Origin of the sequence: Sulfuriferula multivorans (assembly GCF_003851125.1) — a bacterium.
In the GTDB taxonomy this organism is placed as follows: Bacteria; Pseudomonadota; Gammaproteobacteria; order Burkholderiales; family Sulfuriferulaceae; genus Sulfuriferula; species Sulfuriferula multivorans.
Map to the genome: position 1 here is coordinate 1 of NZ_BGOW01000009.1, position 41333 is coordinate 41333.

Sequence of the window (41333 nt, forward strand, 5' to 3'; positions counted from 1 at the left end):
ATGTCATGTCGTTGATAGGCATCAGCCATTCGCGTCCACCGCAGTTTATGTAAAAAACTATTTTAACATATCACGTGACGACACTGTCTAGTCATCAATTTGATCATCCTTAATTTATCCATAGGGTTGTCAATACTTACTCGTGCAGATGGCGTAAAGATTCAACTTGCCACCAGCCACCTTAGCAAACCCTATGCCATGCATATAATTTCAATATTAATCATCAACTTGTAAAATATTTCTGTGGCGTGACCAGTTAATTAATGTCTCCGATTCCAGACAGATTTATGACAGGATATGAGACGAGTGCGGAAACACTGGAACATTCAAAGAGTAAAACCAGGGCACTAAATTGGTGCAATCGAAATTGCTTAGGGCAATAAAATCACGGTAAGACAGCGGATACTTGAATGGAAAGAGAGAGGGCTGATTTTGTCTCTTGTTGGAGACACTAAATTCACAATATTTTTACTAATCGGACAAAATCAGAAGCCTGGCGGCTTTTATCGATGTTGCTAAATGGCGACGCGAAACCTCTTCAGCATGAATGGTTGATATAGGCCGGAGATGTAAAGCGTCTCTATGCTTCAAACAATATCAAGCAGTCTCAAGCGCATAACCCGATCCCAGGGTGAAATTGTGCAGGCCGGATTTTGGTTCTACTGGATAAGCAGGTTTCGGGAAACCGATTGCTATCCAATATACCCCTAATGAATCATCGGTTTTTCGCAAATTCGACCAGCTGAAACTCCCCGCTCCACTTGCCGCGCTGATAATCAATGAAAAGATATTTAGGAACAAACGCGGAAGATTTTTTAATCGGAAAATCGGTCAGCGGCGTTTCTCCCTCCCCTAGATCACTGATGCGACAAGCCTTTGTCATCACGGGACGGAAACGTACTTTCATCTGTGGAGTGACGAATACAAATTTATCCGGATTGACATCGCCTAGTCTGAACCGGACAGCTTTACGTATCAGGCAGCTAAACAACAACTCCATTTCAATTAGTAGCGGTGAGTCCAGTTTATTCAGCGCATTTTCAGCTGCCCTGGTCCATTCAACCAGAATACTTTTTCCCAGAATTTCAATCGTCTCCCGCATGACATCCCGCCTCTTTTTGATGTTATGAAACCTCTGGCTGTAATCGTTTAGCAGCTTGATCGGCTATCCCGCGTCCAATTCAGGCAGCGAGCGTTTCAGAGCATCCAGGCAATCTCCATCGATCGCAGTGCCGCGCTCTTTTTCCATGATGGCAATGGCTTCCGGTATGGGTATCGGTCCGCGGTAAGGGCGGTCAGCGGTAATCGCATCAAAAATATCAGCGACCGTGATAATCCGGGTTTCGAGGGGGATGCGCGCGGCGGTCAGCCCACGCGGATAGCCTTTACCATCAAGGCGTTCATGGTGTGCGCCAGCGACAAAAGACAACTCCGAAAAAATGCGCATACGCGCCAGAATTTGTTCAGAGTGCGCGGCATGCGATTTTACCTGCTCCCATTCATCTGCATCCAGCTTGCCCGGTTTATCCAGTACGGCATTACTCACACCCAGCTTGCCAATGTCATGCAGCAGCGCACCCCGGCGCAGCCATCTCTGCCGTGCTTCAGGGAGCCCCATGGCATTTGCCACGGCCGATGTGTACGCTGCAACCCGGCTGCTATGCCCATAGGTATAAGGACTTTTCGCATCGATGACCTGGGCGAATGCTTCGGCTATGGTATCCAGGCGGTCTTCATCAATCCTGATCACTCTGGATTCTGGCTCCAGCAGGCTGACTTTTTGCTGCAAGCCGTCGTCGGTCAAACCGCTCCAGAAATCATGCTGTTTCTCGACCTCATTGAAAGCATTCACCACATCAGGATCAAACCACGAACCCGAACGTTTGCCGACTTCCTCCAATGCAAGCGCTGCGCCGCCAGCGGAATGGAATACATCGACGACTTGCGACAGCAAAGCGATTCGGGCATTGAGGGGGATTTGCGGACCCATCAGTCGGGCAGGTTTGCCGTGGCCGTTCCAGTGTTCGTCCAGACAGCGGATGCCTGCTGCCACCTCATCGTCGAAACCAAGCTGGCGAGCAATGCTGGCGCCTCGCTCACAACGCGTAGCAACCAGTTCGGTGGCGAACTCATTGCCATTCTGGGCCAGATTCATAATGCGGGTAACCCGCTCATGCAGAGATTTCCCAATGCCTGCATGGGAAAGTACGAATCGCCCCAGATGCATCAGGCTGTCTGAATCGACCTGCTTGAAGTCGCGTTTGATCAGGCGTTCATCCGCACCGTAGAGTTCGAACAAACGTGCGGCATTACTGCTGCAACCCGCATCCTTGAGCAGAATGGTGTAATAGAGGTGCGACAGCTCCTGGCTGTCCATACCCATGCGCTGGCCCACATGCATGCCAACCCAGCAACTGCGCAGGCTATGCCCGGCAGGCAAACCTTCGGTCAGATCAAGGGCATAGCTGAGCGAGCCGATAATCGCGGAAAGCGAAATCTGCTCGACGACTGTTGATTGAAGCGCATAGATAGAACCCATAATATTGAGTTTCGGTTGTATTCCACAAAACTTTACCGGAAAACCGGCCTCTATCAGCGAGTGCCCGATGCTCGCCTGGTTCGAAACTCAACTGCAGCCGTTATACTCGTACCTGTTTTTAATTTTCAGCGTGCTTGATCCCATTCACTACATCAGCATTTATATGAAGGAAAATTTTCCATGAAAACCAGAGCCGCAGTCGCATGGAAGGCCGGACAACCACTGACGATCGAGGAGGTGGAGCTGGGTGGCCCACGCGCCGGTGAGGCGCTGGTGGAAATCAAGGCCACCGGTATTTGCCATACCGATTACTACACTTTGTCCGGCGCCGATCCGGAAGGCATTTTTCCGGCCATCCTCGGTCATGAGGGCGCCGGCGTGGTGGTGGACGTCGGTCCCGACGTCAAAAGCCTGAAGAAGGACGACCACGTCATCCCTCTGTACACGCCGGAATGCCGGCAGTGCAAGTTCTGCCTGTCGCAAAAGACCAATCTGTGCCAGGCCATCCGCTCCACCCAGGGGCGCGGCCTGATGCCGGATGCGACCAGCCGTTTTTCCATCGACGGCAAACCCATTTTTCACTACATGGGCACCTCCACTTTTTCCAATTACATCGTGGTACCGGAAATCGCGCTGGCAAAGATTCGCCCAGACGCACCGTTCGACAAGGTGTGCTATATCGGTTGCGGCGTGACCACGGGCGTCGGTGCGGTGATTTTTACCGCCAAGGTCGAAGCCGGCGCGAATGTGGTGGTATTCGGCCTGGGCGGGATCGGGCTGAATGTGATCCAGGCCGCGCGCATGGTGGGCGCCAACAAGATCATCGGCGTCGACATCAACCCGGCACGCGAAGCAATGGCGCGCCAATTCGGCATGACCGATTTCGTGAACCCCAAGGAAGTGGACAACGTGGTGGATCGCATCATCGCGCTGACCGACGGCGGCGCCGATTACAGCTTTGAGTGCATCGGCAATGTCACCACCATGCGTCAGGCGCTGGAATGCTGCCACAAGGGCTGGGGGCAATCCATCATCATCGGCGTGGCCGCTGGCGGCGAGGAGATCAGCACGCGCCCATTCCAGCTGGTGACCGGACGGGTCTGGAAAGGCTCCGCATTCGGCGGCGCGCGCGGGCGCACCGACGTACCCAAAATCGTCGACTGGTACATGGACGGCAAGCTCAATATCGACGATCTGATTACCCATCGCCTGACGCTGGATCAGATCAACGACGGCTTCGACCTGATGAAACGCGGCGAATCGATTCGTTCCGTTGTGATTTATTGAGACGCCGACCATGCTCGAATGCATCAGCGAACACGCCTGCTTCGGCGGCGTACAGGGTTTTTATCGCCACGACTCGACCGCCATCGGCCTGCCGATGCGCTTCTCGGTGTATCAACCGCCGCAGGCCAAGCACAGTCCGGTGCCGGTTCTGTTCTACCTGGCGGGGCTCACCTGCAGCGAGGAAACCTTCATGATCAAGGCCGGTGCGCAGCGCTTTGCAGCGCAGCACGGCATCATGCTGGTGGCGCCCGATACCAGCCCGCGCGATACCGGCATCACAGGCGCAACCGACAATTGGGATTTCGGCGAGGGCGCCGGGTTTTATCTGGATGCGACACAGGCGCCGTGGAACCAGCACTTCAATATGAACAGCTATGTTACGCAGGAACTGCGCCGGCTGATCCTCGACGCATTCCCAGCGCAGGCAGACCGCATCGGCGTGTTCGGCCATTCCATGGGCGGCCATGGTGCGCTGGTTCTGGCACTGCGCAACCCGGATATCTATCGCTCGGTGTCGGCGTTTGCACCCGTGGCTGCACCAGCGCAGTGCCCGTGGGGACAGAAAGCCTTCACCCATTATCTCGGTGCCAACCAGTCCGACTGGCAGCAATACGATGCCAGCGAACTGATGCAAAAACGCACCACACCCTTCCCGCACGGTATCCTGATCGACCAAGGGTTGAACGACAAGTTTTTGCAGGAACAGCTGCTGCCGAATGAATTTGAAGCAGCGTGCGCGGTCGCACAACAGCCGCTTACCCTGCGCCGACACGCCGGTTATGACCACAGCTATTACTTCATTGCCACATTTATCGCAGACCACCTCGCGTTCCACCAGCGCATTCTCGGGGCATAACACATGATCTCCTGGCTCAAACTGACCAGCTTCGGCGGCATCGTCGTGACCGCACCGGCAGCGGCCGCCATTACTGCCTGGCTGATGATGGGACGCGCCTGGCGGCTGGCTGGCTGGTGGTGCGTACTGTTTATCGGCGGCATGGCACTGGTGGTAGCAACGAAAATCGCATTCATCGGTTGGGGGTTGGGTATCCAGGCGCTGGATTTTACCGGTATCAGCGGCCATGCCATGCGTGCTACTGCGGTGTATCCGGTATTGTTTTATCTGGTGATGCTGCGTAGCGCACCATTGATGCGCTTGCTGGGTGCAACGGTGGGATTTGGCATATCAATCGCCATCGACGTATCGCGCGTGGTCATTCACGCACATTCGATTTCCGAAGCCGTGGCGGGCTTTGTGCTGGGCGGATTGATCAGCATTGTTTTTCTGCGCAGCGCAGCTTCGCTCAAAGCCTTTCGGGTGAGCCGTTGGGCGCTGGTGGCCGGACTCCTGGCCGTGTTTGCTTCATCCTATTTGAAACCGGTTCCTACCGAACGCTGGATTGAAGATGTGGCGCTCGCAGTATCGGGGCACGATCAGCCGTTCACTCGTATCGGCTGGAAGCCGCGTTCCGCTAACTTTCAGTCGTATTAGCATCATTCCGCCCTGCGGTCGGCAATCCGATAGGTTTGTCCGTCGGCGCATCCATAATGTTGCACAGTGCTGCGACCGGATTAGGGAACTTTCTCTCCCGCGAGTTGTTCTCACAGATACCCGCCTTGGTTCGGGCGCGAGGGTGCCTGAACCAATAATAAGTTAATAATGCCAAGCCGGAGCCTCATTGAATTTGACTTTTTTACTGCCGTTCCCCCGCTGCCGTGCGCCCGTGCTTTCCCGAACAGTCACTACTTCCAGACTGGTTTCGCGGTTCGCCTGTGTCGCTGGTTTTCTGTTCAGCTGCCTGTCTGCACCAGCGTCGGCCTTCGATTTTCAGGATGTTGCGCAACGTGCAAAACAACTTGCAAGTGAATCATTCAAGAAACCGGATGTTGCGCTGCCGCCTGAATTACGCGCGCTGGACTATGAACATTACCATCAGATCCGCTACAAGAAAGACCGTACGTTGTGGCACGACGCCAAAGTGCCTTTCAATGTGGATTTCTTTCCACCCGGCTGGCACTTCGACCAGCCGGTCAAGATCAACGAAGTCACGGCTCAAGGCGTGCGCGAAGTCCGCTTTGATCCGAATGACTTCGACTATGGAACCAACAAGATAGACCCCGGCAAATTGCGTGGCCTGGGCTTCGCCGGATTTCGCGTGCGCTTTCCCGTCAATTCGGCCACCCACAAGGATGAAGTCCTGTCCTTCCTCGGTGCAAGCTACTTTCGCGCGCTCGGCAAGGGGCAACATTATGGCCTGTCGGCACGCGGACTGGCGATTGACACCGCGCTGGGCACCGGCGAAGAATTTCCGCGCTTCGTGGAATTCTGGGTGTTGCGTCCGCAACCTTCAGATAAACAGCTGATCATCTACGGCCTGCTTGATTCGCCGCGCGCCACCGGCGCCTATCGCTTCGTGCTGCAACCGGGGGTTGATACGGTAATGGATGTGACCGCCCGCCTGTATCTGCGCAGCCCGGTCGGCAAGCTGGGTCTGGCGCCGTTGACCAGCATGTTTTATTTTGGCCGTGGACAACACCCGGACAGCGACGATTTCCGCCCGTCGGTACACGACTCTGACGGACTCTCGATCCATATGGGTAATGACGAATGGATATGGCGTCCATTGAGCAACCCCAAGCGTCTGCTGGTTACCTCGTTTGGCACGACCAACCCGTTCGGCTTCGGGCTGATGCAGCGCGAGCGCGACTTTTCCGATTACGAGGATCCGGTTTTGCGTTACGAACTTCGCCCCAGCGCGTGGGTTGAGCCCAAAGGCCAGTGGGGCGCCGGCCGCGTCGAGCTGGTGCAGATTCCTACCCCGGACGAGACCAACGACAACATCGTTGCCTACTGGGTGCCGGACAAGCAGCCCGCACCAAAAACTGCTTATGATTTTTCCTACCGCATATTGTGGCAGAAGAATAAAGATACGCGACCACCTGAGTTGTGGGTGGCACAAACATTGCATGGCAGAGGCTATACGCATGCGCCTGACGGGAGCATCTCACTGGCGATCGATTTCGCAGGCAATCCGCCACCAGACACGAACACCGCCGAGTTGAAGCCCGAGGCAATGGTATCCGTCGATGCAAACGGCAAGCTTCTGGAGCAAAAACTGATCCGCAACGATGCCACGGGCGGGTGGCGCCTCTCCTTGCGTTTGCAAAGAATCGACGCGAATAAACCAGTGGAGTTGCGCGCTTCGTTGCGCAGCGATAACAAGGGGATATCCGAAACATGGAGCTACATCTTGCCACCCGATTAAAACACTGCTTCCCTGGCCAAAGTATTTGTGAACGCTATCTGGACCGTTTGCCTTTGGCGCAGGAACGGCGCTATGAGCTGCTCACCCAGGTAGCAGAACAATATCCATGCAACCCTCAGGAAGCCATGACGGGTTTGCATACTGCGCTCGCCGGCTCCGATCACCCTGTCGATACTGACACCCCCGCGCTTGCTTCGATCTGCAGCCGACTCGCCATCAACCACAAGACCCTGCCGCTAGCGCCCGAAACCATTGCCGGACCTGCTGTGCAAGCACAAATATGTTTACCCGCCAGTCCGACAATCAGGCGCAGCACCATGGCCCCGCTACATTGGCCACCCAAGCCCAGTTTGCGGCTATTCAAGTCGCGCCAACTACGATTCAGTCAGGCTGGCAGCCATGAAGGAGAGCATCCGGCCCAGGCCGGAGCCGCGGCCCCTGGCGGCTGGCAAGCCGCCGCCACCCTGCGTCGCGTGGTATTGCTGGTATTGATCATTGCCCAGGTCTATTTTTCCACCAGCGCCATGGCAGCCGTGTTGCCCTATCATGGGCAGCAAGCGCTGGAAATTGCCATCCTGATCCTGTTCGCTATTTTGTCCGGCTGGGTTTCGGTTGGCTTCTGGACCGCGATGATGGGCTTTGTGCTGAAACTCGCGGGCGGCGATCGCTACGCGATTTCCGCCACCGGCGCCGCCGATGTGCCTATCGGCGATCAGGCGCGCACCGCGATCATCATGCCGATCTGCAACGAAAACGTGGCGCGTGTATTCGCCGGGTTGCGCGCCACCCATGAATCGCTGGCACGCAGCGGCGAGTTGCAGCACTTCGACTTCTTTATCCTCAGCGACAGCAGCAGCGCCGACAACCGCGTCGCCGAGGTCAATGCCTGGCTCGAGCTGTGCCGCGAGGTACAGGGTTTCGGACATGTGTTCTACCGCTGGCGCCAGCACCGGGTCAAGCGCAAGAGCGGCAATGTCGCCGATTTCTGCCGGCGCTGGGGCGCCAACTACCGCTACATGGTCGTGCTCGATGCCGACAGCGTGATGAGCGGCGAGTGCCTCATCAGTCTCGTGCGTTTGATGGAAGCCAACCCCGGTGCCGGCATCATCCAGTCCGCACCGCTGGTGGCCGGGCGCGATACCCTGTATGCGCGCATGCAGCAGTTCGCCAGCCGCGTGTACGGGCCGATCTTCGTGGCCGGGCTGCATTTCTGGCAACTGGGCGAATCCCATTACTGGGGACACAACGCGATCCTCCGCGTGGCGCCCTTCATGCGCCACTGCGCGCTGGGACGGCTGTCAGGGGGCGGCCCCCTGTCGGGCGAAATTCTCTCGCATGACTTCGTGGAGGCCGCGCTGATGCGGCGTGCCGGCTGGACCGTATGGATCGCCTATGACCTGCCCGGAAGTTACGAAGAAGTCCCTCCCAACCTGATCGATGAACTCAAGCGCGACCGGCGCTGGTGTCAGGGCAACCTGATGAACTTCCGGCTGCTCCTGGCAAATGGCGTGCACCCTGCGCACCGGGCGGTATTCATGACCGGGGCGGCTGCCTATGTGTCCGCTCCGCTGTGGTTCCTGTTCCTGCTCCTGTCCACCGCCCAGCTCGCCGTGCACGCCCTTGCAACGCCGGAATACTTCACCCAGCCGTTCCAGTTGTTTCCCATATGGCCGCAATGGGATCCGCAGCGTGCCATTGCGCTGTTCTCGGTCACCGCGGCATTGCTATTCCTGCCCAAAATACTCAGTGTCATGCTGATCTGGATTCAAGGTGCAAAGCATTTTGGCGGGCGGCTGCGTCTCGGTCTGAGCATGTTGATCGAGACGCTATTTTCGGCGCTGCTGGCTCCGATCCGCATGCTGTTCCATACCAGTTTCGTGCTGGCGCCATTGCTGGGGCGAGGCGTCAAATGGAAATCGCCACCGCGGGAAAATGCCGAAACCGGCTGGGGCGAAGCGCTGCGCCGTCACGGCTGGCATACGCTGCTGGGTCTGGTATGGGCTGGGGGCGTCTACTGGCTCAAGCCCTCCTACCTGCTATGGTTATTGCCTGTCGTCGGCGCGCTGATGCTCTCGATACCGATATCGGTATTCTCCAGCCGCGTGTCCCTGGGACAGCGCCTGCGCAAGATGCGTCTTTTCCTGATTCCGGAGGAGCTGAATCCCCCCGCAGAACTGCGCCAGACGCATGACTACGCCGCGCATGCCGATGCCCCGCCGGACTTCATTGATGCGGTCGTTGATCCGGCCACCAACGCCTTGATCTGCGCCACGGGCGTACCCCGTTTCCGGCAATTCCGCGTTGCAGAGAGCCGCGCAAGACTGTTGCAAAAAGCGCTCCGGGAAGGCCCGGCAGCGCTTGATGCAGGCCGCAGGATGCACTTGCTCAACGACCCCATCACGCTATCGCGCCTGCACTTCGAAGTCTGGACTTCGGAGCTGGCGCATCCGGCATGGCGCAATACCCTTTCCCAAACGACTACGGACAACCCAACATGTTCCGACGCGATTTCCTTAAAGCCAGTGCTGCAGCGCTCGGCCTAGCTGCATTTCCACCGCTGAGCCGCGCTGCCGTAGCTGGTGGTGCCCCGCTGAAAGTCCTGGGCGGGCGCCAGCATTTCGATTTTGCCGCGCTCAAGGGGCAAGCCCGGGCATTGGCCGGCAGCACCTATCATGCCCCCGGCGAGACACTGCCTGAGCGCGTACAGAAACTCGACTGGGACCAGTTCCAGGCGATCCGCTACCGCCCCGCCCATGCGTTGTGGGCAAAAGACCGCTTGCGTTTCCAGATACGATTTTTTCATCTGGGACTGTTTTTCAAAACCCCGGTGCGCATGTATGAGGTGAATGACGGCCAGGCCCAGGAAATCGCCTATGACGCGGACATGTTCGATTATGGCAAGAGCGGGCTGCAGGGGACGCACTTGCCCAAAAATCTTGGCTTCGCCGGCTTCCAGCTGTTCTACCATACCGACGATAAGCGCGACATCGCCGCCTTTCTGGGCGCGAGTTATTTCCGTGCCGTCGGCGCCGAGATGCAGTACGGCCAGTCGGCGCGCGGCCTGGCCATCGACAGCGGCATGGCGCGCAGCGAAGAGTTCCCGCGTTTCACCGCCTTCTGGTTTGAACAACCCGAACCGGAATCGGACATGCTTACGGTCTACGCGTTGATGGATTCCCCCAGTATTTCCGGCGCCTATCGTTTCGTCATTCATCCGGCAGCGCGGATGATCATGGATGTCGATGCGGCACTGTACCCACGCAAACCGATCGAGCGGCTGGGCGTGGCGCCGCTGACCAGCATGTTCCTGTATGGCGAGAACGATCATCGCATCAACAACGACTGGCGGCCGGAGATCCACGATAGCGACGGACTGGCGATATGGCGCGGAAACGGCGAATGGATCTGGCGGCCGCTGACCAATCCGGCGACCCTGCGTTTCAACGCCTACGCCGACGACAACCCGCGCGGCTTCGGGCTGCTCCAGCGCGACCGCAATTTCGACCACTACCAGGACGACGGCGCTTACTACGAGCGCCGCCCCAGCGTGTGGATCGAACCGCGCTCGAACTGGGGCAAAGGCTCGATTCAGCTGGTCGAATTACCGGCGGTGGACGAGACTTCGGACAACATTGTCGCATTCTGGAATCCGGCCCAACCAACTCAGGCCGGTCAGGAGTTGCTGTTCGCCTATCGCCTCTACTGGGGCGCGAAACCGCCCTTCGCATCGCCGCTCGCCCGAGTGGTCGCCACCCGTACCGGTCAGGGCGGCATTGTCGGGCAGAAGCGCAAATATTTTTCCTGGCGCTTCGTGATCGATTTCGCCGGCGGTGAACTCCCCATGCTCGGCAAAGATACGGTAATCGAAGCGGTGATCACGGCTTCGCGTGGCAAAGTCGAGCTGACCTCGGTACGTTCACTCGAATCCATCCACGGATTGCGGGCAATGTTCGATCTGAAACCCACGGACACGTCGACGGACCCAATCAATCTTCGACTGTATTTGCGCGCAGACGGCCAGGCATTGAGCGAGACCTGGTTGTATCAGTGGACACCACCACAGGTGCTGCCACCATTGTGATACGCGATTTCCATGGGAATGGAAAAACTATTCAGCTATATGCGGACCGGAGCCTGTCCTTTAAATTTTTGGGCTCCATATTTTGCGGTTGATATTGACTCTAATCCACCTGCGGTAACCGTATTGATAAAACGTATTTTGTGGTTGAAATGACAAACTTGGTCGGCGGCCAAAGCGATAGTTGAGTCACGCTTGGGTTATATCACCAGGCGCGGACTGCTTGGGTAAGTCTGTAAGTCTGGTCATGCCAAGGCCCACCCCGCTGTCCCCCCGTCATCATGCCCGCAGTAGACTGTGCGCGGACATTCTCTCTCCGAGTCCCCACCCTCCCCCACCGCCACACAGCGGCGCATCATCCGGGTGGCGCCCCAGCGGGACGTCGCCCTGTCGGAGGAGCCTCCCAACGAGCCGTCATGCTCGAACGCTGAGCCTATTCAAAAACATGAGAAATGGGTGCACGTGATGGATGGGGGCGGGCGCTTTGCATTGAGCATTGCCGCAGCGGTGGGGGCGGCAAGACTGCAGCGGGTGGGGGGCGGTTGGTCAGGCACATTGGGGACGCGCTAAGCGCATAGGGCGGCTCAAAGCATGAAAAGTTGCCGTTCCGTCGCCGATAGAAATGTTTGATAGCCCCATTGACCTATAAAAATCGGGTACCCGAATAATAAAGTGGTCATGTTGAAGCGCCAATCTGTCCCTGAAAATCATACTGGTGTTGCTTCAGCGTTCACTGGGGTTCAGAAAAATAAATATTCAGGGCATCCACCTCGCGCAGAGGAGTGCGGGTGGATGCTGTTGTCATGGACAAGATTGATCCGGGCGGCATAGCGCTCGTAAAAGGGGCTAATAAAAATGAAGCTACTTCCTCACGGAAAACTTTTCTATGAACTGAGAAAACGCGTCGTTACGTGTCTCGCATTGCTTGCGACACGGTCCCCGATTCTAACCCTCGTGGTTTTTGCACTGAGCGCGCTGTTTGCTGTCGGCGAAGCATCGGCCATGACTTACACGGTGACCAATCTCGGAACGCTGAGCGGAAGTTACAGTGGCGCTTACAGCATCAACGACGCAGGTCAAGTGGTGGGGCAGTCCAATGTCGCCGCAAACACTGTCGTACATGCATTCCTGTACCAAAACGGCGCGATGACTGACCTGGGCACTTTGGGCGGAAGCAACAGCATCGCTAGCGTCATCAACAGTGTCGGTCAAGTGGTGGGGGCCTCCTATGTCGCCGGAACCAGCTTCAACCATGCATTCTTGTACCAAAACGGCGTGATGAGCGACCTGGGTACTTTGGGCGGAAGCTGGAGTGTTGCTCGCGACATCAACAGTGCCGGTCAAGTGGTGGGGAACTCCTCTGTCGCCGGAAACGCCACCTCCCATGCATTCCTGTACCAAAACGGCGCGATGACCGACCTGGGCACTTTGGGCGGAAGCAACAGCATCGCTAGCGGCATCAATAGCGCCGGTCAAGTGGTGGGGCAGTCCGATGTCGCCGGAAACACTGTCGTACATGCATTCCTATACCAAAATGGCGTGATGACCGACTTGGGCACTCTGGGCGGAAACTCGAGCTACGCTTACCGCATCAATAGTGCCGGTCAAGTGGTGGGGTCCTCCACTGTCGCCGGAAACACTGTCGTACATGCATTCCTATACCAAAATGGCGTGATGACCGACTTGGGCACTCTGGGCGGAAGCAACAGCTCCGCTTACGGCATCAATAGTGCCGGTCAAGTGGTGGGGCAGTCCGATGTCGCCGGAAACACTGTCGTACATGCATTCCTGCACCAAAATGGCGTGATGACCGACTTGGGCACTCTGGGCGGAAACGCGAGCGTCGCTTACGGCATCAACACTGCCGGCCAAGTGGTGGGAGTTAGTGGCACCGCCATATTGTGGAGCCCAATTATTTCCACTGACCCTAAAAACCTCGGCCAACCTGACTTCTGCCCTATCGGCGACCCGATCAACCAAGCGAACGGCAACAAATATCAGATCGAGAGCGACTATCTCGGTTCGGGCCTATTTCCATTGGCTTGGCAACGCTACTACAATAATGATATTCAGGTGCAGAGCGCCGCGCTGGGCGCCTATTGGCGCGGAACCTATGATCGCTCGATTTCCGTACAAAGCACGACTGCCACCGTTTACCGTCCGGACGGCAAATCGTTCAAGTTTCAGTCGAGCAGCGGCGCTTGGGTAGGCGATGCCGATGTGCCTGATCGCTTGCAACAGATTGCCACCGGCTGGACTTACACCACGGCGGACGATTCCGTCGAAACCTATGACAACACGGGGAGGCTGTTATCCATCGCCAATCGCGCTGGCCTCCAGCAAACGCTTACCTACAGCGATGGCACCACCGGCCCCAACGGCGGCTATATCCTCGATGCCAGTGGCAACCCGACTGCCACGACCTTGCCAGCAGGCCGCTTAATTCGTGTCACTGACGCCAATAGTCGTGCTCTAGTGTTTGGCTACGATGCCAGTAGTCGCATAGTCAAGATGACGGACCCGTCGGGAGGGGGCTATCTCTACACCTATGATGCCAGCAACAACCTAGCCTCCGTCACCTACCCCGACACCCGCGCGCGCACTTATCTCTACAACGAGCAAACCTACACTACAGGTACCAATCTGCCGCATGCGCTGACTGGTATTCTGGATGAGAACGCCACCCGCTTTGTCACCTTTACCTACGATACGGCGGGTCGCGCCATTTCCACTCAGCTGTCAGGCGGCGCAGAAAAATTCGCTCTGGCCTACACCATCGACGCCAACGGCAACCCCACCAGCACAGTCGTCACCGACCCCCTCGGCACCGCCCGCACCTATAACTTCAAGACCATCCTGGGGGTCGTGAAGAACACCGGCTTGACCCAACCCTGTGCCACCTGTGGTGCAACCGGTTCCAATATAACCTACGACGCCAACGGCAACGTCGCCAGCCGCACCGACTTCAACGGCAACGTCACCGCCTACACCTACGACCTCACGCGCAACCTCGAGACCAGTCGCACCGAGGCGTCCGGCACCCCCCAGGCGCGCACCATTACCACGGTCTGGGATGCCAATTTCCGCCTGCCCGACAGCATCAGCGAACCGGGCCGCGTCACCAGTTATGTATACGACAGCCACGGCAACGTCACCCAACAATCGGTTAAAGACACCGCCGCCGGCACCACCCGCACCTGGACCGCCACCTACACCTATTCCACTACAGTGCCCGGCGCCATGCTCAAGCGCATCGTCGACGGCCCGCGCAGCGACGTGGCAGACCTGACCACCAGCACCTACTACGACCCCGCCGCTACCTGCACCGGCACGGCCGTCGCCGGTTGCCGCGGCCAGTTGCAAAGCGTCACCAACGCGCTCGGCCAGGTCACCACAGTCACCGGCTACGACGCCAACGGCCGGGTGCTGAGCCTGGTCGATCCGAATGGCGTCGCCACCAGCTTCAGCTACGACCCGCGCGGGCGCCTGACCCAGCGCACGGTGGGGGCGAACAGCACCGCTTACAGTTACGACGGTGTGGGCCAGCTGATCCGCGTCACCCTCGCCGACGGCAGTCAGCTCAACTACACCTATGACGCCGCGCACCGCCTCACCGATATCACCGACAGCCTGCTCAACCGCGTCCACTACACCCTGGATGGCGCCGGCAACCGCATCAAGGAAGAGGTGTTCGATGCCAACAACACCCTCACCACCACCCAAAGCCGGGTGTTCGACAGCCTCAACCGCTTGGCGCAGGCAATCGCCTACGTCAACCCGACCACGTCCCATATCACCACCTATGGCTACGACGCCAACGGCAACCTCACCACCCGCACCGACCCGCTCAACCATACCACCGCGCTGGCCTACGACGCGCTGAACCGGCTCAGCCGGGTCACCGACGCGCTGACCGGCATCACCGCCTACGGCTATGACCCGCTCGACCAAGTCACCGGGATCACCGACCCGCGCCAGGCAGCCACCCATTACACCATCAACGCCCTCGGCGATGCGCTCCAGCAGGCCAGCCCGGATAGCGGCACCACCACGCGCAGCTTTGACGCCGCCGGCAACCTCAAAACCGTAACCGATGCGCGCGGCGTCACCGCCAGTTATACCTACGATGCGCTCAACCGCCCGAGCGGCGTGAGCTATCCCGCGGCCGGCGAGAATGTCAGCTACACCTGGGACAGCGCTGCCGGTTGCACCTACGGCATCGGGCGCCTGTGCCAGGTCAGCGATGGCGCCGGGCAGACCAGCTTTGCCTACGACGCGCAGGGCAACCTGATCCAGCAGACGCGGCTGGAGGCCGGCATCACCAGCATCACGCGCTATGGCTACGATACCGCCAACCAGCCTGCTGTCGTCATCCCTCCGACCGGCGAGACCGTCAGCCTGACCCGCAACGGCGCCGGACGCATTGCCCAGGTGGTGGCCAGCAATGGCAGCGCCAGCACGGTGCTGGCGCAACAGCTGCAATACGACGGTGCCGGCCAGGTGATTACCCAGACGCTGGGCAACGGCGTGACCCAGACCACCCATTTCGACCTGAGCGGGCAAGTCAGTGCGCAAACCGCGAACGCCGCAGTGAGCGACGCCGACGTGCCGACCCTGCCCGAATGGGGGGTGATCCTGATGGGCGGGCTGCTGCTGTTCTCCACCCTGCAGCGCCGCCCGCGCGGGCGCGGCGGTATGCCGCTGCCGCTGCTGGCGCTGTTCGGGTTGAGCCTGCTGCTGGGCGGCGCGCTCGGCGCACCCACTGCCTGGGCCGACGCCAGCCTGCAGTATGACGCGGCGGGCAACGTGATCCAGCGCAGCACCGCGCTGGGCGCCACCACCTATACTTACGATGCGATGGACCGGCTCAACAGCGAAGCCGGCCCGGCCAAAACCCAGAGCTTCAGCTACGACGCCAACGGCAACCGCCTCTCTGATGGCATGGGCAGCTACACTTATCCGGCCGCCAGCAACCGAATGAGCACGCGTCTGGGCAGCCCCGTCACCCACGACGCCGCCGGGCATCTCACCAGTGACGGCAGCGGCAAGACTTATGTCTACAACCAGGCCGGACAACTGAGCCAGGTGAAACAGGGCGCGACGCTGATCGCCACTTACTATTACAACTACCTGGGTGAGCGCAGCCGCAAGGTCACCACCGCCGCCGCGCCGCAGGGCGCGCAGACGGTGCTGTATCATTACGACCAGCAAAGCCACCTGATCGCCGAGACCAGCGGTAGCGGTGCGCCGCTGCGCACCTATGTGTGGCGCGACGAGGCGCCGCTGGCGCAGATCGAGTATGTGCCGAGCCGCCGGATTCTGTATTATGAGCTGGACCAGACCCACACTCCGCGCGCGGCCACGGACGCCACCGGCAAGGTGGTGTGGCGCTGGGAGAGTGACGCCTTCGGCAGCAGCGCTGCCAATGAAGACCCGGACGGGGATGGGGTGAAGACCACGGTGAACTTGCGGTTCCCGGGGCAATATTACGATCAGGAAAGCGGGCTGCATTACAACATGGCGCGGGACTATGATCCGCGGGTGGGGCGGTATGTGCAAAGTGATCCGGTTGGGTTGGCGGGGGGGATCAATACTTATGCGTACGCGAATCAGAATCCGCTAAGTTATGTTGATCCGACAGGTGAGTTTGGACTCCCTCTAGCATTAGGCGTGGCCGCTGCTTTTTATTTTGGAATCGATCAATACAGTTCCATCCAGCAAGCAAAGTGGAAATTTGACGATCTCAGGCAACTTCAAAAGATCAAGAATGCACAATTAGGAGCTTGCCTCAATTATCCGCAAGGAGGTGCATGTGGTGCTATGCAGCAAACAGAAAAGGCCATTAATCAATGTGCGCGCGAAACCGTGCCTGTTGCTAGCGAAGCAGGCTATTCTTGGTTGCCATCTCCTTCTGATAAAGCAATTGACGTGCTTAAGAAATGGGCTAAGTAAATGAGACCGATCAGGTACTTGATAGCACTTCAGGTGTTCGGGTTGATCGTGCACCTGTTCTTGGTGATTGGACTAGTTGCGATTGGATACTTTGATTTTTTGGGTATGACTTCCACTGCTGAATCGTCTGCGCAATTATTAAAAAATATGGCTCCTACAGGTGATGGAGTGATTAACCAAATATCATCTGAAACAATTAATGCAGCAGCTTCGTTATTGTCTGTCATTAAAACTTTCGCCATATCGGCGATGGTTTCGTTCGTGGCGCACGCTGTAGCCTACTGGCGCTGCATTCGCAACACGCAGGAAATCAACAGGGTCGTCTCGCTTGATTCTGGGAAACCCCGTGGATAGGCTCCTTTGAAACCGCCTATGTTGAATACATGCCACCACTTATGAAGCGCAGCCAAGGCTTTACCCTCATTGAAATTGCCGTTGTGCTGATTATCATCACTCTCTTATCAGGCGGCCTGATTTCATTTTTCAATATCCAGCTTACCAACCAACGCATTACCTCTACCAAAGCGAATGAAGCCGCCATTAAAGTTGCGCTTACAAATTTCATTGCACAAAACAATCGTCTACCTTGCCCCGCGATTCCAGCTTTAGCGCCAGGTGCGGTAGGTTATGGCCGGGAAGCGACGGCAACGGCTAGCGCTTGTACCGGGCTGACTCCCAATGGTTACGGGCATTGTTCCATGGATTAGCCTGGGGATCTCGTCTGACGCGGCCAGCGATGGATACTACAATCGGTTTACCTACCAAGTGGTCCTGGCCGCCACCAGCACGAGTTTGACGTCACAGACGGTGGCTGCAATTAGTGGGGCGATTTCGCTTCATAGCAGTGGTCCGGGAGTTCTTGGGGCACCGCCTACAGGCAATCAAGTCAACGACTGTGGGAGCAGCACATGCAAGGTGGTCGCAATACTTGTTTCGCATGGGCGAAACGGCTATGGCGCATTCAGCGCTCAAGGGATTCAACAGACGGCGGCTATCGGCCCGGATGAGCTGGAAAATACCAATGGGGATAGTCTTTTCGTAGTGAAGGATTTCTCTGACTCGCCCACCAATCCCTATGACGATATAGTTCTGGCGCTGACGCCGAATGACTTGCTCACCCCGTTGATTCAAGGAGGTGTGCTCAAAGATTCCCATGCCGTGTTAAATGACGATTTCGAAGCGAGCAAAACGGCAATTATTTCATACGCCATTTCGAATCGAAGCGCGCCTGCCTCGCCTCCTCCGGCATATATTTACCCTTTGCCCGCATCCTGGACCCCTCCCAATGACCCTTGGATTACACCAATACAATATGTGCCTCTCACAACCCAAATTTCGACTAGTTCACCACCGGGCGATGCCTTTTCATTAAGATCAGCCGGACCGGACGGTGTTCTTAACACGAGTGACGACATTGTCGTGACCATTTCAATTGATGAAGCCCTGGCGCTTATTGCCCGACTATCCTGATTCTAGACATACGCCTATGCTGAAATTCATACAAAATCTTCTCAGCTTAAATATTGCGCTTACCGGCAAGGCGCGTTCGCTTCAGGCTTACGATGAAGCGCTTGACCTCTATGGCTCGAAGGATTTCCAGAAAGCTTTGCCCCTCATGAAGGAATCCGCAGAACTGGGTCATATCGATGCCATGTCGCTTTTAGGCTCGATGCTATTGCTAGGCCAAGGCACCAGAGAGGACGGGAAACAGGCTGAAATCTGGTTGCAGTATGTCGGATGATGCAATGGGACGACACATGTTCATCGCGCTACTACCGACCCAGCGTAACCAGCGATCAACGCACGTACCGAAGAACTACAGCGTGGATATATCAACACTGACGCGGTGGGTCGAGTTGGGCGAGATTTAACCTGATTTCAATCACAAAATACGGATACCATAAATTTTCAGAACAGTACCAAAGCGCCATCGTGAAACAGCAGCGTGGGCAGCCTTTTCCCGTGTCTTTCTTCCACCTCGATGCGAGACACTGCGGCGCTACCCACCTGGATGCGGTAAGCATTGTGCGCAGGCATGCCCAGCACCCCGGACAGCAACATGCGGATCACGCCGGCATGGCATACCACCAGCAGGTGCTCGCCGGAATGCGCATCGAGCATGGCTTGCCAGCCGGCGGTGACACGGGCATGAAAATCCGCCAGCAACTCCGCACCCGCCGGACGATGCGCTACCGGATCGCACCTGAAGTCGAACAGCAAGTCGGGATGACGGGCGGTGAGTTGTGCAGAGGTCTGGCCTTCCCAGACACCGAAGGTCACCTCCTTGAAACGTGCTTCCACGCTGACCGGAATACCGCGCTTTTCCGCCAGTGCCTCGGCAAAAGCCTGACAGCGGCTGAGCGGCGAGGTGATGATGTGTTGCCATTGCGCATAATCCCCCACTGCTTTCCACATCTGCGCCCAGCCTTTTTCCGACAGCGGGTCGTCGGTCTGGCCACGGTATTTGCGGCCGCCCACTGGCTCGCCGTGCCGGATCAAATCAATAGTAGTCAACATGACAGCTCCCAAAACAAAGCGCGATTATAACGGCTCAATCGCGCTAAAATGATGCAGACAATTCGGGGAGAATAATGATGCAACCATCCAGACAACGGCGCGTGTGGCCGTGGGTCGCAGGCTTGATCATCGTACTGCTGGCGCTGTTTGCCGCCTATACATGGGTGGTACTCAACTGGTCGTATTCATCCGGCGAACGCGCCGGTTACGTGCAGAAGTTTTCCAAAAAGGGATGGCTGTGCAAAACCTGGGAAGGAGAGCTGGCGATGGTCAACATGCCGGGAACCCTGAGCGAAAAATTCTATTTCACGGTGCCTGACGGCGCCGTGGCGGCCAAAATCAACAAGAGCCTGGGCAAGCGCGTAAGCCTGACTTATGACCAGCACATCGGTGTGCCGTCCACCTGCTTCGCCGATACCGAATATTTCGTGAAAGATGTTCGCGTCGTCGAGTAAGCGTCAATTCATCAAACATCCGGGTTAAAGGTAAACTGCGGTCATGGTCAAAATTACCGCTCGCACCTATCCCGAATCCGTCGCTCACTCACTCACTGCCTCCGGTCTGCACCCGGTGCTCGCGCGTATTTATGCGGCGCGCGGCATTGCCCAGCCAGCGCAACTGGAAACCCGACTCGCCGGGCTGATACCTTTCGATTCACTAAAAAACATTCACGCCGCGGCACAGCGGCTGGCAGATGCCATCGGCCGCCAGGAACGCATCCTGGTCGTGGCGGATTATGACGCCGACGGCGCCACGGCCTGCGCGGTGGCGCTGCGCGGGCTGGCGCTGCTGGGCGGCAGCGCGGATTATCTGGTGCCGAACCGGTTTGAGTACGGCTATGGCCTCACCCCGGAAATCGTGCATCTGGCAGCTGAACGCCGTCCTGACCTGATCGTCACCGTGGACAACGGCATCGCCAGCGTGGCCGGCGTGGCCGAGGCGAAACGGCTGGGCATCGAAGTGCTGGTCACCGACCACCACCTGCCCGGCGATGAATTGCCCGAGGCGCTGATTGTCAACCCCAACCAGCCGGGTTGCCCCTTCCCCGGCAAGAATCTGGCCGGGGTGGGGGTGATGTTTTACGTATTGCTGGCGCTGCGCGCCGAATTGCGCACGCGTGGCATGTTCAGCGCTGACACCGCACCCAATCTGGCGCAACTGCTCGATATCGTGGCACTGGGCACGGTAGCCGACGTGGTACGGCTGGACGCCAACAACCGCATCCTGGTCGAGCAGGGTTTGCGTCGCATGCGCGCCGGTCGGGCGTGTGCAGGAATCCGCGCATTATTTCAGGCCGCTGCCCGTGACCCGGCGCGGGCATCGGCATTCGATCTCGGTTTCATGGTCGGGCCACGCCTGAATGCTGCCGGGCGCCTGGAGGACATGTCGCTGGGCATCGCTTGCCTGCTCACCGATGACGACGCCGCGGCGCTCGCTATCGCCCGGCGCCTGCACGCACTCAACGCCGAGCGCCGCAGCATCGAGGCCGACATGCAGGAAACCGCGCTGGCCTCGCTAGACGCCATTGAAACCGCCGACAGCTACAGCCTGGCGCTGTTCGACCCGGATTGGCATCAGGGTGTAATCGGCATTCTGGCATCGCGCCTCAAGGACAAATTCCACCGCCCTGCCGTGTGCTTTGCGCGCGGCAATGATGGCGAGATCAAAGGCTCCGGCCGCTCGATTGGCGCGCTGCATTTGCGCGATGCGCTGGACATCGTCTCCAAACGCGCGCCCGACCTGATCCTCAAATTCGGCGGTCATGCCGCAGCGGCCGGGCTGTCCATCCGCGCAGCCGATTTCGAGCGTTTTGCCGCACTGTTCGAACAAACTGTACAAGGATTGTTGTCTCCCGGCGACCTCGCCAAGGTGATCGAAACCGACGGCGAACTGCCACCGGAATCCTTGAATCTCGAGCTCGCACAGGCGCTGGATGGGCAGGTGTGGGGGCAAGGCTTCGCTGCGCCCAGCTTCAGCGGCGTGTTCCGCGTCGTGCAGCAGCGCGTGGTGGGTGAAAAACACCTGAAACTGCGCCTGCAGATGGCCGGACAACAGTTCGAGAGCATCCTGTTTTTTCGCGACCAGCCGCTGCCGGAGCGCATTCATGCCGTGTACCGGCCAGAAATGAACGTCTACAATGGCTCGGCCAGCCTACAATTGAAGCTGGAATACTGGGCTGAGGAGACCTGAATCAACACAGAATTCATTGCCAGCGGCGGCCTGGAACACCTGCCCGCGTTCGCCATCAGCCTCGCCATCGGCATGCTGATCGGCCTGGAACGCGAGCGCACGCCCACCGCCAAGGCGGGGCTGCGCACCTTCACCCTGGTGGCGCTGTTCGGCACGCTGGCGGCTTTATTGTCGGAGCAAACCGGCACTGCATGGGTGCTGGCAGGCGGCCTGCTGGTGGTGGGCGGCATGATGGTGGCAGCCTATGCGCGCGCGCCGGATCTGGGCGACGATCCCGGCACCACCACGGTGGCGGCCATCGTACTGTGTTACGGACTGGGCGCGATGGTGTGGTACGGCTACCACCAGCTCGCGGTGATGCTCGCCATCGTCTCTACCGTGCTGCTCTACTTCAAGGCTGAACTGCACGGCATCACGCGCAGCCTGACACGCCGCGACCTGATTTCATTCCTGCAATTCGCGGTGTTGTCGCTGGTGATTCTGCCGCTGCTGCCGAACCAGGATTACGGCCCCTACCGTGCACTCAACCCGTATCAAATATGGTGGATGGTGGTGCTGATTTCCGGCGTCAGCCTGGCCGGCTACGCCGCGCTGCGCATCGCCGGACAGCGCCACGGCGCACCCCTGATGGGGCTGCTCGGCGGGCTGGTGTCGAGCACCGCCACCACGCTGGTGTTTTCCCGCCACGCGCGCGGCAACGCAGCGCTGATCCCGGCCGCCGTGGTGGTCATTCTGCTCGCCAATCTGATGGTGCTGATACGGCTGGGGGTGATCGCTGCGGTGGTGTCGCCACGGCTGCTGCCCGCGCTGCTGCCGGTGCTGGGCGGTGGACTGATTGCGGGTCTGCTGGGCACGGCGCTGTTGTGGCGAGGCTTGCGCAGCGATGGCGAACTGCCTGATCTGGAGCTCAACAACCCCACCGAAATACGCACCGCGCTGGGCTTCGGCCTGCTCTACGCGGCGGTACTGTTCGCCGCTGCCTGGCTTTCCGACTACGCCGGTAGCCAGGGCCTGTACGCCGTGGCGCTGGCGTCCGGCCTCACTGATGTGGATCCGATCACCCTGTCCAGCCTGCGCCTGTTCGGGCTGGGCAAGCTGGCGCAGAATCAGGTGGTGACGGCGGTGACACTGGCCTTCATCGCCAATATGGCATTCAAGTTTGGACTGATACTATTCATCGGCGGCAAGCTGCTGGCGCGCAAAACTGCCGTGGGCATGCTTGCCATCGTACTCGGCGTCGCGGCCGGGTGGCTGGTTTTACAGACCGGATAAAACCGGGATCACACGTGGCCGCTCCGCCAACCTATACTTGGTCTTACGTGCTCGGCATCGCCCGCGAGCACAAACGCGCGCTGCTGGTTGCCCATCTGGTCGCACTGTTTGCGGCTGCCGCCAGTGTGCCGATTCCGCTGTTGCTGCCGCTGTTGGTGGATCAGGTATTGCTGCACAAACCGGGCGCATTGACCCACTTTATCGATCAGCGTTTTCCCGCTGCCTGGCATGGACCGCTGCTGTATATCGGCGCGGTGCTCGTCGCCACGCTGGTGTTGCGGCTGAGCGCCATGCTGGCAGGCGTATGGCAGAGCCGCGAGTTCACCCTGATCGCCAAGGACGTGGCCTACCGCCTGCGCCGCCAGATGCTGGCGCGCCTGTCGCGCATCGCCCTGTCCGAATACGAAACCCTGGGCAGCGGCACGGTGGCGTCGCATTTTGTCACCGACCTGAATGCAGTGGACGATTTCATCGGCGCCACCGTGGCCAAGTTCGTCGTGGCCGCGCTCTCGCTGCTCGGCATGACGGCGGTGCTGCTGTGGATGCACTGGCAGCTGGCACTGTTCATCCTGCTGCTCAATCCGCTGGTGATCTACTTCACCATGGTGCTGGGCAAGAAAGTGAAAGACCTCAAGCGCCGTGAAAACAGCGCCTTCGAGCTGTTCCAGCAATCCCTTACCGAAACCCTGGATGCGATCCAGCAGATCCGCGCCCTCAACCGCGAGCGCCACTATATTGCCAGGGTGGCCGAACGGGCGCGAGATATCCGCACCCACGCCGCCGCGTTCTCGTGGAAAAGCGACGCGGCGAGCCGGGCGTCGTTTCTGGTGTTCCTGTTCGGCTTCGATATTTTTCGCGGCGTGAGCATGCTGATGGTGGTGTACTCCAACCTGAGCATCGGCGAGATGATGGCGGTGTTCGGCTACCTGTGGTTCATGATGGGTCCGGTGCAGGATATCCTCGGCATCCAGTACGCCTGGTTCGGCGCCAGGGCCGCGCTGACGCGCATCAACCATCTGCTCGCCCTGAAGGACGAGCCGCAGTATCCGCACCTCGCCAACCCATTCGCCGGCCGGCACACGGTCGGCGTGGAAGTGCGCGACGTACGCTTTCGCTACGCTGAAAACCCGGTACTGAACGGCGTCAGCCTCACCATCCAGGCGGGCGAAAAAGTCGCGCTGGTGGGCGCTTCCGGCGGTGGCAAATCCACGCTGGTGCAGATCATCCTCGGCCTGTACCAGCCGCAGTCCGGCAGCGTGCTGTTCGATGGCGTACCCACCACTGAAATCGGCCTCGACGTGGTGCGCGAGAACGTCGCCAGCGTGCTGCAACACCCGGCGCTGTTCAACGACAGCGTGCGCATGAATCTGACCCTGGGCCGCGATATGGATGAAACGGCGCTGTGGCGCGCGCTGGCCGTAGCGCAACTGGCCGACACCGTGCAGGCCATGCCCGGCGGGCTGGATACCCTCGTCGGTCGCCAGGGCGTGCGCCTGTCCGGCGGACAACGCCAGCGCCTGGCCATCGCACGCATGATCCTTGCCGACCCCAGGGTGGTGATCCTCGACGAAGCCACCTCCGCACTGGATGCCGCTACCGAAGCCCGGCTGCACGCGGCGCTGCATGATTTTCTGAAGGATCGCACCACTCTCATCATTGCCCATCGCCTGTCCGCGGTGAAGCAGGCCGACCGCGTTTACGTGTTCGACGGCGGCCAGATCATCGAGGAAGGCGCGCACGCCGAGCTGATACGCGGGGGCGGGCTCTACGCCAAACTCTACGGAACACTGCAACACTGACGTCGGCGCTATCGCCGATAGCCGGAATGAAGTATATTTAAATTCAAAGTCTTGGAAAAACCCGGAGGGGGGTATTTTCCGCATTTGACGTCCGGGGGAGAAATATGAGAGAAAAACCACGCCACTATCCGCTTCCTCGCGCTGTTCCCTGAGTGGACGGCATGACGCGATGATATCCAGACCGCTGCGCATCGCGCTGCTGTACCTGCTGCTCTCCGCCCTATGGATTTTTGTGTCGTATTACCTCCTGCAGCAACTGTTTGTCGGCTCCCGCCTCGTCGAGCAACTGGAACTCCTGGGCGGATTGTCTTTCGTTCTGATCACCGCACTAATACTGTTCCTGCTGTTACGCCGCGAGCAGGCTGCGGTCGAACGCGCCAATTGCATCCTGCGCGAGCGCGAAAGAAATTTCCGCATGCTCACCGAAACCATTGCTACCGCCATCTTCCTATACCGCGGCGGACGCCTGTGTTTCGTCAACCCCAAGGCGATCGCCTACAGCGGTTATACGCGCGAGGAACTGCTGACCATGGATTTATGGCAACTGGTCTCCCCGGAGTATCAGGAGATGATCCGCGAGCGTTCCTTGTCGCGCCTGCACGGCGCCGGCGGTCCAGCCCGCTATGAACTCAAGATCATCACCAAGCATGGGGAGGAGCGCTGGCTGGAGGTCACTGCCGATTCCATTGAATTTGAAGGTGCGCCGGTTGGACTCGCTACCGCTTATGACATCACCGAGCGCAAACGGGCCGAGCAGGAGATCGGCACCCTCAACGGCGATCTGGAGCGCCGCGTCGCCGAACGAACCGCGGAACTTGAAAAAGCCAATGCCCAGTTGCAATTTTCACAAGCAAGCATCCGCGAATTAAATGTGGCCCTGCAGCAACGCGCGGAAGAATTGCAAGCCTCGATGAACGAGATGGAAGCCTTCAGCTACTCGGTTTCGCATGACCTGCGTGCTCCGTTGCGCGCCATCCAGGGATTCACTCAGGCGCTGCAGGAAGATTACGCAGCGCAACTCGACCCGGCGGGTCAGGATTTCGCGCAGCGCATTGTCGCCGCGGCAGGCCGCATGGACATATTGATCCAGGATTTGCTGGCGTACAGCCAGTTGAGCCGCAGCGAACTCAGCCCGAAGCCGGTCAGCTTGTCCAGAATCGTCGCCGAGGCCACATCCCAGATGCAAGCCCAGATCACCGAACATCACGCCATCATTTCCGTCGTTGAGCCATTGCCGGACGTGCTCGGGCATCGCCCGACCCTGGTACAGGTGATCGCCAACCTGTTATCCAATGCCATCAAATTCGTCGCACCCGGGGTGACGCCTCAAATCCGGGTATGGGCCGAAGCGCAGGAAAACCGGGTGCGCCTGTGGGTGGAAGACAATGGCATCGGCATCCCCGCCGAACACGAGGAGCGAATTTTTCGCGTGTTCGAGCGTTTGCACGGCATCGAGTCTTACCCGGGCACCGGCATCGGGCTCGCCATCGTGAAGAAGGGGATGGAGCGCATGGGCGGTAGCGTGGGCGTGGCATCGCAAAATGGCCAAGGCAGCCGGTTCTGGATAGAGTTGCCGATACAGGAGAAAAAATGATGAATATAACGCTGCCTACGCTGTTGCTGGTGGAAGACGATCCCAATGACATCATGCTGTTCCGGCGCGCCAAGGACAAGACGAATCTGGCCAATCCATTGCAGGTGGTGGAAGACGGCGAAGCGGCAGTCGCTTACCTGTCCGGTCAGGGCCAGTACGCCGACCGCAATCGCTACCCGTTGCCCGCGCTGGTGCTTCTGGACCTGAAGCTGCCGCGCAAATCCGGTCTCGAAGTGCTGGCATGGCTACGCGAGCAACCCGGCCTGCGCCGCCTGCCGGTCGTGGTGATGACCTCCTCCAAGGAAAGTACGGATGTGGGGCTTGCCTATGATCTCGGCGCCAATTCCTACCTGGTCAAGCCGGTGGCATTCGACAACCTGCTGGAAATGATCAAGGCGCTCGGGCTGTACTGGTTCATTCTCAATGAAAAACCGGATATCAATCCGTCCATCGGGGGATGATATGGATATGGAAAAATCCCATCCTTTACCGCTGACATGCCTGCTGGTCGATGACAACCCGGATGATCGCGCACTGGCCACGCGTGCTTTGCAGCTTGAATTTCCCGGCATGCAAGTCGAATTCGTCACCGACATGGGCGAATTCATGCGACGCATTGAAGCAGGCAATCTCGACCTGGTGATTACCGATTTTCACTTGCGCTGGACCGACGGATTAAACATTCTACGCCTGGTCAAGGCCGCCCTGCCGGAATGTCCGGTGGTCATGTTTACCGGCACCGGTAGTGAAGAAATCGCCGTGGAAGCGATGCAGGCAGGCCTGGATGACTATGTGCTCAAAGCCCCCCGGCACTACGCCCTGCTTCCCACCCGCATACGTTCGATATTGGATCGAGCCGAGCAGCGACAGCTTCTGCATAAAGCAGAAAACGCGTTGCGCGAAAGCGAATCGCGCCTGCGCGCCATCATCGACACCGAGCCTGAATGCGTCAAAATCATAGGCCCGGATCACCGTTTGCAATTCATGAATGCATCGGGACTGACGATGATCGAAGCGGATTCCGGCGAGCAAGTGCTCGGAAAAAAACTGCTGAACATGCTTTTACCCGAGTACCGTCAAGCTTTCAAGAATTTGACCAGCAACGTGCTGGCAGGTAATAAAGGCTCACTGGAATTCGAAATCATCGGTCTCAAGGGCCATCGCCGCTGGCTGGAAACCCACGCAGTCCCGCTGGTCAGCGAAATCGATGGCAGCACATCGCTGTTGTCCATCACGCGGGATATTACCGAACGCAAGCTGGCCGAGAGCGGCCGTGCGCAACTGGCCGCCATCATCAATTCCGCCATCGATTTTATTGGTGTTTGCGGCCAGGATGGAAAGGTTAGCTTTGTGAACCAGGCCGGGCGCAATATGCTCGGCATCGCCATGGACGAAGACCTCTCCACCACCCATATGCAGGCCTATCTGCCGGTGTGGGCGGAGGAAAGAGTGATCGGCCACGGCATCCCGACTGCCATACGCGAAGGCATGTGGTACGGCGAAAGCGCACTCCTCTGTCGCAATGGGCAGGAAATTCCCGTCTCTGCAGTTATCGTCGCGCACAAACTCCCCGATGGCAGCGTGGATTTTTTCTCCACCATCATGCGTGACATTTCGGAGCGCAAGCTCCATGAGGCACAGTTGCTGCACCTCGCCACGCACGACAGCCTGACCGGGCTGCCCAACCGCGCACTCTATACCGACCGCCTGGAAGTGGCGATCCTCGAAGCCCAGCGCCGCGGGCGGCTGGTGGCTGCGATGTATCTCAACCTCGACCGCTTCAAAACCATCAACGACACCCTCGGCCACGAGATCGGCAATGCGCTGCTGCAGGCAGTCGCCGAGCGTCTCGAGCAAAGAATACGCGACGATGACACCCTGGCCCGTCCGGGAGGGGATGAATTCGCATTGGTGTTCACCGACATCGAGCAGCTGGATGACGTGAGTGAATTGACGCAAAAAGTCCTGCACAGCTTCAAGGTACCCTTCCACATCAAGGAGCATGAATTATTCCTTACCGCCAGCATCGGCATTGCCGTCTATCCGCATGACGACCTCACCCCGGGCGGCCTGTTGAAAAATGCCGCCATCGCCTTGAACCGCAGCAAGGACATGGGCGGCGACGCTTACCAGTTTTACACCGCGGAGATGAACGCCAAGGCGCTGCAACACCTGATACTGGACAATGCGTTGCACCACGCGCTGGAGCGCGGGGAATTGCAACTGTACTATCAGCCGCAACTGGATCTCGTCACCGGCCAGGTATGCGGGATGGAGGCGTTGCTACGCTGGCAACACCCGGAACTGGGCATGATTTCTCCGGCCGAGTTTATCCCCCTCGCCGAAAAAACCGGTTTGATCGTTCCCATCGGCGAGTGGGTATTACGCACCGCCTGCGCCCAGAACCAGGCCTGGCAGCTGCCGGGCCGGCCTGCGCTGCCTATCGCGGTCAATCTGTCCGGACGGCAATTCGCCCAGCACAATCTGGCGCAAACCATTACCCGGATCCTGGCGCAAACCGGTCTGGCCCCTGACTTGCTGGAACTGGAAATCACCGAAAGCACGCTGATTCAGGACATCCAGACATCCATTAGCATGCTGCATGAATTAAATGCCCTGGGCATTGCCATTTCCATCGACGACTTCGGCACCGGCTATTCCTCTTTAAGCTATCTGAAGCGCTTTCCGATTAACGCCATCAAGATCGACCAGTCGTTCGTGCGCGACATACACACCGACCCCAACGACGCGGCAATCGTCAGTGCCATTATCGCCATGGCGCGCAGTCTCGGCATGAAAACCATCGCCGAGGGCGTGGAAACCAACGAACAGCTGGTATTCCTGCAGTCGCGTCAGTGCGATCTGATGCAGGGCTATTATTTCAGCCGGCCTGTCCCCGCTGAAGTGATCACCCAGATGCTGAACGAAGACTGGTGTTTGAGTTTTGTGGTAAATTCCTGAGTCCGTGGCTGAACCCGACTTGTGTCGTGCTGCGCAACAGTCATCCTAACCGGCCGGCCTACCTGTCATTCCGTCTTTGGCGTTGCATGTGGATATTGCACCCGCTGAAAAACCAGATAATCACACTCAACGTAAACTCCAGATTGCGAACATCATGCAGCAGCCCAACGTCTCAGACCCATTGAAAAAGCAGGGCCTGGCCGCGCTTTCCATCGGCGCGACCGGCGTCGTTTACGGCGATATCGGCACCAGCCCGCTGTATGCCTTGCAACAGGTTTTCAATGGGCCGCACGGTGTCATCCCCAGCCACAACAATGTGCTTGGAATTCTCTCCCTGGTTTTCTGGGCATTACTGATCGTGGTCTCGCTCAAGTACGTCGTCTTCATCATGCGTGCGGACAACAAGGGCGAAGGCGGCATCATGGCGCTTATCGCTCTGGTGCAGCGGGTCACATCGAATGAATCCCGCATGCGCTGGACGCTCGTGGTTTTGGGTCTGTTTGGCGCGGCCCTGTTTTATGGCGATGGCATCATCACCCCGGCGATCTCGGTGCTCTCCGCCGTGGAAGGACTGGAAATCGCCACCCCTGCGTTCAAGCCGTATGTCATTCCCATTTCTCTTGCTGTGCTGATCGGACTGTTCCTGATTCAACGCAAGGGAACGGCCAGCGTCGGCGCGCTGTTCGGCCCGATCATGATGATCTGGTTCGCCACCCTGGGCGGACTCGGACTGATCAAAATCATCCATTTCCCCGACGTGCTGCAGGCTGTCAGCCCGATGTATGCCGTGCATTTTTTCATTGAAAACCGATGGCAGGGATTCCTGGCGCTGGGTGCGGTGGTACTCACGCTGACAGGTGCCGAGGCCCTGTACGCCGACATGGGGCATTTCGGCAAACACCCCATTCGCGCAGCCTGGTTCGGATTTGTTTTGCCTGCACTGCTGCTCAATTATTTCGGCCAGGGCGCACTGATGATCCATGATGCCAGTGCCGCGGCAAACCCGTTCTACAAAATGGTACCGGAATGGGGGCTGTTACCCATGGTTGCCCTCGCCACCGTGGCCACGGTCATTGCCTCGCAGGCGGTGATCAGCGGGGCTTTTTCCATCACCCGCCAGGCCATCCAGCTGGGCTACCTGCCGCGCATGGAAATCCTGCACACCTCGGCCAGGGAGATCGGTCAAACCTACATTCCATTCATAAACTGGACCATGCTGACAGGCATCATCGCCCTGGTTCTCGGTTTCCAGACTTCCAGCAAACTGGCTGCAGCCTACGGTATCGCCGTCACCGGAACCATGGCAATGACCACCATTCTCGCCTTTGTTGTGGTGCGCGGGCTGTGGCGATGGAGCTGGCCTGCCACCCTGATTGGCATGACATTTTTCCTGTCGGTCGACCTGGCGTTTTTCAGTGCCAATGCCATGAAGATTGTCCATGGCGGCTGGTTCCCGCTGGCCGTCGGCATCGTCCTGTTTACGTTGATGACCACCTGGAAAAGAGGACGCAAAATCCTGTTCGAACGCCTGCACATCAATGCGATTGCACTCGAACCTTTCCTCGCGGGCATCGCTGCCCATCCGCCGCTACGCGTTCCCGGGACGGCGGTATTCCTGACCGCCACCCCGGAAGGCGTGCCACATGCGCTGCTGCATAACCTTGCCCACAACAAAGTGCTGCATGAAAAGGTGGTGCTGCTCACCGTCCGGACCAAAGATGTGCCGTGGGTGCCCGCCAGCGAACGCGTTGAAACTTCCCCACTGGGAAATGAGTTTTACCGTATCAAGATCAATTATGGATTCAAGGATGATCCCGACATTCCGCAAGCGCTCGCCCTGTGCAAGATAGGTGGATTGGAGTTCAACATGCTGGAAACTTCTTTCTTCCTTAGCCGTGAAACCCTCATCGCAACCAAGGTGCCGGGCATGGCCCTGTGGCGCGAGAAATTGTTTGTCAACATGGCCCGCAATGGAAGCAGCGCAACCGCTTTCTTTAATATCCCCACAAACCGGGTGATTGAACTGGGCGCCCAGATCGAACTTTAGTGCGGCCAGGCAGAAGGTAAAAGCCAAACCAGACAACCCCCCGGTTCTTGCCTTTTGCCTTTTGCCTTTTGCCTTTTGCCTTTTGCCTTTTGCCTTTTGCCTTTTGCATTTTGCTTACCTCATCCAGCGCCGCAGCATCCATTTCCGCGCTTCTTCCAGCACCAGCATCCCTGCCGCAAAAGGCAGCATGAACAGCCATACCTCCCATCCGATCGGGGCAGTGCCGAAGAGGTGGTTGCCGAGCGGTGTGTAATCAATGGCCAGGATGAGCAAAATCTCTGCGGCGATGCCGACGAGGATGAGCCGGTTGCCGCGCAGCCCCGTGGTGAGCAGGGAATCACGTGGACTGCGGCACAGAAACACGTTGACCACCTGCGCCACGATGATGGCGGACAGCGTGGCGGTGGTAGCAGCGAGGTAGCGCGGGTCGGCATGGTCGAGCATTTCGCCGTAATGCCAGCCGCTTCCCTTCAGCACGAAGAAGAACGCAGCCATGGCGGTCGCCGCTTCCAGCACGCCCAGGAACAGGTAGGCGCGCGCCAGCAACTGCCAGGTGATGAGGCGTTCGCGGCGCGGGCGCGGCGGCCGCTTCATCACGCCGGGATCAGGCTTTTCCGCGCCCAGGCCGAGGGCGGGCAGCATGTCGGTGCCCAGGTCCACCGCCAGAATCTGGATGATGGTCAGCGGCAGGGGAATCCTGAGCAGCACGAAAGCCAGATAGGGCACCAGTTCGGGGATATTGGAAGTGAGGATGTAGGTGAGGAATTTGCGGATATTGTCGAACACCGCACGCCCTTCCTCCACCGCGGCAACGATGCTGGCGAAATTGTCGTCGAGCAGGATGATGTCGGCGGCTTCCTTGGCCACATCGGTACCGCTCAGGCCCATGGCGATGCCGATGTCGGCGTGTTTCAGCGCGGGCGCGTCGTTGACGCCGTCGCCGGTGACCGCGACGATGTGCCGCTTTCTTTTGAGCGCGGTGACGATGCGCAGCTTCTGGTCGGCGCCCACCCGGGCAAACAGGATTTCCGGCGCGTCCAGTGCAAGTTGAAGCTGTATATTGGACATGCGCGCCAGCTGCTCGCCGTTCACCACCACGGCCTGGTCGGTGCGGATCAGGCCGACCTCGCGCCCGATGGCGAGCGCGGTGCGCGGGTGGTCGCCGGTGACCATGATGACGCGGATGCCCGCGCCGAAGCATTTCTGCACCGCGCCGGCCGCCTCCGGGCGGGGCGGGTCGGCCAGTCCCACCAGGGCGGTGAGCACCATGTCGCGTTCCAGGTTTTCGCGCTGGTAGCCTGCTGCCACCGCCTGATGGGCAAAAGCGAGCACCCGCAGACCCTGTTCTGCCATGTCCTCCTGAGCGCGCTGGAACAGCGCCAGCAATTCCGGCGTGAACGGGCGTAACACGCCCCCCATCACCACCTGGCTGCACAGCGGCAACACGGTTTCCGGCGCGCCTTTGGTGTACAGCACCAGACCGTCTTGCATACGCTGCAGGATGGAAAGCCGCTTGCGGTCAGTGTCGAAGGGCAGTTCATCCACCCTGGGCAGCGCCTGAAAATCCGGCACCGCTGCCTGCGCCATGCGCACCAGCGCGATCTCCATCGGGTCGCCCAGCCACGCGTCTGCACCGGTAGCCTTGAGGTCATGACACAGCAACGCGGTTTCGAGCAGACGCCGGTAGTCGCGTCGCAACTCGGTGCTGGCTGCAAACGCCTGCGGCGTCGCATATTCGCCGCCCAGAAACAACGACTTCACCTGCATGTGGTTGGTGGTAAGGGTGCCGGTCTTGTCGGTCAGGATGACGCTGGCGGCACCCAGTGTTTCCACTGCCGGCAGGTGGCGCACCAGCGCGTTACGTCGGGCCATGCGCTGGGTGGCCATGGCCAGCGACAGGGTCACGGTGGGGAGCAGCCCTTCCGGCACGTTGGCGACGATAATGCCGATGGCGAACAGGGCATTTTCCCAAAAGCCCAGTCCCAGCGCCTGGCCAATGAAAAAAAACACCACCCCCAGCCCCGTCGCCAACAGGGCCACCAGGCGCGACAGGCGCGCGATCTCGCGCTGCAATGGCGACATGGGCGCGCGTGCCGTCTGGGTGAGGCGGGCAATTTTACCGAATTCAGTATGATCGCCGGTGGCAAACACCACCGCGCGCGCCTCCCCCGCCACCATTGAGGTGCCCGCCAGCAGCACGTTGCGGCTGTGCAACACCTCGTCTACCTGGGAAGGCTGGGCGTCGCGCCCCTGCGACACGGATTCGCCGGTGATGGTGGCGGTGTTGACGCGCACGCCGAAGGCTTCGATCAGCCGGCAGTCGGCAGGGATGTCGTCGCCCTCTCCCAGCAGCACAATATCTCCCGGCACCAGTTCGGCGGCGACGATCTCTTCCACCCGTCCGGCGCGCATCACCCGTGCCTTGGGCGGCAACAGCTTCTCCAGCGCAGCCAGCGCGCGTTCGGCACGGTATTCCTGCCAGAAGGAAAACAGCCCGTTGACCAGAATCACGCCGAGAATGGCAAAGCCGAGGGTAGCCATGCCCTTGCCCGGATCAGCCAGTTCCGCCACAAAAGCCAGCCCTGCCGCCACCCACAGGATGACCGCGAACAGATGGGTGAATTCTCTCAGGAAGCGCAACGGCAGCGGCACGCCGGCCACCTTTTCAACCCGGTTCGGGCCGAATTCCGCGAACCGCCGCGCCACCTCCGCCGCGGACAATCCATCGGCAGCGGTATTGAGGCTGGCCAGTGCCGCTTGCGCTTCCAGGTGATGGATTTTCACGCCACCAACTCCTTCAATTCGAGGGCATTGCGCACCGCGTAGGCTGCCTCGTCGTTGTCGAAATAAACGTAGGCGTGGTTCACGCCCAGGCGCCGCACCTGCGCCACCCACCGCTTGAGCGCAGCGTGGCTATAGCAGCCGCAATAGGGCGCGTCCGGTCCGTGCAGGCGCAGGTAGGCGAAGTCGGCAGTGGCGAGCAGCGGCGAGGTGTAGCCGCCCAGGCTGTAGATGCACAACGCTGCGTTGCGGGCACGCAGCAGCGCGTAGATTTCCGGCCGCAGCCAGTCCGGGTCGCGCAGTTCGAACGCACAGGGGATGGCTGCCGGCCAAGCATCGAGAAACACCGTCAGCCGCTCGGCATTGCAGCGCCAGCGCGGCGGCAGCTGGAACAGCACCGGACCGCGCCGGGTGCCAAGCCCGGTCAGCACTTCGAGGAAAGGCGGCAGCGTGGCCTCCGGCTGCATGAGCTTCTTCAGATGGGTGATGAACCGGCTCGCCTTGGCGGCGAACACGAAGTGATCCGGTGTGGCGTCAAGCCAGTGGGCGATGGCGCCGGGTGTGGGCAAGCGGTAGAAGCTGGTGTTGATTTCCACCGTATCGAAGTGGCGGGCGTAGTGGGCGAGCCAGGCGTCCGGCGCCAGATCGGCGGCGTAAAAACGCCCGATCCAATGCGGGTAATGCCAGCCGGAGGTGCCAATGTGCCAGTGCATGAGCATCAACCAATAGAAGGATTAACCGGACTCACCCCTTCACGCACGCCTTCGGCCGCAAAAACGCCACGCGCCGCGCCAGACCTGCTTTTTCCGTGACTTCTGCCACGCTGTCCACATCCTTGTAGGCGCCCGGCGCTTCCTCCGCCGCCCCGCGCATGGACCGGGTGCGGATCAGGATGCCGCGCCCGGCCAGCTCATCGATGAGTTCGCGCCCATGCCATTTCTTCAACGCGGCGTTGCGGCTCATGGCGCGGCCGGCGCCGTGGCTGGCGGAGGACCAGGCTTTGGTTTCGCTTTCCTTGATCCCGGCCAGCACGTAGGAACCGGTGCCCATGCTGCCGCCGATGATGACCGGCTGTCCCACCGCGCGGTAGGCTTCGGGGATGGCGGGATGGCCGGGGCCGAAAGCGCGGGTGGCGCCCTTGCGATGCACGTAGAGCAAGCGTTCGCGGCCCTCGACCTGGTGTTTTTCCGCCTTGCAGGTGTTGTGGGAAACGTCGTAGAGCGTATCCAGCCGGCTTGCCGGCAGCACGTGCGCGAACACCTGACGGGTGAGGTGGGCGAGGATCTGGCGGTTGGCCAGCGCCACGTTGACGGCAGCGTTCATGGCGCCGATGTATTCGCGCCCCTCCGGTGAATTGATCGGCGCGCACGCCAACTCGCGGTCGGGCAGCGCGATACCGAGGCGCTGCGCCGCCTTGGCCAGACTCACCAGATAGTCGGTGCCGATCTGGTGTCCGAGCCCGCGCGAGCCGCAGTGGATGGACACCAGCACCTGTCCCTGGTGCAGGCCGAACGCCCGGGCGGCTTCGGCATCGTAAATCTTTTCCACCACCTGCACTTCCAGATAATGATTGCCTGAGCCCAGCGTGCCCATTTCCCCGCGCTGGCGCTGCTTGGCGAGCTGGGAAACATTGCCCGGCACGGCGCCGGCCATTGTGCCGTGCTCCTCGATGCAGGGCAGGTCATCGGCTTCGCCATAGCCCTGCTCCACCGCCCAGTGCGCGCCGCCCAGCATGACTTCATCCAGTTCCCTGGGCGCGAGCTTGAGGCTGCCCTCCTCGCCCACACCGGCAGGGATGTGGCGGAACAGCTCGTCCGCCAGCCGCGGCAGCACCGGCACGATGTCGGCCAGATCCAGATTGCTGCGCAGGCAGCGGATGCCGCAGGAAATGTCGAAACCCACGCCGCCGGCGGAAATGATGCCACCCAGCTCCGGGTCGAATGCCGCCACCCCGCCGATGGGGAAGCCGTAGCCCCAGTGCGCATCCGGCATGGTCATGGCCGCGCCCACCAACCCCGGCAGGCGCGCCACATTGCTGATCTGCTCCAGCACCTTGTCGTCCATGGTTTCCAGCAGCACCTGCGAGCCGTAAAGCTTGACCAGCGCGCGCTTGCCGTCTGACGGCAGGGTGTAGCAGTAGTCTTCGATCTGCTTGAGCCGACTGATGTCCATGACATGCCCTCATACGTCCACGATGCAGCGCGCTTCCCACTGCCCCTCACGTTCCCGCACCGACAGCATGGTGAGCGTGGCGCCCTTCACCTCCACGCCGCGTTCCAGATCGGACCGCCACGGCTCGCCCCAGGCTGTGCCATGCCAGTTGTCGCCGTCTCGCCGCAGCTGAAAATGCCCGAATATCAAGCCCCGGGCACGCGCTTCCGCCAACAGGCGGTTAAGCCAGATCACCAGCGCCAGCTCCAGGTCGGCTTCCTCGAAATCGAACGCCACCTGCACGTTGCGCTGCACTGCCGCGAGATCGGTCATCACCGCGAACATGGCCGCGGCGGCGCGCTCGAACGCCTGACCCACGCTGGCGCCGCAGCCGATGACACCAATGTCGGCATCGTGCTCGAAGTAATCCACGCCTTCCATGGCTTTAGAGGTGCCTTGTAATCATGCCCCGTCACTGTTACATAACCAGTATAGGTCGCGTCGGCTTCATCCGCCCTGACTTTAAGTCAACCGGCACTTACCGCGCGCCGGGCTGACGCGTTTAGAATGTTATGCTTCATCCTGCACCTGTCCACCATGCTGCCGACCCATGAATATTCTGTTTAACCGCTGTTACAGCTTAGTACCGCACCTGTTGGCGGGATGTCTGCTGGCGGGATGCCAGCCCGCTCCACCGCAACACTTCCAGGGCTACGCGGAAGGCGAGCCGGTGCGGGTGGCGGCGCAGCAGTCGGGGGTGTTGACTTCGCTCGCGGTGCAGCGCGGCGACACGGTGCAGACGGGTACCGCCTTGTTCAGTCTGGAACAGGCGCAGGAAGCCGCAACAGTGGCGCAGTCACAAGCACTGCTGGCACAGGCGCAGGCGCAAGCGGCCAACCTGGGTACAGGCAAGCGAGCGCCGGAGATCGCAGTGATCGATGCACAGATTGCGGATGCGCGGGCACGCGCCCGGCTGTCCCGGGATCAGTTGGCGCGCCAGCAGGCATTGCGGGCGAAAGGCTTTATCAGCGTCGAGGCACTGGACCAGGCGCGCACCCAGCTCGCCCGCGACCAGGCGCACCTCGCCGAAACCGAAGCACAGCGCAGCAGCGCCCGGCTGCCAGGGCGCGCGGATGAGCGTTCTGCCGCTGCCGCTCAAGTCGATGCTGCCCAGGCGCAGCTGGCGCAAAGCCAGGTTCGGCTGGCGCAGAAATCCCAGACCGCGCCGGTGAGCGGTCCGGTGGAGGACAGTTTTTACCGTGTAGGGGAATGGGTGGCCGCCGGCCAGCCGGTGCTGTCCATCCTGCCGCCGCAAAATATCAAGGTGCGTTTCTTCGTGCCGGAAACGCGGCTGGCCGCCCTGCATGCCGGAGGAAATGTGCACATCAGTTGCGATGGCTGCGGCGCACCGATCGCAGCCACCGTGCGCTTCATCGCCCAGCAAGCCGAATACACGCCGCCGGTGCTGTATAGCGAAAACAACCGCCACCGTCTGGTCTACATGGTGGAAGCCTGGCCCGCGCCGAAGGATGCGACGCGGCTGCACCCCGGCCAGCCGGTGAGCGTGACACTGCAATGAGCGAGGCGCTGCTCATCGACGTCCACGAACTGAGCAAATCCTTCAACGGCAAGCGCGCCGTCAACGGCCTGTCGCTGCAGGTGCGCGGCGGCGAAATCTTTGGCTTTCTGGGACCCAACGGCAGCGGCAAGACCACCTCGATCCGCATGCTGTGCGGGCTGCTCACGCCGGATTCCGGCAGCGGCACCTGCCTGGATTTCGACGTGCTCACGCAGAGCCGCGAAATCAAGAAACAGGTGGGCTACATGACCCAGCGGTTCAGCTTTTACGATGATTTATCCATCCGCGAAAATCTGGACTTTGTTGCGCGCATGTATGGCATGGACAACCGCCGCAGCGTGGTGGAACAGTCGATGATCGACCTCGGTCTGGCCGACCGGCGCGAACAACTGGCGGGCACGCTCTCCGGCGGCTGGAAACAGCGCCTGGCCTTGGCTGCCTGCATGCTGCACCAGCCGCGCCTGCTGCTGCTGGATGAACCCACCGCCGGTGTCGACCCCAAGGCGCGGCGCGATTTCTGGGATGAAATTCATCGCCTGGCCGGACAAGGCATCAGCGTGCTGGTGTCCACTCACTACATGGACGAGGCGGCACGCTGCCACCGCCTGGGCTACATCGCCTATGGTGACCTGCTCGCATCCGGCACGCCGGACGAACTGCTGGCTGCCAGCCGATTGGTGAGTTTCAACGTGCGGGGCAGCGACCTGGCACTGGGAGAACGGCTCAAGGCCCTGCCCGGCATCGAGCAGGTTGTTGCCATGGGGCATGTCTACAGCGTCAGCGGCACCGATGGGGAACGCATCAGGCAGAGCCTGTCCGGGATTGAGGGTTTGCGCTTCGAGCCGGTGGAAACGGGGCTGGAGCAGGTCTTCATCCAGCTCATGGATCGCACCCCGGAGAAAATCGGATGAAGCTTGAAATTACTTTGGCCACAGCGAACACAGAGCACACGGAGAACAGCCAAGGCGGTCAGGCCGGATATGCTTGTATGCCCAGAACAAGATCGTTGCCAATCTCGCTCCCGCCTTCTCTGCGCTCTCTGTGGCCTCTGTGGCCATTGAATTGCGATTGTTAACATGAAGCTGCCGCTCTCCCTGCACCGCCTGTGGGCCATCGTGGCGAAGGAATTCATCCAGCTGCGGCGCGATCGCATCACCTTTGCCATGATGGTGGGCATTCCCGTGATGCAACTGGTGCTGTTCGGCTTTGCCATCAATACCGACCCCAAGCACTTGCCTACTGTGGTGCTGGACGCCGACCAGAGCGCGTATTCGCGCAGCTTCACGGCGGGTCTGGAAAACAGCGGTTACTTCGATATACGGCCTTACACAGGAGGTGTCGCACAGGCGGAACAAGGCATGGCGGTGGGTACGATCCAGTTCATTGTTTCCATCCCCGCCGATTTCTCGCGCCGCCTGGTACGCGGCGAGAAACCCGCGGTACTGGTGGAAGCGGACGCTTCCGACCCCTCCGCCACCGGCAACGCGCTGGCGGCGTTGGCCAGCCTCAACCAGACCGTGCTGTCCCATGACCTGACCGGCCCGCTCGCCCAGCTGAACAGCGCGCCACCGCCGTTCGAAATCCGCGTGCAACGCAACTACAACCCGGAGGGCATCACCCAGTACAACATCGTGCCGGGACTGATGGGCACCATCCTCACCATGACCATGATCATGATGACCGGCATGGCGGTGACCCGCGAACTGGAACGCGGCACCCTGGAAAACCTGCTGGCCATGCCGGTGCACCCGCTGGAAGTGATGATCGGCAAGATCATCCCCTACATCATGGTGGGCTACATCCAGGTGGTGGTCATCCTCACCGCCGCGTACTTCCTGTTCCACGTTCCCATCGCCGGCAGTCTGCCGCTGTTGCTGGCCTGCGTGCTGATTTTTCTGGCTGCCAATCTCGCCGTCGGCATGATGTTCTCCACCATCGCCAAAAGCCAGCTGCAGGCCATGCAGATGACGTTTTTCTTTTTCCTGCCGTCCATGCTGCTGTCCGGCTTCATGTTCCCGTTTCGCGGCATGCCGGAGTGGGCGCAGGTCATCGGTTCCGCGCTGCCGCTCACCCACTTCCTGCGCATCGTGCGCGGCATCATGCTGAAAGGCAACGGCTGGACCGAAACCTGGCCGAGCGTGTGGCCGCTGCTGGTGTTCATGGCGGTGGTACTGGCGATAGGCTTGAAACGCTACCGGCGCACGCTGGATTAAGCGGGTATCGATCATGCACGATCGACCGTCCACTCCGGAGCGCAAGCTGTCCATCACAGCCAGCTCTCTGGGTATCACTTTCAACCAAAAACGGGCGCTCGATACTTATTTATGACAGCCTGCTGGATTTGTATTTTTTCAAGTTGATGCTATACATATACAGATGATTTAGATGTACTTATTGATAGGACGCATATGGATACCCCGCAAAGTCCCAATCAAAACCATCTTCTTGCCGGACTGCCCACGGCTGAATTCGAACACATCGCTCCGCATCTGGAGTTGGTCGCAATGCCGCTGGGCGAAATCCTTTATGAATCCGGCAGCCAGTTAAAGTACGTCTATTTTCCGACAACCGCCATCGTGTCTCTGCATTACGTGACGGAAAGCGGTGCATCGTCCGAAATCGCGGGGGTGGGCAATGAGGGCGTACTCGGTATTTCGCTTTTCATGGGCGGGAATACCACTACTGGCCGGGCCATCGTGTCTACCGGCGGTTATGCCTACCGACTCAAGACGCGGGTGTTGATGGAGGAATACAACCGTGTCGGGGGGCGCCGCGCCGGCGCCATGCAGCACATGCTGCTGCGCTATACCCAGGCGCTGATTACACAGGTATCCCAAACGGCGGTATGCAATCGCCACCACACTGTGGAGCAGCAATTGTGCCGGTGGTTGTTGCTGACCCTAGATCACATGCCTTCGAACGAGTTGACCATGACGCAGGAACTGATTGCCAGCATGATCGGCGTACGGCGTGAAGGCATTACCGAGGCCGCCGGGCATTTGCAGCAAGCAGGGCTCATTCGCTACCGCCGTGGTCACATCACCGTGCTTGACCGTTCAGGCCTGGAGTCCCGCGTGTGTGAATGCTATGCGGTGGTCAAAAACGAATTCGATCGCTTGCTTCCCAGGGTGCGGAACCAGGCGATAGACTCAGCCATCCATCCTAATCCTTCGCCGCGGCTGCGCGCTGTGAAAGCCAGAAAAAAAATGGAGCGTATCCGATTTTATGAGGGTGTAAATAATTTTGTGTAAACGGTCATTAGGCAGGAGACTGCCACCTCCAAAGGAAAACCATGACCAAACGCAAAGTAGTACAGCCCG

The 41333-nt window shown here is 59.6% G+C and carries 31 protein-coding genes; 24 read left to right on the forward strand and 7 right to left on the reverse strand.

From position 1 onward, the window contains the following. Window positions 1–715: 715 nt before the first annotated feature. Both EI185_RS05500 and EI185_RS05505 read right to left on the reverse strand, forming a co-directional pair. Window positions 716–1102 (reverse strand): hypothetical protein, encoded by a 387-nt coding sequence (locus EI185_RS05500; protein ID WP_124704129.1) that lies wholly within the window; start codon window positions 1100–1102, stop codon window positions 716–718. 63 nt (window positions 1103–1165) lie between these two features. Then, complete coding sequence (locus EI185_RS05505; protein ID WP_124704130.1) at window positions 1166–2539, reverse strand: HD-GYP domain-containing protein; 1374 nt, start codon at window positions 2537–2539, stop codon at window positions 1166–1168. Between the two features lie 180 nt (window positions 2540–2719). On the opposite strand from EI185_RS05505, the gene EI185_RS05510 reads away from it, so the two are divergent. The 12 genes from EI185_RS05510 to EI185_RS05565 all read left to right on the forward strand — a co-directional run bounded on the left by EI185_RS05510 (window position 2720) and on the right by EI185_RS05565 (window position 18863). Next, the gene (locus EI185_RS05510; RefSeq protein ID WP_124704131.1) at window positions 2720–3826 is read left to right on the forward strand and encodes an S-(hydroxymethyl)glutathione dehydrogenase/class III alcohol dehydrogenase; all 1107 of its coding nucleotides are present in this window, start codon (window positions 2720–2722) and stop codon (window positions 3824–3826) included. Window positions 3827–3836: 10 nt separating this feature from the next. Beyond that, a complete protein-coding gene (gene fghA / locus EI185_RS05515; protein WP_124704132.1) occupies window positions 3837–4682 on the forward strand; it encodes an S-formylglutathione hydrolase in 846 nt (281 codons plus the stop codon). Window positions 4683–4685: 3 nt separating this feature from the next. After that, entirely contained in the window at window positions 4686–5318 is a 633-nt protein-coding gene (locus tag EI185_RS05520; RefSeq protein WP_124704133.1) for a phosphatase PAP2 family protein, read from the forward strand. A 232-nt stretch (window positions 5319–5550) separates the two neighbouring features. Further along, a complete protein-coding gene (locus tag EI185_RS05525) occupies window positions 5551–7092 on the forward strand; it encodes a glucan biosynthesis protein G (RefSeq protein WP_223247691.1) in 1542 nt (513 codons plus the stop codon). Next, the gene (gene mdoH, locus EI185_RS05530; RefSeq protein WP_124704134.1) at window positions 7065–9635 is read left to right on the forward strand and encodes a glucans biosynthesis glucosyltransferase MdoH; all 2571 of its coding nucleotides are present in this window, start codon (window positions 7065–7067) and stop codon (window positions 9633–9635) included. The genes EI185_RS05525 and mdoH overlap by 28 nt, the downstream gene beginning before the upstream one ends. Next, a complete protein-coding gene (locus EI185_RS05535; RefSeq protein ID WP_124704135.1) occupies window positions 9587–11173 on the forward strand; it encodes an OpgD/OpgG family glucan biosynthesis protein in 1587 nt (528 codons plus the stop codon). Before mdoH ends, EI185_RS05535 begins: the two co-directional genes overlap by 49 nt. A gap of 294 nt (window positions 11174–11467) precedes the next feature. Further along, window positions 11468–11740: a hypothetical protein gene (locus EI185_RS05540; RefSeq protein WP_124704136.1), complete on the forward strand. Its 273-nt coding sequence runs from the start codon at window positions 11468–11470 to the stop codon at window positions 11738–11740. 384 nt (window positions 11741–12124) lie between these two features. Continuing rightward, window positions 12125–17122: an IPTL-CTERM sorting domain-containing protein gene (locus tag EI185_RS05545; RefSeq protein ID WP_189836300.1), complete on the forward strand. Its 4998-nt coding sequence runs from the start codon at window positions 12125–12127 to the stop codon at window positions 17120–17122. 18 nt (window positions 17123–17140) lie between these two features. Continuing rightward, the gene (locus tag EI185_RS05550) at window positions 17141–17476 is read left to right on the forward strand and encodes a hypothetical protein (protein ID WP_124704138.1); all 336 of its coding nucleotides are present in this window, start codon (window positions 17141–17143) and stop codon (window positions 17474–17476) included. Between the two features lie 41 nt (window positions 17477–17517). Beyond that, window positions 17518–17829: a type II secretion system protein gene (locus EI185_RS05555; RefSeq protein ID WP_189836301.1), complete on the forward strand. Its 312-nt coding sequence runs from the start codon at window positions 17518–17520 to the stop codon at window positions 17827–17829. Between the two features lie 208 nt (window positions 17830–18037). After that, window positions 18038–18592: a hypothetical protein gene (locus EI185_RS05560; protein WP_124704140.1), complete on the forward strand. Its 555-nt coding sequence runs from the start codon at window positions 18038–18040 to the stop codon at window positions 18590–18592. 16 nt (window positions 18593–18608) lie between these two features. Beyond that, on the forward strand, window positions 18609–18863 hold the full coding sequence (locus tag EI185_RS05565; protein ID WP_124704141.1) for a hypothetical protein: 255 nt from the start codon (window positions 18609–18611) through the stop codon (window positions 18861–18863). Window positions 18864–19030: 167 nt separating this feature from the next. Here EI185_RS05565 and EI185_RS05570 read toward each other — a convergent pair whose 3' ends face one another. Then, the gene (locus EI185_RS05570; RefSeq protein WP_124704142.1) at window positions 19031–19639 is read right to left on the reverse strand and encodes a histidine phosphatase family protein; all 609 of its coding nucleotides are present in this window, start codon (window positions 19637–19639) and stop codon (window positions 19031–19033) included. 74 nt (window positions 19640–19713) lie between these two features. Here EI185_RS05570 and EI185_RS05575 point away from each other — a divergent pair, with 74 nt between their 5' ends. The 8 genes from EI185_RS05575 to EI185_RS05610 all read left to right on the forward strand — a co-directional run bounded on the left by EI185_RS05575 (window position 19714) and on the right by EI185_RS05610 (window position 31502). Then, window positions 19714–20094, forward strand: a complete 381-nt coding sequence (locus tag EI185_RS05575; protein WP_223247692.1) for a hypothetical protein — start codon at window positions 19714–19716, stop codon at window positions 20092–20094. 43 nt (window positions 20095–20137) lie between these two features. Beyond that, complete coding sequence (gene recJ / locus EI185_RS05580; RefSeq protein WP_124704143.1) at window positions 20138–21829, forward strand: single-stranded-DNA-specific exonuclease RecJ; 1692 nt, start codon at window positions 20138–20140, stop codon at window positions 21827–21829. 54 nt (window positions 21830–21883) lie between these two features. Beyond that, window positions 21884–23101, forward strand: coding sequence for an MgtC/SapB family protein (locus EI185_RS05585; protein WP_306308271.1), 1218 nt, complete (start codon window positions 21884–21886; stop codon window positions 23099–23101). A gap of 14 nt (window positions 23102–23115) precedes the next feature. Then, the gene (locus EI185_RS05590; protein WP_124704145.1) at window positions 23116–24900 is read left to right on the forward strand and encodes an ABC transporter ATP-binding protein; all 1785 of its coding nucleotides are present in this window, start codon (window positions 23116–23118) and stop codon (window positions 24898–24900) included. A gap of 169 nt (window positions 24901–25069) precedes the next feature. Continuing rightward, window positions 25070–26494, forward strand: a complete 1425-nt coding sequence (locus tag EI185_RS05595; protein ID WP_124704146.1) for a sensor histidine kinase — start codon at window positions 25070–25072, stop codon at window positions 26492–26494. After that, window positions 26491–26955 (forward strand): response regulator, encoded by a 465-nt coding sequence (locus EI185_RS05600; RefSeq protein ID WP_223247693.1) that lies wholly within the window; start codon window positions 26491–26493, stop codon window positions 26953–26955. The genes EI185_RS05595 and EI185_RS05600 overlap by 4 nt, the downstream gene beginning before the upstream one ends. Before the next feature lie 7 nt (window positions 26956–26962). Continuing rightward, complete coding sequence (locus EI185_RS05605) at window positions 26963–29455, forward strand: EAL domain-containing protein (protein WP_189836302.1); 2493 nt, start codon at window positions 26963–26965, stop codon at window positions 29453–29455. Between the two features lie 154 nt (window positions 29456–29609). Further along, a complete protein-coding gene (locus EI185_RS05610) occupies window positions 29610–31502 on the forward strand; it encodes a potassium transporter Kup (protein WP_124704148.1) in 1893 nt (630 codons plus the stop codon). 114 nt (window positions 31503–31616) lie between these two features. Here EI185_RS05610 and EI185_RS05615 read toward each other — a convergent pair whose 3' ends face one another. From EI185_RS05615 to EI185_RS05630, 4 genes are read right to left on the reverse strand one after another with little or no spacing between them, the layout of a single operon-like run. Beyond that, complete coding sequence (locus tag EI185_RS05615) at window positions 31617–34286, reverse strand: cation-translocating P-type ATPase (RefSeq protein ID WP_124704149.1); 2670 nt, start codon at window positions 34284–34286, stop codon at window positions 31617–31619. Further along, window positions 34283–34996 (reverse strand): DUF72 domain-containing protein, encoded by a 714-nt coding sequence (locus tag EI185_RS05620; RefSeq protein WP_223247694.1) that lies wholly within the window; start codon window positions 34994–34996, stop codon window positions 34283–34285. Before EI185_RS05620 ends, EI185_RS05615 begins: the two co-directional genes overlap by 4 nt. Before the next feature lie 31 nt (window positions 34997–35027). Further along, entirely contained in the window at window positions 35028–36455 is a 1428-nt protein-coding gene (locus tag EI185_RS05625; RefSeq protein WP_124704150.1) for an RtcB family protein, read from the reverse strand. 9 nt (window positions 36456–36464) lie between these two features. Beyond that, the gene (locus tag EI185_RS05630; protein ID WP_124704151.1) at window positions 36465–36875 is read right to left on the reverse strand and encodes an archease; all 411 of its coding nucleotides are present in this window, start codon (window positions 36873–36875) and stop codon (window positions 36465–36467) included. Window positions 36876–37044: 169 nt separating this feature from the next. Here EI185_RS05630 and EI185_RS05635 point away from each other — a divergent pair, with 169 nt between their 5' ends. From EI185_RS05635 to EI185_RS05650, 4 genes are all read left to right on the forward strand, one after another. After that, window positions 37045–38013, forward strand: a complete 969-nt coding sequence (locus EI185_RS05635; RefSeq protein WP_124704152.1) for an HlyD family secretion protein — start codon at window positions 37045–37047, stop codon at window positions 38011–38013. Beyond that, the gene (locus tag EI185_RS05640; RefSeq protein WP_124704153.1) at window positions 38010–38924 is read left to right on the forward strand and encodes an ABC transporter ATP-binding protein; all 915 of its coding nucleotides are present in this window, start codon (window positions 38010–38012) and stop codon (window positions 38922–38924) included. The genes EI185_RS05635 and EI185_RS05640 overlap by 4 nt, the downstream gene beginning before the upstream one ends. A gap of 165 nt (window positions 38925–39089) precedes the next feature. After that, the gene (locus EI185_RS05645) at window positions 39090–40226 is read left to right on the forward strand and encodes an ABC transporter permease (RefSeq protein WP_124704154.1); all 1137 of its coding nucleotides are present in this window, start codon (window positions 39090–39092) and stop codon (window positions 40224–40226) included. A 195-nt stretch (window positions 40227–40421) separates the two neighbouring features. Continuing rightward, window positions 40422–41264 carry a Crp/Fnr family transcriptional regulator gene (locus EI185_RS05650; RefSeq protein ID WP_124704155.1) on the forward strand — a complete coding sequence of 281 codons (843 nt, stop codon included), beginning with the start codon at window positions 40422–40424 and terminating at the stop codon, window positions 41262–41264. The last annotated feature ends 69 nt before the right edge of the window (window positions 41265–41333 follow it).

Coding starts and splice junctions, on each gene's coding strand:
- EI185_RS05575 (WP_223247692.1), top strand. CDS start 19,714: ATGATGCAACCATCCAGACAACGGCGCGTGTGGCCGTGGGTCGCAGGC.
- EI185_RS05605 (WP_189836302.1), top strand. CDS start 26,963: ATGGAAAAATCCCATCCTTTACCGCTGACATGCCTGCTGGTCGATGAC.
- EI185_RS05600 (WP_223247693.1), top strand. CDS start 26,491: ATGATGAATATAACGCTGCCTACGCTGTTGCTGGTGGAAGACGATCCC.
- EI185_RS05625 (WP_124704150.1), bottom strand. CDS start 36,455: ATGGACATCAGTCGGCTCAAGCAGATCGAAGACTACTGCTACACCCTG.
- EI185_RS05500 (WP_124704129.1), bottom strand. CDS start 1,102: ATGCGGGAGACGATTGAAATTCTGGGAAAAAGTATTCTGGTTGAATGG.
- mdoH (WP_124704134.1), top strand. CDS start 7,065: ATGGAGCTACATCTTGCCACCCGATTAAAACACTGCTTCCCTGGCCAA.
- EI185_RS05565 (WP_124704141.1), top strand. CDS start 18,609: ATGCTGAAATTCATACAAAATCTTCTCAGCTTAAATATTGCGCTTACC.
- EI185_RS05535 (WP_124704135.1), top strand. CDS start 9,587: ATGTTCCGACGCGATTTCCTTAAAGCCAGTGCTGCAGCGCTCGGCCTA.
- EI185_RS05650 (WP_124704155.1), top strand. CDS start 40,422: ATGGATACCCCGCAAAGTCCCAATCAAAACCATCTTCTTGCCGGACTG.
- recJ (WP_124704143.1), top strand. CDS start 20,138: ATGGTCAAAATTACCGCTCGCACCTATCCCGAATCCGTCGCTCACTCA.
- EI185_RS05630 (WP_124704151.1), bottom strand. CDS start 36,875: ATGGAAGGCGTGGATTACTTCGAGCACGATGCCGACATTGGTGTCATC.
- EI185_RS05635 (WP_124704152.1), top strand. CDS start 37,045: ATGAATATTCTGTTTAACCGCTGTTACAGCTTAGTACCGCACCTGTTG.
- EI185_RS05510 (WP_124704131.1), top strand. CDS start 2,720: ATGAAAACCAGAGCCGCAGTCGCATGGAAGGCCGGACAACCACTGACG.
- EI185_RS05640 (WP_124704153.1), top strand. CDS start 38,010: ATGAGCGAGGCGCTGCTCATCGACGTCCACGAACTGAGCAAATCCTTC.
- fghA (WP_124704132.1), top strand. CDS start 3,837: ATGCTCGAATGCATCAGCGAACACGCCTGCTTCGGCGGCGTACAGGGT.
- EI185_RS05505 (WP_124704130.1), bottom strand. CDS start 2,539: ATGGGTTCTATCTATGCGCTTCAATCAACAGTCGTCGAGCAGATTTCG.
- EI185_RS05570 (WP_124704142.1), bottom strand. CDS start 19,639: ATGTTGACTACTATTGATTTGATCCGGCACGGCGAGCCAGTGGGCGGC.
- EI185_RS05595 (WP_124704146.1), top strand. CDS start 25,070: ATGATATCCAGACCGCTGCGCATCGCGCTGCTGTACCTGCTGCTCTCC.
- EI185_RS05520 (WP_124704133.1), top strand. CDS start 4,686: ATGATCTCCTGGCTCAAACTGACCAGCTTCGGCGGCATCGTCGTGACC.
- EI185_RS05620 (WP_223247694.1), bottom strand. CDS start 34,996: ATGCACTGGCACATTGGCACCTCCGGCTGGCATTACCCGCATTGGATC.
- EI185_RS05610 (WP_124704148.1), top strand. CDS start 29,610: ATGCAGCAGCCCAACGTCTCAGACCCATTGAAAAAGCAGGGCCTGGCC.
- EI185_RS05555 (WP_189836301.1), top strand. CDS start 17,518: ATGAAGCGCAGCCAAGGCTTTACCCTCATTGAAATTGCCGTTGTGCTG.
- EI185_RS05645 (WP_124704154.1), top strand. CDS start 39,090: ATGAAGCTGCCGCTCTCCCTGCACCGCCTGTGGGCCATCGTGGCGAAG.